Annotated in this window: 73 protein-coding genes (2 of these 73 cut by a window edge); 7 read left to right on the top strand and 66 right to left on the bottom strand. The window is 58.9% G+C overall.

Going from position 1 to position 51,154, the window contains the following annotated elements:
- The 4 genes in view from DW806_RS05525 to DW806_RS05510 are tightly spaced (at most 16 nt apart) and all read left to right on the top strand, a layout consistent with a single transcriptional unit that may run on beyond the window.
- On the top strand, positions 1 to 43 hold the end of the coding sequence (locus DW806_RS05525) for a hypothetical protein (RefSeq protein ID WP_118729387.1). 221 nt of this gene lie to the left of the window's left edge; only the last 43 of its 264 coding nucleotides appear in the window; the start codon falls outside the window, past its left edge; the stop codon is at positions 41 to 43.
- Positions 44 to 59: 16 nt separating this feature from the next.
- Complete coding sequence (locus tag DW806_RS05520; RefSeq protein WP_118729386.1) at positions 60 to 530, top strand: hypothetical protein; 471 nt, start codon at positions 60 to 62, stop codon at positions 528 to 530.
- Positions 527 to 835, top strand: a complete 309-nt coding sequence (locus DW806_RS05515; protein ID WP_118729385.1) for a hypothetical protein — start codon at positions 527 to 529, stop codon at positions 833 to 835. The genes DW806_RS05520 and DW806_RS05515 overlap by 4 nt, the downstream gene beginning before the upstream one ends.
- A 12-nt stretch (positions 836 to 847) precedes the next feature.
- The gene (locus tag DW806_RS05510) at positions 848 to 1,108 is read left to right on the top strand and encodes a hypothetical protein (RefSeq protein ID WP_118729384.1); all 261 of its coding nucleotides are present in this window, start codon (positions 848 to 850) and stop codon (positions 1,106 to 1,108) included.
- Between the two features lie 185 nt (positions 1,109 to 1,293).
- On the opposite strand, the gene DW806_RS05505 is transcribed toward DW806_RS05510, so the two are convergent.
- The 66 genes from DW806_RS05505 to DW806_RS05170 all read right to left on the bottom strand — a co-directional run bounded on the left by DW806_RS05505 (position 1,294) and on the right by DW806_RS05170 (position 49,597).
- Positions 1,294 to 1,626 (bottom strand): hypothetical protein, encoded by a 333-nt coding sequence (locus DW806_RS05505; protein ID WP_118358546.1) that lies wholly within the window; start codon positions 1,624 to 1,626, stop codon positions 1,294 to 1,296.
- Positions 1,626 to 2,447, bottom strand: coding sequence for a CHAP domain-containing protein (locus DW806_RS05500; protein ID WP_118729383.1), 822 nt, complete (start codon positions 2,445 to 2,447; stop codon positions 1,626 to 1,628). Before DW806_RS05500 ends, DW806_RS05505 begins: the two co-directional genes overlap by 1 nt.
- A gap of 3 nt (positions 2,448 to 2,450) precedes the next feature.
- Positions 2,451 to 2,867: a hypothetical protein gene (locus DW806_RS05495; protein WP_118358550.1), complete on the bottom strand. Its 417-nt coding sequence runs from the start codon at positions 2,865 to 2,867 to the stop codon at positions 2,451 to 2,453.
- Positions 2,868 to 2,879: 12 nt separating this feature from the next.
- The gene (locus DW806_RS05490; protein WP_118729382.1) at positions 2,880 to 3,305 is read right to left on the bottom strand and encodes a hypothetical protein; all 426 of its coding nucleotides are present in this window, start codon (positions 3,303 to 3,305) and stop codon (positions 2,880 to 2,882) included.
- Positions 3,306 to 3,379: 74 nt separating this feature from the next.
- Positions 3,380 to 3,553, bottom strand: a complete 174-nt coding sequence (locus DW806_RS15145; protein ID WP_158578303.1) for a CD1375 family protein — start codon at positions 3,551 to 3,553, stop codon at positions 3,380 to 3,382.
- Positions 3,550 to 3,690, bottom strand: a complete 141-nt coding sequence (locus DW806_RS05485) for a CD1375 family protein (protein ID WP_118729381.1) — start codon at positions 3,688 to 3,690, stop codon at positions 3,550 to 3,552. The genes DW806_RS15145 and DW806_RS05485 overlap by 4 nt, the downstream gene beginning before the upstream one ends.
- 3 nt (positions 3,691 to 3,693) lie before the next feature.
- Positions 3,694 to 4,116, bottom strand: a complete 423-nt coding sequence (locus DW806_RS05480; protein ID WP_118729380.1) for a hypothetical protein — start codon at positions 4,114 to 4,116, stop codon at positions 3,694 to 3,696.
- Positions 4,058 to 5,155 carry an RNA-directed DNA polymerase gene (locus tag DW806_RS05475; protein ID WP_118729379.1) on the bottom strand — a complete coding sequence of 366 codons (1,098 nt, stop codon included), beginning with the start codon at positions 5,153 to 5,155 and terminating at the stop codon, positions 4,058 to 4,060. Before DW806_RS05475 ends, DW806_RS05480 begins: the two co-directional genes overlap by 59 nt.
- Positions 5,156 to 5,219: 64 nt before the next feature.
- The gene (locus DW806_RS05470; RefSeq protein ID WP_118729378.1) at positions 5,220 to 5,438 is read right to left on the bottom strand and encodes a hypothetical protein; all 219 of its coding nucleotides are present in this window, start codon (positions 5,436 to 5,438) and stop codon (positions 5,220 to 5,222) included.
- 201 nt (positions 5,439 to 5,639) lie between these two features.
- A complete protein-coding gene (locus DW806_RS05465) occupies positions 5,640 to 8,348 on the bottom strand; it encodes a hypothetical protein (RefSeq protein WP_118729377.1) in 2,709 nt (902 codons plus the stop codon).
- Between the two features lie 17 nt (positions 8,349 to 8,365).
- A complete protein-coding gene (locus tag DW806_RS05460) occupies positions 8,366 to 8,953 on the bottom strand; it encodes a phage tail protein I (protein ID WP_158578302.1) in 588 nt (195 codons plus the stop codon).
- Positions 8,946 to 10,085: a baseplate J/gp47 family protein gene (locus DW806_RS05455; RefSeq protein ID WP_118729376.1), complete on the bottom strand. Its 1,140-nt coding sequence runs from the start codon at positions 10,083 to 10,085 to the stop codon at positions 8,946 to 8,948. The genes DW806_RS05460 and DW806_RS05455 overlap by 8 nt, the downstream gene beginning before the upstream one ends.
- Entirely contained in the window at positions 10,078 to 10,398 is a 321-nt protein-coding gene (locus DW806_RS05450) for a GPW/gp25 family protein (RefSeq protein WP_118358568.1), read from the bottom strand. Before DW806_RS05450 ends, DW806_RS05455 begins: the two co-directional genes overlap by 8 nt.
- 7 nt (positions 10,399 to 10,405) lie before the next feature.
- Positions 10,406 to 10,807: a phage tail protein gene (locus DW806_RS05445; protein WP_118358570.1), complete on the bottom strand. Its 402-nt coding sequence runs from the start codon at positions 10,805 to 10,807 to the stop codon at positions 10,406 to 10,408.
- A gap of 2 nt (positions 10,808 to 10,809) precedes the next feature.
- A complete protein-coding gene (locus DW806_RS15380; protein WP_199677268.1) occupies positions 10,810 to 11,160 on the bottom strand; it encodes a hypothetical protein in 351 nt (116 codons plus the stop codon).
- On the bottom strand, positions 11,160 to 12,509 hold the full coding sequence (locus tag DW806_RS05435) for an SH3 domain-containing protein (RefSeq protein WP_118729375.1): 1,350 nt from the start codon (positions 12,507 to 12,509) through the stop codon (positions 11,160 to 11,162). The genes DW806_RS15380 and DW806_RS05435 overlap by 1 nt, the downstream gene beginning before the upstream one ends.
- Complete coding sequence (locus DW806_RS05430) at positions 12,506 to 12,718, bottom strand: tail protein X (protein ID WP_118729374.1); 213 nt, start codon at positions 12,716 to 12,718, stop codon at positions 12,506 to 12,508. The genes DW806_RS05435 and DW806_RS05430 overlap by 4 nt, the downstream gene beginning before the upstream one ends.
- A complete protein-coding gene (locus DW806_RS05425) occupies positions 12,715 to 16,314 on the bottom strand; it encodes a phage tail tape measure protein (RefSeq protein ID WP_118729373.1) in 3,600 nt (1,199 codons plus the stop codon). The genes DW806_RS05430 and DW806_RS05425 overlap by 4 nt, the downstream gene beginning before the upstream one ends.
- A gap of 187 nt (positions 16,315 to 16,501) precedes the next feature.
- The gene (locus DW806_RS05420; RefSeq protein WP_118358578.1) at positions 16,502 to 16,927 is read right to left on the bottom strand and encodes a hypothetical protein; all 426 of its coding nucleotides are present in this window, start codon (positions 16,925 to 16,927) and stop codon (positions 16,502 to 16,504) included.
- A 72-nt stretch (positions 16,928 to 16,999) separates the two neighbouring features.
- Positions 17,000 to 17,509, bottom strand: a complete 510-nt coding sequence (locus DW806_RS05415) for a phage major tail tube protein (RefSeq protein WP_118729372.1) — start codon at positions 17,507 to 17,509, stop codon at positions 17,000 to 17,002.
- A gap of 15 nt (positions 17,510 to 17,524) precedes the next feature.
- Positions 17,525 to 18,946 (bottom strand): phage tail sheath family protein, encoded by a 1,422-nt coding sequence (locus DW806_RS05410; RefSeq protein WP_118729371.1) that lies wholly within the window; start codon positions 18,944 to 18,946, stop codon positions 17,525 to 17,527.
- A gap of 13 nt (positions 18,947 to 18,959) precedes the next feature.
- On the bottom strand, positions 18,960 to 19,289 hold the full coding sequence (locus DW806_RS05405; protein WP_118729370.1) for a hypothetical protein: 330 nt from the start codon (positions 19,287 to 19,289) through the stop codon (positions 18,960 to 18,962).
- A complete protein-coding gene (locus DW806_RS05400) occupies positions 19,286 to 19,771 on the bottom strand; it encodes a hypothetical protein (protein WP_118729369.1) in 486 nt (161 codons plus the stop codon). The genes DW806_RS05405 and DW806_RS05400 overlap by 4 nt, the downstream gene beginning before the upstream one ends.
- 3 nt (positions 19,772 to 19,774) lie before the next feature.
- A complete protein-coding gene (locus tag DW806_RS05395; protein WP_118358588.1) occupies positions 19,775 to 20,347 on the bottom strand; it encodes a hypothetical protein in 573 nt (190 codons plus the stop codon).
- Positions 20,344 to 20,712, bottom strand: coding sequence for a hypothetical protein (locus DW806_RS05390; RefSeq protein ID WP_118729368.1), 369 nt, complete (start codon positions 20,710 to 20,712; stop codon positions 20,344 to 20,346). The genes DW806_RS05395 and DW806_RS05390 overlap by 4 nt, the downstream gene beginning before the upstream one ends.
- On the bottom strand, positions 20,709 to 21,182 hold the full coding sequence (locus DW806_RS05385; RefSeq protein WP_118729367.1) for a Rho termination factor N-terminal domain-containing protein: 474 nt from the start codon (positions 21,180 to 21,182) through the stop codon (positions 20,709 to 20,711). The genes DW806_RS05390 and DW806_RS05385 overlap by 4 nt, the downstream gene beginning before the upstream one ends.
- A 23-nt stretch (positions 21,183 to 21,205) precedes the next feature.
- Entirely contained in the window at positions 21,206 to 22,243 is a 1,038-nt protein-coding gene (locus tag DW806_RS05380) for a major capsid protein (protein WP_243022651.1), read from the bottom strand.
- 53 nt (positions 22,244 to 22,296) lie between these two features.
- On the bottom strand, positions 22,297 to 22,701 hold the full coding sequence (locus tag DW806_RS05375; protein ID WP_118729365.1) for a head decoration protein: 405 nt from the start codon (positions 22,699 to 22,701) through the stop codon (positions 22,297 to 22,299).
- Between the two features lie 4 nt (positions 22,702 to 22,705).
- Positions 22,706 to 23,965, bottom strand: coding sequence for a head maturation protease, ClpP-related (locus DW806_RS05370; RefSeq protein ID WP_243022645.1), 1,260 nt, complete (start codon positions 23,963 to 23,965; stop codon positions 22,706 to 22,708).
- A gap of 5 nt (positions 23,966 to 23,970) precedes the next feature.
- Positions 23,971 to 24,171 (bottom strand): hypothetical protein, encoded by a 201-nt coding sequence (locus DW806_RS05365; RefSeq protein WP_118729363.1) that lies wholly within the window; start codon positions 24,169 to 24,171, stop codon positions 23,971 to 23,973.
- The gene (locus DW806_RS05360; RefSeq protein WP_118729362.1) at positions 24,161 to 25,786 is read right to left on the bottom strand and encodes a phage portal protein; all 1,626 of its coding nucleotides are present in this window, start codon (positions 25,784 to 25,786) and stop codon (positions 24,161 to 24,163) included. The genes DW806_RS05365 and DW806_RS05360 overlap by 11 nt, the downstream gene beginning before the upstream one ends.
- A gap of 135 nt (positions 25,787 to 25,921) precedes the next feature.
- On the bottom strand, positions 25,922 to 26,176 hold the full coding sequence (locus tag DW806_RS05355) for a hypothetical protein (protein WP_118729361.1): 255 nt from the start codon (positions 26,174 to 26,176) through the stop codon (positions 25,922 to 25,924).
- A gap of 10 nt (positions 26,177 to 26,186) precedes the next feature.
- The gene (locus tag DW806_RS05350) at positions 26,187 to 28,145 is read right to left on the bottom strand and encodes a phage terminase large subunit family protein (protein ID WP_199677266.1); all 1,959 of its coding nucleotides are present in this window, start codon (positions 28,143 to 28,145) and stop codon (positions 26,187 to 26,189) included.
- Positions 28,135 to 28,734 carry a hypothetical protein gene (locus DW806_RS05345; protein WP_243022643.1) on the bottom strand — a complete coding sequence of 200 codons (600 nt, stop codon included), beginning with the start codon at positions 28,732 to 28,734 and terminating at the stop codon, positions 28,135 to 28,137. Before DW806_RS05345 ends, DW806_RS05350 begins: the two co-directional genes overlap by 11 nt.
- A gap of 584 nt (positions 28,735 to 29,318) precedes the next feature.
- Positions 29,319 to 29,843 carry an IbrB-like domain-containing protein gene (locus DW806_RS05335; protein ID WP_055270154.1) on the bottom strand — a complete coding sequence of 175 codons (525 nt, stop codon included), beginning with the start codon at positions 29,841 to 29,843 and terminating at the stop codon, positions 29,319 to 29,321.
- On the bottom strand, positions 29,836 to 30,990 hold the full coding sequence (locus tag DW806_RS05330; protein ID WP_055270156.1) for a phosphoadenosine phosphosulfate reductase domain-containing protein: 1,155 nt from the start codon (positions 30,988 to 30,990) through the stop codon (positions 29,836 to 29,838). The genes DW806_RS05335 and DW806_RS05330 overlap by 8 nt, the downstream gene beginning before the upstream one ends.
- Positions 30,981 to 31,586 (bottom strand): ParB/Srx family N-terminal domain-containing protein, encoded by a 606-nt coding sequence (locus DW806_RS05325; protein WP_118729358.1) that lies wholly within the window; start codon positions 31,584 to 31,586, stop codon positions 30,981 to 30,983. Before DW806_RS05325 ends, DW806_RS05330 begins: the two co-directional genes overlap by 10 nt.
- Complete coding sequence (locus DW806_RS05320; RefSeq protein ID WP_118729357.1) at positions 31,583 to 32,365, bottom strand: phosphoadenosine phosphosulfate reductase domain-containing protein; 783 nt, start codon at positions 32,363 to 32,365, stop codon at positions 31,583 to 31,585. The genes DW806_RS05325 and DW806_RS05320 overlap by 4 nt, the downstream gene beginning before the upstream one ends.
- Positions 32,362 to 33,744 (bottom strand): sodium:solute symporter family protein, encoded by a 1,383-nt coding sequence (locus tag DW806_RS05315; RefSeq protein WP_118729356.1) that lies wholly within the window; start codon positions 33,742 to 33,744, stop codon positions 32,362 to 32,364. Before DW806_RS05315 ends, DW806_RS05320 begins: the two co-directional genes overlap by 4 nt.
- 240 nt (positions 33,745 to 33,984) lie before the next feature.
- Positions 33,985 to 34,320 (bottom strand): hypothetical protein, encoded by a 336-nt coding sequence (locus DW806_RS05310; RefSeq protein ID WP_147358081.1) that lies wholly within the window; start codon positions 34,318 to 34,320, stop codon positions 33,985 to 33,987.
- A gap of 86 nt (positions 34,321 to 34,406) precedes the next feature.
- Complete coding sequence (locus DW806_RS05305) at positions 34,407 to 34,592, bottom strand: hypothetical protein (RefSeq protein WP_147358080.1); 186 nt, start codon at positions 34,590 to 34,592, stop codon at positions 34,407 to 34,409.
- Positions 34,589 to 35,290, bottom strand: a complete 702-nt coding sequence (locus tag DW806_RS05300) for a hypothetical protein (protein WP_118729353.1) — start codon at positions 35,288 to 35,290, stop codon at positions 34,589 to 34,591. The genes DW806_RS05305 and DW806_RS05300 overlap by 4 nt, the downstream gene beginning before the upstream one ends.
- 112 nt (positions 35,291 to 35,402) lie before the next feature.
- Positions 35,403 to 35,906, bottom strand: coding sequence for an ASCH domain-containing protein (locus DW806_RS05295; RefSeq protein ID WP_118729352.1), 504 nt, complete (start codon positions 35,904 to 35,906; stop codon positions 35,403 to 35,405).
- Complete coding sequence (locus DW806_RS05290) at positions 35,899 to 36,819, bottom strand: DNA-methyltransferase (RefSeq protein WP_118729351.1); 921 nt, start codon at positions 36,817 to 36,819, stop codon at positions 35,899 to 35,901. The genes DW806_RS05295 and DW806_RS05290 overlap by 8 nt, the downstream gene beginning before the upstream one ends.
- Positions 36,819 to 38,435: a ParB/RepB/Spo0J family partition protein gene (locus DW806_RS05285; protein WP_118729350.1), complete on the bottom strand. Its 1,617-nt coding sequence runs from the start codon at positions 38,433 to 38,435 to the stop codon at positions 36,819 to 36,821. The genes DW806_RS05290 and DW806_RS05285 overlap by 1 nt, the downstream gene beginning before the upstream one ends.
- 50 nt (positions 38,436 to 38,485) lie before the next feature.
- Entirely contained in the window at positions 38,486 to 39,670 is a 1,185-nt protein-coding gene (locus tag DW806_RS05280; protein WP_118729349.1) for a hypothetical protein, read from the bottom strand.
- Positions 39,671 to 39,684: 14 nt separating this feature from the next.
- A complete protein-coding gene (locus DW806_RS05275; protein WP_118729348.1) occupies positions 39,685 to 40,542 on the bottom strand; it encodes an N-6 DNA methylase in 858 nt (285 codons plus the stop codon).
- A gap of 3 nt (positions 40,543 to 40,545) precedes the next feature.
- Complete coding sequence (locus tag DW806_RS05270) at positions 40,546 to 40,776, bottom strand: hypothetical protein (protein ID WP_118729347.1); 231 nt, start codon at positions 40,774 to 40,776, stop codon at positions 40,546 to 40,548.
- Positions 40,776 to 41,459, bottom strand: a complete 684-nt coding sequence (locus tag DW806_RS15880) for a DNA translocase FtsK (RefSeq protein ID WP_279036567.1) — start codon at positions 41,457 to 41,459, stop codon at positions 40,776 to 40,778. The genes DW806_RS05270 and DW806_RS15880 overlap by 1 nt, the downstream gene beginning before the upstream one ends.
- 19 nt (positions 41,460 to 41,478) lie before the next feature.
- Positions 41,479 to 41,991 carry a Holliday junction resolvase RecU gene (locus DW806_RS05260; RefSeq protein ID WP_118729345.1) on the bottom strand — a complete coding sequence of 171 codons (513 nt, stop codon included), beginning with the start codon at positions 41,989 to 41,991 and terminating at the stop codon, positions 41,479 to 41,481.
- Positions 41,992 to 42,175: 184 nt separating this feature from the next.
- Positions 42,176 to 42,793 carry a cell wall hydrolase gene (locus tag DW806_RS05250; protein ID WP_118729343.1) on the bottom strand — a complete coding sequence of 206 codons (618 nt, stop codon included), beginning with the start codon at positions 42,791 to 42,793 and terminating at the stop codon, positions 42,176 to 42,178.
- The gene (locus DW806_RS05245; protein ID WP_118729342.1) at positions 42,790 to 43,344 is read right to left on the bottom strand and encodes a replicative helicase loader/inhibitor; all 555 of its coding nucleotides are present in this window, start codon (positions 43,342 to 43,344) and stop codon (positions 42,790 to 42,792) included. Before DW806_RS05245 ends, DW806_RS05250 begins: the two co-directional genes overlap by 4 nt.
- Positions 43,341 to 44,072, bottom strand: coding sequence for a hypothetical protein (locus tag DW806_RS05240; RefSeq protein WP_118729341.1), 732 nt, complete (start codon positions 44,070 to 44,072; stop codon positions 43,341 to 43,343). Before DW806_RS05240 ends, DW806_RS05245 begins: the two co-directional genes overlap by 4 nt.
- Positions 44,073 to 44,122: 50 nt before the next feature.
- Positions 44,123 to 44,626 carry a single-stranded DNA-binding protein gene (locus DW806_RS05235; RefSeq protein WP_118729340.1) on the bottom strand — a complete coding sequence of 168 codons (504 nt, stop codon included), beginning with the start codon at positions 44,624 to 44,626 and terminating at the stop codon, positions 44,123 to 44,125.
- Positions 44,616 to 44,885: a hypothetical protein gene (locus DW806_RS05230; protein WP_118729339.1), complete on the bottom strand. Its 270-nt coding sequence runs from the start codon at positions 44,883 to 44,885 to the stop codon at positions 44,616 to 44,618. Before DW806_RS05230 ends, DW806_RS05235 begins: the two co-directional genes overlap by 11 nt.
- On the bottom strand, positions 44,857 to 45,258 hold the full coding sequence (locus DW806_RS05225) for a DUF3268 family zinc-finger domain-containing protein (protein ID WP_118729338.1): 402 nt from the start codon (positions 45,256 to 45,258) through the stop codon (positions 44,857 to 44,859). Before DW806_RS05225 ends, DW806_RS05230 begins: the two co-directional genes overlap by 29 nt.
- Positions 45,239 to 45,589 carry a hypothetical protein gene (locus DW806_RS05220; RefSeq protein WP_118729337.1) on the bottom strand — a complete coding sequence of 117 codons (351 nt, stop codon included), beginning with the start codon at positions 45,587 to 45,589 and terminating at the stop codon, positions 45,239 to 45,241. Before DW806_RS05220 ends, DW806_RS05225 begins: the two co-directional genes overlap by 20 nt.
- Entirely contained in the window at positions 45,586 to 46,137 is a 552-nt protein-coding gene (locus tag DW806_RS05215; RefSeq protein ID WP_147358079.1) for a hypothetical protein, read from the bottom strand. Before DW806_RS05215 ends, DW806_RS05220 begins: the two co-directional genes overlap by 4 nt.
- On the bottom strand, positions 46,122 to 46,733 hold the full coding sequence (locus DW806_RS05210; RefSeq protein ID WP_118358650.1) for a hypothetical protein: 612 nt from the start codon (positions 46,731 to 46,733) through the stop codon (positions 46,122 to 46,124). Before DW806_RS05210 ends, DW806_RS05215 begins: the two co-directional genes overlap by 16 nt.
- Entirely contained in the window at positions 46,734 to 47,699 is a 966-nt protein-coding gene (locus tag DW806_RS05205; protein ID WP_118729335.1) for an ATP-binding protein, read from the bottom strand.
- 14 nt (positions 47,700 to 47,713) lie between these two features.
- Positions 47,714 to 47,971 (bottom strand): hypothetical protein, encoded by a 258-nt coding sequence (locus DW806_RS05200; RefSeq protein ID WP_118358654.1) that lies wholly within the window; start codon positions 47,969 to 47,971, stop codon positions 47,714 to 47,716.
- Positions 47,971 to 48,351, bottom strand: a complete 381-nt coding sequence (locus DW806_RS05195; protein ID WP_158578301.1) for a DUF3846 domain-containing protein — start codon at positions 48,349 to 48,351, stop codon at positions 47,971 to 47,973. The genes DW806_RS05200 and DW806_RS05195 overlap by 1 nt, the downstream gene beginning before the upstream one ends.
- Entirely contained in the window at positions 48,351 to 48,569 is a 219-nt protein-coding gene (locus tag DW806_RS05190; protein ID WP_118729333.1) for a hypothetical protein, read from the bottom strand. Before DW806_RS05190 ends, DW806_RS05195 begins: the two co-directional genes overlap by 1 nt.
- A complete protein-coding gene (locus tag DW806_RS05185; RefSeq protein WP_147358078.1) occupies positions 48,566 to 48,943 on the bottom strand; it encodes a hypothetical protein in 378 nt (125 codons plus the stop codon). The genes DW806_RS05190 and DW806_RS05185 overlap by 4 nt, the downstream gene beginning before the upstream one ends.
- 190 nt (positions 48,944 to 49,133) lie before the next feature.
- On the bottom strand, positions 49,134 to 49,364 hold the full coding sequence (locus DW806_RS05175; RefSeq protein WP_118358664.1) for a hypothetical protein: 231 nt from the start codon (positions 49,362 to 49,364) through the stop codon (positions 49,134 to 49,136).
- A 32-nt stretch (positions 49,365 to 49,396) separates the two neighbouring features.
- The gene (locus tag DW806_RS05170) at positions 49,397 to 49,597 is read right to left on the bottom strand and encodes a helix-turn-helix transcriptional regulator (protein ID WP_118358666.1); all 201 of its coding nucleotides are present in this window, start codon (positions 49,595 to 49,597) and stop codon (positions 49,397 to 49,399) included.
- A 179-nt stretch (positions 49,598 to 49,776) separates the two neighbouring features.
- Here DW806_RS05170 and DW806_RS05165 point away from each other — a divergent pair, with 179 nt between their 5' ends.
- The 3 genes from DW806_RS05165 to DW806_RS05155 all read left to right on the top strand — a co-directional run.
- Positions 49,777 to 50,187 carry a helix-turn-helix domain-containing protein gene (locus DW806_RS05165; RefSeq protein WP_118358667.1) on the top strand — a complete coding sequence of 137 codons (411 nt, stop codon included), beginning with the start codon at positions 49,777 to 49,779 and terminating at the stop codon, positions 50,185 to 50,187.
- Positions 50,188 to 50,411: 224 nt separating this feature from the next.
- The gene (locus DW806_RS05160; protein ID WP_118729330.1) at positions 50,412 to 50,669 is read left to right on the top strand and encodes a heavy metal-binding domain-containing protein; all 258 of its coding nucleotides are present in this window, start codon (positions 50,412 to 50,414) and stop codon (positions 50,667 to 50,669) included.
- A 202-nt stretch (positions 50,670 to 50,871) separates the two neighbouring features.
- Positions 50,872 to 51,154 carry the 5' end (the start) of a recombinase family protein gene (locus DW806_RS05155; RefSeq protein ID WP_118729329.1) on the top strand. It continues 1,499 nt past the right edge of the window, so only the first 283 of its 1,782 coding nucleotides appear in the window; it begins with the start codon at positions 50,872 to 50,874; the stop codon falls past the right edge of the window.

The raw sequence follows: 51,154 nt of genomic DNA, 5'->3' as shown, positions 1-51,154 counted from the left end.
TTACTACGGCGAAAACGCGCAGGACATCATCAAACAGTTCTGAGAAAGGAGAGATTTCTATGAACGAGAACGAAGCCAAGACACTGATCGAGCGTTTTGCAGAGAAGCAGCAGGGCGGGCATTTTGCCTGCCCCCGCTGCGGGAAGATGGCGATGGATGCGGAGAGCGTCACCCGCAACGCACTGAGCCGCAGGGCAACGGTCCATATCTGCGATGCCTGCGGCACGGTGGAGGCGCTGGAAGACATGACGGGGGATCGGCGGCCGCTGACCGCATGGGCTATCGTCTCCGCGCCGGAGAACTGGCGCATGAGGCGGCACTACTCCGCCGCAGCGTGGGCGCGTGAGCAGTACACCGACCGCTGGAATGATTGCCCGTACTTTCGGGATATGGTCGAGCGCGGTGAAATTCCAGCGGATTACATCGGTCGCCGTACCGTCATGATCCACGCGCCAATCAAAGGGACTGTGCTTTTGACCGAGGGCTATCATTTCACCGTGGACGATGAAGAAGGGAGACAATACCTGTGAGTAAATCTTGGACGCCCGAGGAGCTGGCCGCTGCCAGTGCCGCGATGAAAGCGGAGGGCCACATGAGCTACGAGGATTTCTGCGCCGCGCCAGTGTTGCGGCTGGAACACAGAGGCCGCGACAGCTGGGGTCGCCCTGTCTACGAGTGCGACGGTCGGCTCTATGTCGATGTCGACCCGCGCCGGAGCAGACCGGCCGACATCTGCACGAAGCAGGGCAACGCCTTTGACGGTGAGCCCTGCGACCCTGTGCCGGAGGGAACGATCATTGAGTTCGTTCCGGAGCGGGACACATGGCCGTTTTGAGGAGGTGCGACAATGGCCAAATATATTGACTGCGACGCATTTAAGGCAAAATATCTATGCTGCGGCTATTTGCCTGAAATGTCGGAGGAAGATTTCGACCGATTCCCTACCGCTGATGTCGATGTCGCGCCTGTGGTACGATGCGAAAGTTGCTGCTATGCAACATGGGCGGCATGGGCGAACAAATACTCTTGCGGTCAAGTTCACGGATTGTTGGTCTTTGGAGATCATTTCTGTGCATTCGGCAAACGAGAGAGGACGGAGGGCGAATAAAAAGCCCCTCTCGCCGCCGTAGGCGAGTTGCAACACGACCTTTGCATCGTGGGAGGGTAGACGCACGCCCAAGCCGTGAAAAGCGCCACAGCGCCCAGTAAACGCGAAAGTGCCGGAAGACAGAAAAAGCCCCCTCGACAGGACGGTAAAATCCTGCGAGGGGGCTTTCGTTGTGTGGGCGGTATTCAGATGGCGGGGCTGTCGATGCTGCCGTCGTCCTCCGTGTCGGTCCGGAAGTTGTTTGCCTTGGCCGCCTCAAAGGTGATCCCGCCACGCTTGTGGTCGGACTTCGCAAGCGAGAGGTAGCCGTTTGCTCCGGCGATGATGATCGCCTCACCAACGCCGGTGGCGGCGGTAAGCCATGCAGCGGCGGCGGTGTAGCCGCTTTTGATGCACAGATACATGAGGAACAGGCATTCTTGAACGATCAGCAGACCGGCCAGCATCGCCAGCAGGCACACCACCTTGCTCCATTCGACCTTGCGCTTCTTCGCGGCTCTGCGCTTGCGCCTTGCCATCAGCTCAGCCCAAACTTCTGGGCGAAGCGGTAGAGGACGGTTGCGAACTGCTCGCGGGTCAGGAAGTCCTGCCACATGAAATTCGCCTCGCCGTTGGGGAGCTTGCTGCCGCCGACCAGCAGGCCGGTTTCCTCAACGAACTTTCGGCCGTCCGCGCTGAAATTGCCGCAGTCATTGTCCTGCAATTCCGCACGGTAGGCGTTCATGGCGACCTTGAACATTTCGTTGAATTTATCCTGAGTGATCTCTGCCATTTCTTCTTCCTCCTTTACGAGCGACCAGTCCGGCGTACCGTAGCCGCCGATCTGCGCGCAGTTGATCGAATAGCTTTTGTCGCGCACCATGCCGCCGTTCGGGACGACGCCGGGGGCGCTGGAGGTATTCCCTTCGATGGTATATACCCTGCCGCCGGACACCTTCTCGACGAGGCCGGTGTGGTACATGGATTTCCCTCCGTCATTGGTGAAGAAAATCTGATCCCCCGGCTGGGGGTTGCTCTTGTGGAAACGGCCGACCGCACGATAATAGCCTGCCGACTGAGTGCAGCCGGCGCCGTACCCGCCCATCGGCTGATTCGTCATCTTCATGGCGACGCTGAGGCCGAAGGTCGAGATATAGCACCAATCAACGAACATATCGCACCAGGCGTAGCCGTTTTTCGGGAAGTTGTAGACGCCGAGGCCGTCGAGAAATGCGGCATACTTCGTCCAGTTCCCACTGCCAGCGTTGGCAGTCTTGTCTTCCAGCTGGGAGTTGGTGGCCTTTTCGATGTAGCCAATCTCGGCTCTGGCCGTGGCGATCACTCGCTCAATAGTGGTCATGGGTCATTCCTCCTTCGGGGCGTCGGGGGCTTCATCTTCATCAGTCTTTTCCTCCGGCAGCGCGGCCGGCGTCTGATCTGTGCCGGGCGTTGCGGTCAGCAGCATATCTTTCAGCTTGCCGATCACGTCAACGGCATAGGCTGTGAACGCCGCCAGCATGACCAGCGACACCGCTGTCATCAGATTCACGGTCTGGCCGCTCACCTCCACCACCATCAGATCAGGGTTGAGGTACCCGGCGAAGTAAACCGCAATCAGCGCCAGAGCGATCACGCCGCCCTTGATGCAGCCGTTGCGGAACTTTACCAGATCCCATTCACAGGCGATAATGGCGTTGATGGAGCCGAGGGCGATATTGGCGGCGATCAGAAGTACCAGTCCGACGGCCAGCCGGATACTTGCCATATCCAGAAAATTCACGGTGACTCCTCCTTACTGCAAAAAGTCGTTGCTGTCCAAGCACCGGCGATATATCGTCTTGATTCGGTCACTGGTCAGCTCTGTTACATTGTTTTCAAACTCCGGGTGATCATCGCAGTATCGTTCATAGGCAGCGATGTCCCGGAGCGTTTGGTCGAAATGATCTTTGGTGTGGCGCTCGCCGTGGAGACATTCATCGCCAAAGCGTAGAATGCGCGCCCGGCAGTTGACAGCCTTTTCCTCGGCCATGCCAGACCGAACGCACTGCAGCTCGCTTTCGAGCCTTCCGACCTTCTCCAAGACCTCGCTGTTGATAGCGCGCCCGAAAGCCTTTGCTATTGCAGACCACGGATTGATTTTGATGGGGGCGAGCTGGAGCAGCGTCAGCAGCACAAACAGCGCACTTCCCCCACCAAACAAAATCTCCTTGAGCGTCATCTCTCAATCCTCCTCTGCGCGTGATAAGAAGGGCAGCCCCCGCAAAGGAGCTGCCCTCCGTATCAATGCCGTGGTCAGACGGTGACTTCGAGATCTGCCAGGATCTCCTCGACCTGCTTCCGAATCAGGCTCGGAACCTGGTCGATGGTCTTCTTGCCCTTGACGATCAGGGTCGCGTAGACAACTGCCATAACTGCTACCTCCTTTCCCATCAGAATGTATAAAAGAAGGAGCCGAAGGCTTTTCATAAGCCCTCAGCTCCATTCTTGCTATTTTCGAGGATTTCCCGGACGGCTGCTCGCAGCTGGTCGGGAACTTCCTCAATCGTCTTTTTTCCTTTGCGGATCAGGTCTGCGTAGACCTTCACCATGTAATTGCTCGCCATCAGTTACGCGCCTCCTGTTGTAGATGTCACGGCGACGATCTGTTCGTAGACATCGCATAGCGCCATCTGCGTATCGGTGACCTGCCCCTCAAGGCTCGTCACCTTTTCCGTCAATGCCGCCTTGTCGGTCTCCAGGTCGGCTACCTGCTGCTGCAGGGAGGGGATCGTCTTGCCCTCCGCCTCGTGCAGCTTGGCTTGCGCCAGATAACCGGCATAGTTGCCGAGGATGTCTTCACTCAGGCCGTCGTACATATTCAGCTCCAGGTGATATTCATCATACACCCACCCGCTGATGGTCAGCTCGTCACGCTTTTCCTCAAACGGCTCGGCGTTCTCATAGAAGCGTACCAGGGCTACCCCCGGCTTATTAGGCTGCTCCTCCAGCGAGAATGCGTTGCTGGGCGCGTTGTCGCCTCTTACTCTCATTTCGCACGACCTCCTTCAGATGTTTTACTCCAATCGGGTCAATGTACTTCACCCGAATTGTATGACTATTGCAGTGTTTCAGTTGCCCGGCGCGGCTCAGCAGCCCGGAGGCCTGGGCGAACATGATAGGCTTTCCGGCGTCAAGCCGTTTCTTGACGCGGCGGCATTGCCGAGTGAAGCGCAGGAAATTCCGCTTGCGCAGAATGACATGAGTGCGGGAAAAACGGTAGCCGACCGCGCTCACCATGCGCTTTGCCGTGGGGTAGATCTGCCAGTTGGCTTTCATCGCCAGCCCGAGCCGCTGCTGCATGAAGGCTGCAATCAGCTTCCGTGCCTTATGCAGCTGTTTCTTGTTCGGCCCGAGCAGGGTGATGTTGTCCATGTAGCGGGTCATATACTTTACGCCCGGCAGCGTCATGATGTACTGGTCCAGAGACTCCAGGTAGAAGTTTGCCAGCCATTGGCAGATGTAGTACCCGATGGCCAGCCCGCCGCCGCAGGATTCGATGATGGAATAGACCGTCCGCAGAAAGCGCTTGTCCTTGATTTTCCGCGCCAGCGCCCAGATCAGCCGCTTGCCGGAGATGCTGGGGTAATACTGCGCGACATCCAGCTCGGCGGCGTACTTCGTTCCTTTCGGATCATTGCGGAGCACGCTGCGGATTTTCCTGTGGATGCGCTTCCCGCCGCGCCCGGGGATGGACGCGCAGGACCACGGGTGCATCCCGCGCATAAGCACCGGTTTCATGGCCGTCACCAGCATCCATTGGATCACGCCGTCCGGCCAGAACGGGACCATCTTGATCTTTCGGAACTTCTCGCTGCTCTCGTCATAGATCTCACGCACTTTCGGCGCGGATGGCACAAAGCTCTCCGTTGCAACAAGCTCGTAGGTCTTTTCGACGTATCCGTCAAGGTCCGCCAGTACGTGGGCGATGTCTCGCCTGTTCCGACGTCCCTTAGCCGCCTCCTGTATGACGCTGCGGATAAAGTCCCGGTCAACCATCTTGTCGTAGAGATAGCCGACTCTCTTAGGCATAGGATTTCCCTCCGTCCTTGTTTGCCTGCGAGGTTATTCGAGCCGAAGCCTACTAAACCCCGTCCTATGCGGCAATATTTTCACCAAGCGGTGAGGGAAAGCCTGCGCCAGTCAAAAGAAAAACAAGTAGTCGCGCGCCGACGTTCGAGTTCGTGTTCGACGAGGTGTTGTTCGCGTTGAAGTAGAAAAGGCCGGCATTGCCGCCGTTGTTCCAGTTGCCACCGACGTGGAGGACACGCCAGCCAGAGTTGTAGTTGGCGTAGAAATCAAGCCCTCGGCGCATGGCGCAGACAGTCCCGGAGTTAATTATACCTCCGGCCTGCCACGCATACGGAAAAACGGGAGAAAATAACAGAATACGTTATTTTCAAAAATCGTGTCGACGGGGCTTCGCCCCGTACCCCATTCAACTTTTGGGCTTGCGCTCATGCCGCCAGATAGTGCAGGCGGGAAAGCTCCGGGGGCTGCGGCCCCCGGTCCCCCATTAGGGGTGGAAAAGGAGTCGCGCGCCGACGTTCGAGTACGTGCTCGACGAGGTGTTGTTCGCGTTGAAGCAGAAAAGGCCGGCATAGCCGCCGTAGTTCCAGTGGCCACCGACGTGGAGGACACGCCAGCCAGAGCCGAAGTAGGCGTAGTCCGGAATATAGGTCGTCTCGCTGCCTCCGACCGCCGTGGGATAGAACGCCCAGGGCATGGCAGCCGCTACGCCGATGGCCGTGATGTACCCATCGCTCTGTATCTTGGAGCCGATGTTCGTATAGTTGGTCGCGGTGTCATCTGCATAGCTCGCAGGGTTCAGGCAGACATATACCGTTCCGTCGGAGAAGTTAATCCCGTCGATAAACTCGAAGACATTGCCGTAGGGATTCTCGATGTGCCGGTACTGGACGGCGGTCTTTCCGTTCGTCCCAGCTGCGCGTCCGGTGTGGTAGATCATGCTGTCTGTGCCGCCGGAAGAAATGGCAGAGTTGTTGCTGTCCACATAGCCGCGCCCGATTTTGCTCTGGCTGTCCCAGTCCGAGAACTCCACCAAGTATAGCAGCCAAACGGCGCACCAGGACGCGAAGTCATACTCGCTCCACTTGCTACCCTTTCCTCTGGCACCGGAACGAGCCGATGCGCGGGTCAGGTTGACCAGCGGCGCAGCGCCGGTCTTGGAATAATGGCCGGAGATCGTGTTGTAGCGGCCTACATACTTGCCGGAGCCGGGGTGCTTGGTGAATCCGCTCTTGGCCTTATCCGCGATGTAGAAGTACCGTTTCTTGTTGGCGGCATCGTCGATAATACGGAAGTAATACTCGGGGATGAAGACAACGGTATCGTAGCTGCTTCGAGAGAAGCCGCTCTGCCCCTTCTTGTAGCTGACGGCATTGTTGATGATGTTGTACTCGTCCATGCCGCTCCACGGGAGATAGTTGTCGAAGGGGGAGCTGCCGGCGCCAGTGCCGACTGCGGGGGAGGGATTGGTCGTGATGTTGACGTTGACAAGGCCGTTGGGGTCATTGGATTTCGTCAGGCGGGTAAGCACCGTCGACTGCGCATTGTAATTCCAGCAAACGCCGAAGACCTTGACATAGGACAGCTCCAGCGTATAGCCGGTGTAGGAGCTGCAAGCTACGCTGCCGGTGGCCGTCTCGCCGTTCTTGGTGGCGGTGACGCTCCACGTGCCGGTGTTCGGCAGGTAGAACTTTGCCGTTCCGTTGCTGGTGGCCGTGAGCGTGGTGGAACCGTTGACCGCCTTGACCGTAGAGCCGCTGTCGATGGTGACGGTGAGGGTGCAGAACTTCACCGTTGCGGTGTAACTGCCGCCGGAGGTCGACACCGCCGCAGACGCCGTGGACGAGGATACCCCGCTCTTGGTGGCCGTCACGGAATAGGTGCCGGCATAGTTGACGGTCAGCGCACACTTGCCGTTGCTGCCGCAGGTGCCGGTATACTGCTTCGTGCCAAGCGTGGCGGTCACGACCGCGCCGGATTCCGCCGTTACGGTCAGCGTAGCCGCGAAGTAACTCAGCGTCACCGCGTACTGCTTGACCTGATCCACGACCACAGTCTCGGTGGCGGTGGTCTGCCCGTTCAGCGTGGCATACAGCGACCATGTACCGTAGCCAGGGAGATCAAAAACGCATTTACCGCCGACGCTGGTGCCAGTCAGCGTAGTCTCGCCGTTCGTACAGGTGATAGCCGATCCGGTGGCAACAGAGACCTCCAGCTGTGGAGCCACGCCGCCGCCCTTGGGCTTTTCCCATGTGTATACGCCGGTCTGATCGTTGGCTGCCGTGCAGTAGAAGGTCTGCATGGTGTCTGTGTTCAGATACGACTGGCCGACCGAGCCCTTCGTGCTGGAGGTCGGATCGGTCTTGCCGGTGAGTGGCTTACTTCCGTCCAGCCCCTTGGAGAGCGTGTCGAGGTCGCCGGAAACGCCATCAAGGAAGGTGTCGAGCGATTCACCGTTATAGGTCAGATCGGCCGCGTCGCTGGCGCCGGACAGCTTCCACTGATACTTGCCGCTGCTGTCCTTGCCGCTGCAGACGTATTCCTTGCCCGTAGCGCTGTCATAGTAGTGCTGCCCTGCGGTACCCTCGGTCGTGGCTGTCGGCGCTCCTGAGCCTGTTGCAAGTGGATAACCGTAGTCCTTTCCGGCGACTGCCGCAGAGATATTCCCGTTCCCGTCGCCCAGCAGCAGACCCTTGACCATGATCTTGTCCTGCTTGGTCTTTACCGCCTCAGTGATGGCAGCGGACATATCGCTCTGTGTGACGCAGGCGCTGGTGTCGACCGTCACCGTCCATGTGCCGGTATTCGAGCAGGAGATCAGCGCGTAAAAGGTGTAGACGAAATCCGGCGATTCTGTCTTGCTGGGAATGGGAACGCCCTGCTCCAGCTGGAACAAGGCGATCATGGCGGACGCTCCTCCGTCCACGCTGGCAGATACGCGGAACTGATTCAGCGTATAGGCCGTATTCGGCGCAGCGATGCGGAGCTTCAGGCGAATGCCGGAAGATACCCTCTCGCCGCCCAGCAGGCTCGCGGTCTGCTTTTCATTGACGAGGGCGGTCTGTGCCATCATTGCCGCCGCCGCGACGGTGCCCTGCCCCGCAGCCGCGCTGTCGAAGTTCAGGGTCTTTTCATTCACCCACTCATTGAGCAGGCTGTTGCCGGCGTTGGTGATGACGCCGTTCCATGTTGCCATAGTAAAACACCTCCGTGTCAGTATCGAATGGCGGCCGCGCTGTCGACCAGCTCGCAGCCGATGCAGGCCGCGCCGAAATACCCTGTTGCCAGTCCTCCGGCGTCGTAGTATTCTACCTCGTCCAGCACCGAGCGCAGATTCTTGTAAAAGGCAACGCGGTCGATCACGCGCTGATGTCTGACGGGGTCGACATCCTCATAGGTGGCGTCGATCAGCAGCTTGAAGTGGTACGGTTTGCCGCCGTATTCCCACCATTCGCTGACCTGCGTATCGGGGTAGATGGCGGAGATCGCCAGCACGACCGCCGCCTTGGTGCCGAGCCTGCGGTGAACATTCCATGAGTCTTTCAGCGTCCGGCGCTTTTCCTCCAGGGTGTAGTTGGCGTCCCACCAGTCAACCTTGAAGTCGTTCGCCAGAATGTCCAGCAGCTCGTTCGGGAGCCGGTCGATCTGTGAGTAGATCGACACGCGCTCGATCTCGCCTACGCGGGCAGCCAGCACCTCGGCAACGGCAGAGGCAAGCGCCGCCATATTGTCGTCATTGGCAAGGACTGCCGGCAAGGAGGCCAGCAGGTTTTCCTTCGTGATGCCGTGCGCCTTATTCATCCTCGTAGCCCCCATTCGTGGCCGTGATGGTCCCGACCGACGCAACCTGCGGCGTCGTGTCGTCGGATCCATCCCGCAGCGTGGTAAAGACCGGGCTGGTCAGCGCCACGCGCTTGATGCCGGTCTGCATGAGCTTTCCGATCAGCACGGAGGGGTTGATGTCGCGCCCCAGCTTCCCGCACTGCCACGCGACGAACTCGGCCACGGCCTTGTCGACCGCAGCCTTGATCTCTGTGGAGCTGAGGGAGCTGTCCTTCGGCACATAGTAGGTGAAGGTGATATTGTAGCTCACCTTCTGCGGGTCCTTGACAGAAACCTTGTCCGTCAGCGGCCGCACCGTATCGTCGTTGCAGGCGGCGAGGACAGCATTCTTGATCTCCGTGGTAGCGATGGTACCGTCGTCCATGAGGACATAGAGATCCACCGTTCCGTCGCTGGGGCTGTTCGCCACCACGTCGGCGATCTTGGTGCTGACCTGCTTGGCAAAGTAGATATACCCGCCCTTGGCTCCGGCGCAGCTGTAAGCGTCCTGACTGGCGCGCATCAGCTCATAGAACTCGTCGTCGGTGGCCTTGTCTGCGCCGTCATCGCTGGCGGTGAGGTTTTCGCATCTTTCGCAGTAGTCGAACAGGTCAACGAAGGTGTTGATCTGTCCCGCTGCGTAGCCGTTGCCGACCGCACCAACAGTCTGGCAGCGGATCTGCACATCGGCATAGGTCTCGCCGATGGATACATAGGCATCCGCGACCGTCTCCCATGTCAGCGTACCGCTGGCGTCAGTGACGCGCGTACCGGCAGGAATGAGGATCGCTGTGGTCTGTGCCTCGGAGATATGGAAGCGCTCGGTGCAGACCGCAGCCTGCGCCGCCGGGCGCTGCGTGACATAGAACAGCTCGGCCAGCGCGTCCAGGTTTTCCCCTTCCGCGCGGCTTGGGATATTCTGATTGCCTGTGTAATTGTTCAGCCCGCGCTCTTGGATCACCACGGCGGCCACGAATTGGATAAACAGTTTTTCGGGGCTGGCGGGCTTCACGCTGACGCCGGTGATTTTTTCGTAAATGGAGATCAGCAGCGATTCCACCGCTTCGGTGTCGGTAGAAACAAACTGATATCCCGTATTTCTCTCACTCATTGATGATGTTCACCTCCACGGTAGGGATCAGCCTGCCCGGGGCGTTTCTGTCGGCCGCAAAGGTCACATTCACCACCTCGGCGCGGGGCTCATATTCTTCCACTGCCTCTTTGACCTCGGAATACATCATAGGCATAGCTACCGGCAGAGGCTTATCCACGAACTTCTGAGGAAGCCCGAAGCCGCGATACAACGGACAGGTCCCCTGCCGCGTGGAAAGGATAATGGCGATATTCTGCAAGACAGAGCGGACGGTGTCAGTCTCGTTGAGCTGCACCGCGCCGATATCAGATGCGGTCACCTTGTAGCTCATGGCAGCTTTACCCCCTCAGATACTCTTGCAGGCTGACGGACACGGTGGCGCTGGTGACGTTGCCGCGTCCGTCATAGGTTTTCATCTTCATCTTGTGATCAAGCACGGACCAGCGATATTTCCCGTAGCCCTTGTTGCCGATCACCAGCGGGACGGCGATGCCGCCGCGCTCATAGTTCCACAGCTTCACGACCTCGGCGATAGGATCAACACCAAGGTAAGCGGAGAGAACGATGTCGAAGGTCATCTTGTCGGGGTCAAGGCCGGTGAACTCCGTAAGGGCGTGTGTGCCGTGCCGCTGATGGGTCGCGTACCGGGCAGACCCAGACCAGGTGACATTATTGATCGTTTCGATCGTGCGGTCAGACACCGTAAAAACGATGTCGCCCAGACAGCCGACCATTCCCATGCTCAAAAACCTCCTAACACAAAACCGTCCCCGTTGAATACCGGAAGGTATAGGCAGAGGACGCGGTCATTCACCTTCGGCATCCAGTAGGTCAGATGCGAGCCGGGCAGGTGGTCGTGGTCGGGGAATTCGCTGGCTGTGCCGCCGCCGGTGAAGGTGTCCGTGATCTCATGCGTGTGCTTTGCGTCCGGCTTTATGTAGAAATTCGCTTCGTAGTGCTGGAGCACATAAAGCCAGTCCGAAATGATGCCTGTGTCCTTAAACTTGACACGAGCCCTGCGCTTTGCGCTGTCGACGGCCGTTACCGTGCCGGTCTGAACGAGCCTCGAAAGGATATTCTGCAGTTCGTCCATCAATATCCCTCCAATGTCTTGCGCAGCTTGACCTGCGTGGTATAGCCGGACGAGCCGACCGAGTGCGCGGCCTGCTCCACAATGTATTTCCCGTCCCACGCACCCCAGCCGGTGAGCTTGGCTGTGACGCCGGCCACGATATCTGGATTGCCGGGCAGCGTAAAGGTCGCGGTCTTTGCGTACTTGTTGTGCAGCCGGAGATATTTTTCAGCCTTGGTCTTGGCCTCGGCCACGCTTGCCACCTTCGCGGTGATCTCCAGCTGCTGGTTGTTCTTGGCCTTGTCGTTGTAGTCCTCTACCTTGACGGTGGCCTCGATGCACTTTCCTGTGCCGGGGTCCGTGTAGCTGACGCGGCAGGAAGCGTACTGCGTTCCGGCCGTTCCCGCGTTCAGCTTGTGCTTGGTGTAGCTGCCGCTGCCGCGGACGATGGTCAGCACGGGGGATTTCTTCTCGTAATCCTCCTGGTCGAAAAGTACGATCAGGTTATTGGTGGCTTTCAAAGAGATGCCCGCCTCGTGGCACAGCTTGGAGAGAAAGGCAATGTCGCTCTGCTTGTACTGCTCCACGCGGCCATAGGACGGGTCGCTGTTGGCGAGGAACATACAGGTCATTCCGTTGGCAGCGGCCATCTCGTTTGCGATGCCGGAAAGCGTGTAGGCCTCCCATGCCTTGGATTTCTCCGTCTGACGGATCTGTGCGCTGTACGGAAGAGCCGTCGCCTTGATGGTGATGGTGTTCGGCGGGCCGGAGGCGTCAACGCTGTCCAGCTCAAACTGTCCGCAGTCCAGCACCTTATCCCTGCCGCCGCCCGTCCAGTTCTCCCGGACGAACACGGCGCTGATCTTGAAGCCGGCGCCGGAAGCAGAGGCAGGAGCGGCGGCAGAAGCATCGCCGCCCCCGCCGCCGGATTCCTTGATGTACGATGCGCTGACGTAGGCGGTTTTGCCGTTATAGCTGACCTTCGCCCAGCCGTTTTCGATGCCCTCGACCTGCAGCTCCGCGCCGCAGACCAGAGCACCGTATTTACCGTAGCTGGTGCTGGGGCCAGAGCGGACATTCAAGCCGCTTTTGGCGGTGACCTTGTAGGACTTTGCCGCACCATCGGTCTTGGCCTTGGAGGACGCGGACAGGCTCCCTGCGGAGGCTGCTGCGTCGATGGCATCGGCCAGCCACTTTTTGAGCCATATATCATCGCGGTCCTGAAGCTTCAGCTGCAGATCGTCAGTGCCGTCCGCCTCCTTGTCGGTGTAGGTGGCCGACAGGAAATAGGGGCGCATACTGCCGGTGATGTCCGCGCCCTGGAAAAATATCTGCGCCGTGACGCGGCGCGCCTGATTCGGGCTGCTCATCCGACCACCTGCTTCCACGGGGGCAGGGCATCGCCGACATCCTCAGCAGGGTCGGGCAGCTTCAGCACGATCCCGGCCGGAAAGGTGTAGTACCCGAGATACTGCGGATTGAGATTCATCAGCCGGTCGGTGTACGCTTCGCTCCCCAGCTGGGAGAAGGCGATGCTGTCCCACATATCGCCCTGAATGGTGGTGTAGGTCTTACTCATTTGTAGGCCCTCCTTGCGGTGTCGATGCCGGCCTCCTCCATGACTTCAAGGACGCGCTCGGCGAACTCGTCTCCGTACTCACGCAGAGCTTCCACCGTCTCGGGCGATGCGCTGCCGTTGATCTGAAACACGATCTGCAGCTCCACCGATCCGGCGCCGGAGCCTGCGCCCGGCTCTGCCGAAAGCGCGCCGTCGCCATGGATGGCGTGCAGTGCCTCCAGCAGCTGCGGGGCGAAGGTGATGGCCTGGATCTCCATGCTCTCGCGCATGGCGGCGGTCTCCTCGGCGGTCATGACCTGCTCGCCGCCGTTGAAGTAGACCAGCTCCGGGCCGTTTTCGCCGACGAGGGCAAAGCCGGGTGCGGCGGACTGCGTACCAACTGCGTAGCCGGGAATGCTGCCGGCCGTTCCGGTACCGGACGCGGACAGTGCGGCTCTGGCTGCGGCGGCGACGCGGTTGTAGGCAGCGGTCACCTGGGGCAGCATACCGACAGCTCCGTCGATAAAGCCCTGAATGGTGGCCTGCGCGCTTGCCTTGGCCTCGTCGCCAAGGTCCATCGCTTCAATGTCCTCAGCAAGCGCCGTCTGCAGCTCGTCCATGGTGGCCGTGAAGTCGGTCTTGAGGTCGGCTACGCTCCCCGCTGCGTTCTGCTGCTCCTGCTGCAGAGTCTTCCAGTTGGCTACCATCGTGGCCAGCTGCTCGTCGGTGGCGCCTGCCATGCCGGCGATCGCGTTCACGCTGTCGGAGCTGCCGTCAGCAAAGGAGGCGATCATGTCGCTCAGTCCCTCGATGTCGGCGCTGCGGTCAGTCAGGGATTGCAGGTTGGCGTTGTAGTCCTGCCAGTAGGTGATCTGGCTCTCCAGTGCAGAATTGATGCTGCCTGCGCTGGTTGCAACGACCTTTGCGGCCTCGTCCCAAAGCTGATACTGTCCGGATATGCTTTCGTATGCCGCGCTGTACGCCTCGTTGTAGGACTCCACAAGGGCGTTGATCTTTTCCTGCACGCCGGAGATGGCAGCCTGGAACTCGCTGACCTGTGCAGCAGCCTCCTCGGACGCGCCAGTGCCTTCGTTCATGGAGGCGGTCAGATTCTTGACCGCCTCTTCCGCGAGGGCGATCTCCGCCTCAGCATCGGAAACGGCGTCTGCGTCCTCCTCCATCGCCTTGTTGTAATTCTTGATGGACTTCTCAGCCGCCCATATCTCGTTGTTGGTATCGTAGATGGAGTTTTGCAGGTCGTAGTATTCCTGCGAGAGAAAAGCGGTCGCATCGGTGTAATAGCCGTACTGGTCGTAATAGGCATCCGCCTGCTTCTGCGCGTCTGCCCATAGCGCATCCATCTGCGCGTAGGTATCAGACAGCTTCTGCTGGGCGGCCTCCAGACTGTACTGCGCCTTGGTGAGTCCGATGCTGTTTTCTTCTGCCTCGATCAGCACGGCGGAATACTGGGAGTACAGCTCGGTGAGCTGATCCTGATAGGCCTGCTGCATGGCATTCTGCTTCCACGCCTCGGTGTTGGCGCGGAGCGCTTCGGTGCCGCCATTGATGGTGTCGGTTTCGAGGTCGATATAATCGGCCAGCTCCGGTACCACCTGGCAGAGCAGAGCCAGGGTGTTGTGGTACTGCCTGTGCTGCTCGTCGGTATTGAGCCCCGCCGCCTCCATCTCCTCCAGCTTGCCGATGTAGGTGTCTGCGACGCCTGCAGCGGCCATGGTGGAGGTAACAGTATCGTCATAGGTGGCCTTGGCCTCGTCCATCGCCTCCCGCATTCCTCGGGCGGCTTCGGTCAGCTCCTTCACACTGGGTACGGCGTCATTCGCCGCAGCGGTGGCCAGAGCAACGATGCCCGCCGTGATTGCGGCCACGGCAGCGGTAACGCCCATGATGACATTGACGCCGGGGATCGCCGCAGTGAGAATTGCACTGGCGGCTGCGGCTATCTTTGCAGCGACCGCATAGGCAGCCAGCGCGGCGACGACCGCGCCGATCACGCCTGCAAAGGCGGTGATGGCATTGACCAACGCCGGGTTCTTCTGAATGAACGCCGTAATGCTGTTGAGGACCTTCGTGCCGACGCCGTAAGCCTCGCTGAGCGCGGGAGTATAGGCGTCGCCGATGGCTACCTTGAGGTTGTTGTAGGCGTTCTGCATCATGGTCAACCGGCTCTGCGCGGTGGCGTAGCGCTTGTTGGCCTCGTTGGTGAGGGCGGTATTCTGCTGCCAGGCGGTATTTGCAGTGTTCACCGCGCCGGTCATCTGGTCTGCGGCAAGCCCCAGGGCTTTGAGCATATTGCTCTGCCGGATGCCGGTCAGACCCAGGTCTTCCAGTACGAGGACGGTGCTCTCGCCCTGCTCGTCCAGCTTGCCGAGCCCGCCGATGAAGGAAGTCAGGGCGCTCATGGCGTCGTTCTTCCATGCAGAAGAGAATTCTTCGGAAGACATACCCGCGATACGGGCGAACTCCGCGAGGTCGTCTCCACCCTTTGCAACGGCCTTTTCAATGGCGTTGAGCGTCTGGGTCATGGCGGTACCGCCTGCCTCTGCTTCGATGCCGACAGAGGACATTGCCGCCGCCAGAGCCATGATCTCCGGCTCGGTCAGCCCGGCCAGCTTGCCCGCCGACGCAAGGCGCGTACCCATCGCCACGATCTCGGATTCCGTCGTGGCGAAGTTGTTGCCAAGGTCAACGATGACAGAGCCGAGCCGTCCGTAATTGTCCGTTGCCATGCCGGTAATGTTGGCGAAGCGCGCAAGGGAGGTTGCTGCCTCGTCAGCTGTCATGTTGGTGGCAGTGCCGAGCATGGTCATGATCTCGGTGAAGTCCAGCAGGGCGTCCTTTTGGATGCCGAGCTGTCCCGCGGCTTCGGTTACCGCCGCGATCTCCTCTGTGGTGGCGGGGATCTCCGTGGACAGCGCCTTGATGGAATCCGACATTGCCGCCAGTTCCTCGTCTGTGAGGTCTGTGGTCTTGGCGACGCCGGTAATGGCGCTCTCAAAGTCCATCGACGCCTGCGCGCAGCTGGCGAAGTATTCGTAGATCTCTTTCAGGGCGACGGCGATGCCTGCGGCCACGATGGCCTCGTGTACCTGATTAAAGGCCTGCCCCGCCTTGTCGCCGAAGGTCATAGCTTTATCGGCGGCCTCGCCCTGCTTCTTTTTCAGCGTGTCGATCTTGCCGGCAAGCTGCTCGGAGCTGCGGGAGAGGTCGTCGGTATTGACGCCCGCCTCTTCCAAAGCCCCGCTCAGCTCGTTCAGCTTTGCCGTCTGCTTCTCCAGCGAGGCGGAGGTCTTGTCGATCTGAAGCTGCTTTGCCAGCAGCTTGTTCTTCATGTCGGCGGACTCGTTGCCGGTCTCCTCCATCTCCCGCTGAATATTGTCATATTGCTGCCGCAGCATTTCCAGCCGCTTCCGCGTCGCTTCCACGGCTGCCTGCTGCTTTTGGAATGCGGAAATATCCGCCTGCGTCTTGGAGAGGGCCTGAATTTCCTTCTGCATGGACACAATTTCCTGCTGAGCGGCCTTGAAGGTCTTGCTGTAATTGCCTCCAAGCTGCGCGTTCAGCTGGAATAGCATCTCATACTCTTTGCGGCCTGCCATAGATGGCCCTCCTTTCAGATTTATTTATTCTTGCGTCGCTCCCGAGCCTCCTTCACAAGCTGGTTGCTGACTTTGATCCACTTGCACAGAGACGGCAGGGGCAGCGATAGCCAGTAGGAAACAGGGGTCTGATTGGTTTTCGCCATCGTAAGACATTGCCTGCGGAGCCAGACGCCGCCGTCGCCGGTTACAGCTCCGATGCCAGCAAAAAAGAGCGGGCCTTGCCTCTGACGCGGTTGAACTCGAAGATGGGCAGGGCGCGCAGGGCGTCGTCGCCGATACGGCGGGGATGGCCGCTGGCGTCAATGATGGTGTTGGTGCAGGCTCGCGCCGCCATGCGCACCAGGAACTGGCCGGAGAAGGTAGGCGAGATGGTGGGCTTGCCGATGGCCTGAAGCTCGTCCTCGATGGCAAGAGCGTCATCGCCGGTCAGCCCCTCAAAGTCGAAGTTCAGCTCGTCAAAGGTCTGCCCCTCGTAGGTGAAGGGCCTTTTCAGCTTGAGGGTGTAGTTGCCTACGCTCTCCTTGGCCTGCGCCTCGGCGGCGGCGTACTCGTCGTGATCGACGGTGGAGAAAGCGTCAGCGGGAACAACGGTCTTGTTGATATCAGCCATGGTGATAACTCCTTTCAAATCTCAAAAAGATGCCCGGAGCGGATGTCCCGCCCCGGGCTTTTGTCAGGTCTCTTACATGCCGAGCGCCTTGCGGACGTCGGCCAGGTAGTCGGTGCCGTTGACATAGCAGATGAAGTTGAGCTGGTCGACCTCACGCACCTTCTTGCCGTCAATGTAGGTCGCCCAGTAGCGGACGGCGTACTCGCCGGAGCCGTTGGAGGGCGCGGCGGGAGCAACGGAGCCGCCCTTGTCGCTCTTGGGAATGACCACAAGAATGTGCTTGACGGCGCGGACGACCACCTTGCCTGCCACGACATCTTCGTCCTGCTGCGCAACGCGCAGGTCGATGGTGTGACGGCGAGGCTCGGAGAGCTTCACGCTCTGATCGGTGACGGTGCGGAAGTTGAGGCCCAGCGTCATCGCGTCGAAGTGGCCGAGAATGACCGACTCCACATTGCCTGCGATGCCGGCGCCAGAGATGGACTGCGTCAGCGCGGTCAGGTCAGGCAGGGTCGCCTGTGCCATACCGACATATTCAACAGAGTCCTCGTAGACCTTGAAGTTGATAATGCTCTGATCCATGATTCAAACCTCCTTTTAGCCCTGCAGGGCGCTGGTGACATAGCTGGCGTCATACTCCAGCACGAAGTCGATCTCCTGAGCGGGAGAGGGCGGCGTCATGTAGACATGGAGCTTGATGATGCCGGCCATGAGGTTGGTCAGCGGGTTTTCGTTCTCCAGCATCTCCACGCGAGCGCCCAGAAGGTAGCCCATACCCACCAGACCGTTGAGCCAGATGTTGGCGGAATCGAGAACGGTGTCGATCAGGCGGCGGGTCATAGGCTTGTCCAGCTTGCTCCAGAAGGTCTTGACGAGGGAGTTGCCGACCCAGCCGAACATACGGCTGACCGGGATAAAGTAGTCCTTGACATCGGTGTTGGAGGGATAGCAGGCGGTGTAGTTGCCCCACGCCACCCAGCCGCTCATGAAGTTCAGCGCGGTATCCACGCCGACGCCGTTGAGGTAGTTGGCCTGCGCAAGCGTCAGGTTGACCTCGGTGCCGTCCTCAAGGCAGAGGCCGTCGCACTGCAGCCCCTTATTGGAGGGAGACTCGTAGGGGCAGCCGCCGTTGCCGGTGTCGATCTGCGCCATCAGCCCCGCCATCTGGGTAGACAGGTGGAACTTGTAATCGCCCAGCTTCGCCATCGGCCAGAAGGCGATCTCGTCCTCGTCGGCGATGTTGGCGGCGTTCTTCTTGGTGAGAACATCGGAATAGGCACGCGCGCCGGAAGCACCGCAGTCGATGTCGATCAGCGCCTTGGCGCGGAACAGGCCGTTGATGTTGCCTGCCTTGGCGGTCATTGCAGCGGCCACGGTAGACTGCTGAGAATAGCCGGGGGCGCACAGCAGATCGGGGACGATGCCCAGCAGGGTCAGGCACAGCTCCACATTCTCCATCGCGGAGGCGATGTCAGATGCGGTGACGGTGGATGCCTTGACCTTGTTGTAGGCGATGTTTACCTGCTCGGCATCATAGGCGCTGCCGGTAGACAGCAGCTCCACCACCAGATGCTCGCCGCTGTAATAGGCGTTATAGTCGGTGCCGGACACATAGACAGAGCCGGTACCGCCGGCAGGCTTGATAACCAGATTGGAATCGTTGATGGCCGCGATGGGAAGCTTTACCTTGTGCTCCGTCACCGCAACATCAGCCGCGGCAGACGCCTCCTTTGCGGTGGCGATATCCAGAACATTGCAGAAAATGACAGGCTGGCAGGCGAACAGCTTGAAGTGCGAATACATGAATTCGCAGAGCGTGTAGGTTGCCCAGTCGTCGGAGTAGCCCAGCTTCTCCACCGCCTCAGACCAGCTGGTGCAGAGAACGGGGGTGCCGGGGGCAGCAGGCTTATCCGCCGCCTGGACAGGAGCCAGACCGACCACGAAGGGGACGCCGGACTCCGCCACGACAGGGGTGCTGACGCTGGTAGCCTGCTGAGAGACATATACGCCGTGGTTCATTGAAATTTCCTCCTTACTTCATGCCCTTGGCCAGCTTGTGATAATTCACATACAGCAGGTTCCCAGGCGTTTTGACTTTGATGCGGTCGGCGGGGAGCGTTTCGTCACTCACCACCAGCGACGCAATCAGCGGGTGCTGCTCAATCACCGGGGCAAGGGAGTCAAGGACTTCCTTCCGGCCGCCGCGATAGATGGTGCCGCGCTGGATCACGCCCATCATGGTCGGACCGAGATAGACGCAGAAGCCGCCGGTGTCGGCGACCTTCTTCGGCGCGGCAGGCTTTTTCTTTGCCGTCTTTGGTGCGGCGGTCTGAGCCGCCGTGTCGATGATTTTTTCGCTCATAGGTTAACCTCTCTTTCCACAGGGGGAAGCATCCATGTGGAGATCATTTCCCCCACGAAATAGGGGGCGGTGTCATCGGGATAGACCAGCGTTTCAAGCCCCGCCTCCAGGTCAAGGGTAAACTGCCCCCCGATCACGACCTGCCTGAGCATCGCAATGCGCAGCCGTTCCATGAGATTCAGAAGCATCAGCCCGCCCTCCTGCTCGTCATCGTTATAGACACAGCAGATAGACCGGACCTTGGCGCTGGAGGTCACACGCTGTCCTTGCGGCTGTTGATCCATGCCGGTAATGACCTGGTGCAGCACATAGGGAGCCTTCTTGGTGGCAGAAGTGCCGTCCGGCAGGCGCGTCAGGTAGACCTTTGCAGGGCGGAAGCTCTGCTCCGTGTCGCCCTTCTGCAAACGGGTCGGCATGATCAGGTCGGCGGTGACCTCCTCGGTAAAGGCCCGCAGGCGTTCCAGCAGAATGATCCTTGTCATAAATCAGCCTCCCCATCCGTTCAGCACGCGCAGGATTTCATGTTCAACGCGCTTTTCGTAGGTGTCGCGGATCGTTTCGTCCATCTTCTCGATGACTTCTTCGTTCCGCATCATGTGTCCGGTAGACGGACCAAACTTCTGCTCCACAGGAAAGCGCGGAGAGCCGACGCGCTCGAAAACGGCAGTCGGGCCGAAAATGCGGGCCACGAATGCGTGTTGAAGCGTCGCAGCTCCGCCGTTGCGCTTTACCTGTGTCTGCACGGTGCCGTCCCGGCTGTATGTGGTGTTGAAGGTCAGCAGCGGGAGCACGGTGCCGGAGAAACTGATGCTCATACCCATCACGCCTCCCGCACCGCCTGTGATGTGGGTCTTGGAGTGAACTCTCCGCATGAATTCGCCCTTGTTGATGGTGTACTCGGCGGCGGCGAACTGTCCGGCGCGGGTCTTGGCTGTGTCTCCGGCGCGCCTCAACGCGGAGAACGCCGCTTTGTAAACGCCGCCGGGGATATTGTGCAGCAGCTTGTTCACGCGCTCCAGGCTGTCGCCGCCGACCTCGTTGACGCGGATAAAGCTCATTCGTCCACCGCCTCCAATTCCACGCGCAGCATGCCCATCTCACAGACCGAGGACGCGATATAGAACTCCCGGAAGAAGCCTCCGCCGCCCTCCTGGTCGTTGATCCTGATACGCTGCCCCCGCTCCGGCTGCACCCCGCCGAGATCGGACAGGGCGCAGTGGAGAACGGAGGAAACGATGTAAAGCCCCTGGGCATGGTCGCTCATCAGCTGGCGGCGGTCCTTCTCCTTCAGGCCGGAGAGGACGATGGGAATATCCTCGTAGGTCGCCCCGTCATACTTGACGGTGCGCTTTTCCGCGAACTCGTCGCAGTTGAGAAACACGCCAAAGTTGTCGCAGGCGACCATATCCTTGAAGCCGCTCATACCACAGGCGCCTCCGGCGTCAGCACAGGGGGCGCTTCGCCGTCGTCCACGCCGTCGTCGTCCTCGGCGATCGCGTCCTCCAGCGGAACATCCGTAATGGCGGCGATCAGCTGCGCCTTGGTCTTGAGCTTAGCGGTGTCGATGCCCATCTCCTTGGCCAGCTCCGTGAGCTTGGCGTTGGTCAGCGTTTTGAGCTGCTCGGGGTCAAGATGGGCGCTTTCCGTGCCCTCTGCGCCCTCGCCGCTGGTAGATGGGTCAGCGCCAGCCCCGCTGCCGTCCTCACCCGCAGGGGGCGTTGCAACAGCGGGAGAGGGCGTTTCCTCGGCGGGGCGGGCGACACACAGGGCAAAAAGGCGCTGCGCCTCCTCTTCGGAGACCTCGCAGATACCGCCGCGGTCGATGGGAATGGGGTGCTTCGAGCCATCCGGCCTGTAGCCGTATGTGCCGCAGATGATCTCAATTTTCGTCATAGCAGTCTCCTTTCCGCGCCGGGTCAGGACACAACTTCGGCCGCGTAGATGTACGGGCAGTAGTTGTGAGGAGCAGCCAGCGGACGCGCGCCCAGACGCAGCTTGCGGATGTCCGCCTCCTGGTTCAGAGAGAACTTCGGAACGCGGGTCGCCGCATGGGACGCGAACTCGGTGGAGCCGTAGTCGATCTGGGTGATCTGGCCATACATCAGATGGCCGCAGCCGGGGGCGGTGACCATGGCGGAGGTGGCGGGGAAATACTTCTGCTCCGCGCCGCTGTCGTCGATGTAGGTTTCGTCTACGGAGATCAGGTTCAGCTTGAAGCCGCCGAAGTTCAGCGTACCCATATAGACCACGCCATCGTAGCGGCTGAGTTCCTGGTCGATGGTACCGATGATGATGCCGCTGTTGCGGTCGAGCAGCTTCTGCACCTTCTCCATGTCGAGGATCGCGTCGGCTGCGTCAGAGCCGAGCACCAGGTCAACCGCGCGCAGGCCGCGCTTGGAGAGCTTGCGGCACATGGCCTTCACATCGCCGAAGAAGTCGCCGCCGGTGGCGTTCCACTTGGCGGCCACGGTATAGGTGTGGTCGCTGGCGTCATCGAAGAACTTGACATACAGCTTCTCGCCCTCGGTCTTGTCGTCGATGTAGGTCTGCATGGTGCAGGCGTTGTTGATCATGGTCTGCGCGCACATCCACTCCTCGCGGCGCACGATGCGGCGGTCCATGTCGGTCAGGTCACCCAGCTGCAGACGGGCCGCGCGCTGGGCGGGGGTGCTGTTGGCGTAGATGGCCTCGCCGAAGCCGCGCTTGCGCAGCTCGTCCAGCGTCAGCAGGCGGGACGGAGCGATGAAAGCGGGCTGATACTCGTGGATCTCGTAGCCGCGGCGATCCATGGGGATATCGCCGGCGCGGGCGGAGACGAACGCGGCCATCTTGCGGTCGCCCTTGCGGTACTCAGTCAGCACCTTGTCGCAGGCGAAGATGTCGCCCTCCCCGGTGGGGAAGTAGCGGTCCTTGAAAAAGGTCTGCTGAGGAACGATCTCCTCGGTGATCGCCATCAGCACATAGGTGTCAAAGAAATTCAGTTCAGAAGCCATTGTTGATTCCCTCCTTAGTTGGCAGCGGCAGCAGCCTTGAAGACGATGCCGCGCATACGCAGGTTATCCTTATCACCCTCGGTGATGGTGTAGCTGGCCGAGACCGTCACCTTGCCGATGTCGAAGCAGCCGGCGGTGTAGACTGCCACCTTCTCGTCGGCGGCGGTGCCGACGTCGATGTCGTCGCACAAGATGCAGTCGGGGGTCAGGGTCTCGTTTTCCTTGGCCGTGCTGCCGAGAACGACCAGCTTGCCGTCGCCGGCCGTGCCGGAGGACTTGGCAAGAATGGTGCCGCGCTTGAGCGTGGCCGCAGCGGACAGCTTGCGGATAACGCCGCCGCGCACTTCGGGCGCGGGCTTGATGTCGGTGATCAGACCGTCAAAGGTCATCTCGCCGAGCTTTTCACTCAGATTGATCATGTTCTTAGCCCTCCTTCTTCTTGCCCAGCAGGTCAGCGACCATGCTCCGGGCGTTGGTCATGCGCGCCTCGGGGGTGTCGTTCTTCTCGCCGTCTTCGCCCTCGGGCGTTTCGACTGCGGGGGCAGGAGCGGCAGGAACGCCCTCGGCACCGGATTCCTCGCTGTCGTCCTTCAGATCGGTCAGAAACTTCTTGCCCTGCTTGGCGGCGTTCTTGGCCGCTGCCATCAGCAGGTCGGCAGCAGAGCAGGGCTTGTCGCCGTACTTGGCCTGCTGCACGTCCGTCGCGTCGAGCAGACCGGAGATCTCGTCGATCTCCTGCATACGCGCACGCTCGGCCTGGATCGCGGTGTTGACCGCCTCAGCGTGATCGACGGAAGCACGGGCATCGGCCTCCACCTGGGCGATCTCGTCCGGGTACTTCGCCCGGAGCTCTTCCTTAGTCATGGAAATTCCTCCTTCATCGCCGGTGACTTCCGGCTTGTTTTTATCTGTCTCAACCGGGGCGGAGGCCTCGGGTGTGACCGTGGGAATGTTGTCCGGCGCAAACATGCCGGGGGCAAGGTGCATCTGCCTCCCGTTCACGAACAGGCTGCGCCCGTCCGCGCTGGCGGCGATGCTGGTCGGCTCCGCGTCCTCGATCAGTTCGTCCGCAAAGCCCTTGTCGATGGCCTCGCGGCCTGTCATATAGGTCGTGTCCGCCATCATGTGAGAGATCACCGTGGCCGACAGCCCGGTCTTGCGCGTGTAGACCTCCATCTGCATCTTGTCCCACGCCTCCTGCTGGGAGGCCTGTTCCCGCAGCTCGTCGGCGTTGTAGCCGCCCCACAGGAAGGTCCAGCATTTGTGGATCATGACGAGGCTGGAGGGATTGACCTTGACCGTATCGCAGGCGCACATGATAAGACTGCCGCCGCTCATGGCAACGCCGTCCACGATGCAGGTAAGCTTCGTGCCGTTCCGCGCCAGCTCCCGCAGGCGGTTGTGGATCATATTGGACGCGCCGGCGTCGCCGCCGTAGCTGTTCATGCGGATAGTGATGGACGTGCAGCCGGAAATCTGCTTGAGATCCTCCAAAAACTCGGAGAGCAGGATGTACTGCCCCTCGACGGGCTCGCCCCACCAGTTCGTGGGCTGCTCCTCGTAGATGTCTCCATACATGGTGATCTCAGCATAACTGCCGTCCACCGTGGCCATCGTATAGACCTTTTTCGAGATGCTGACGGCGGGAGACTTTCGCCCAGCTCTCTTTGCCGGAATACTCATGCGCATTACCTCTTTTCTTTCCAGATATCGCTTGACGGAATGTAGGGACTGTTCAGCCACTCGCGGATTCCCGCGCGGCAGTTCTCGTTGCAGCGGCGCTCCATGTTCTTCGGGCAATAGGCGCAGTAGTCGCTTGCATAGTTCCAGATGGCGAGCGCCATGCTCCGCACATTCAGGCTCTGCAGATGCTCGAAGTTAGTCTTCATCGCCGTCACCTTCTTTCGGCGATGCCGATACAACGGTGACCTTGTTGCCTCCTGCCTGTGTCAGCAGCTCGTTTTCACGCTGCAGCTGCTCCACGTTCTCCTCCCAGTCGCCGCCGCTCATTTCGCGGCTGACCTGCTCGTGGGTCTTGATGGCGTTGTCGATCAGCATGAGGGCTGCTTCCGCCTCCTTCTTGGGGTCAAGGCTGCCCTGCACAGGGCCGATCCAGCGCGCGCCGCACCATGCCTCCCGCACAAGGGGGTCCGTGAAGAAGCCGGGGGCGTTGATGCGCCCCAGAGCGACCGCTTCGGCCAGGAACATCTCATAGACCGGCTGGCAGAAGTCGTCCACAAACCATTTCCGGCGCATTTTGAATGCTTCCCACGCCTCCAGCAGCGCGCCGCGGCTTGCGGAATAGGAGCTGTTGAATTCCTTGATCAGCACATCGTAAGGCAGCTCCAAGGCAGCGCCGACCAGCTTGCACAGCGTTTTGACAAAGGTCTCAAAGCCAGCGGTAGGGATGTTCGGATTGCCGAAGTTGACCTTTTCCCCGGGGGCGAGGTGCGTCACCGTACCCGGCCCCATCTCGTACTCGTTGTCATCATCGGAGATGTTGTTCGCTATCGGTCCACCGTCCGCGTTGACCTCGGCGGGGACACCGGCAATATCTCCGGCGCCTACCTCGTTGAAGGGCGTATCGGAGGGGTCGGTCTCCGTTTCGATCCATGCAGTGAAGAAGCTCTGCACCAGCGCCGCCATCAGCTCGGACTCCGTATAGCGCCGAAGCTGGAGCAGCGGCTCGATGACCTGCGCCAGATAGGGAACGCCGCGGTACTGGTCCGGACGCTCACTGTCCATGATGTGGAGAATATTCGGCAGGCCGGTCTTGGCACCGTAAGCCTCAACACGCTGCCACTTCTGCGGCTCGCTGGTGATCTGGTGCGGGTAGGTGTTGCTGATGTGATAGGCGACCACGCGGCCGTTGCTGTCCACCTCCACGCCGTCGTAGACCTTGTGGCCTGCGCCGGGCTTTCCCTCGGGGATCTTGCCCTCCACGAAGCCGCCGATGGTGACACCGCCGCCATATTCGCTTGGCGTGCAGGCGCGGTCCGCCTCCACGATGTGCAGCCGCAGGGTATAGGGGTTTAGCGGTGTTGCCGGGTATCGCTTGACCAGCGCGAACACGTCGCCGCTGAGCAGCCACGACTTCAAGGCGAGCTGCTGCAAACTCTCAAAATTGTTCAGGCCCAGCGCGTCGCAGTTCTGCTTTTTCCCTGCCCACAGCCGGAATTCCATCTCCGCCGCGTGCTGCCACTTCTTCGCCGCCTCCGGGGAGATGCCCAGCACCTCGCGGTCCACGGACGCTTTGAGCGTCAGCCCCGTCCCGATGACCTTGGTGCGGTTGGTATTGATCGCCGCCGTAGCCACCGGCGCGGCCATGTAGAGCATTCGCGCCCTCTGCCGCAGGGTGGCGTTGTTGCGGTTGATGTCCTCATTGGGAGCGCCGCTGTCCGGAACAAATCCCTTGAGCGCCCGCCGCGTCAAGCTGGCCCCGGCTTCGCTGTACCCCTTCGCCTGCGGCGCGGCTGCGCGGCGGCGGTCTTTCTTGTTGCTCAATGCTTATCGCCTCCCGTTTTCGGAATAAAAAACAGGCCGCCCGGCGGCGAAAGGAGCAAACTCCGCCAGGCTGCCTGTGCAAAAAGCCCTTTCGGGCGCTTTGCCGGTATCATTTTCGTGACCTCACGAAAAAGGTCACCAGTCGCGGGGGACGATACCGAAAGCCTTTCTCGGCTTGCGGCCGTTCAGCTCCGCCGTCAGCTCATCGACCTTCTTCTCCGCGTCCTCGATCTCGTCCTTCAGATCAGGCAGGTCGAAGCGCGTCAGCTCGCGGTCGTCGATGACATAGCTTTTTACGCCGCCGTCCACAAGGGCCAGATATGCGGCGCGCAGCTTGGAAAGGGCGCTCTGCCAGAAGTCCAGCCGCGCCCGCAGTTCAACTTTATCCATATCGGACACCTCACCAATCGTCGTAGTATTTCTTCCTTCTTCTGCGCTTCGGCCTCTGCTTGGCGGCGGGAGGCGGCATGACAGGCGTTGCAACAGGGGCAGGAGCGCGTTCGCCGCCCGCCTCCTTTAGCCGCCTGTCTATCTCGTCCAGGTTCTTAGGAAGCGCCTTGAACGCCGCCAGCGCGTAGTTGCGGCAGTCCAGCGCCTCGTTGCGCTCGTGGCCGGGGATCTTCTTCCACTGCCACGGCTGCTTTTTGTTGGGGTCGTAGACCTTGACCTCGGAGAGCAGCCCTGTGAAGTAGCCGGAGCCGTAGTCATCCCGCTTGGGGAAGTGACAATATTTCGCGCCCGGCGTCTGTACGCGCAGGTTGTCCATGATGACCTCCTTGCCGGAGTCAACGCCGATCTGGTACTGCCAGCAGGTGCCGACCGCCGTCTGCTTGATGATGATCTTCTTCTTTTTCGGCGGCGCGGTGTAGGGCTTATCGCTGCCGGGCATACCCTTGATGCAGAACACCTTTTTGCCCAGCCGCGCCCGGCACTGCATACGGACCTCCTGCGTGAAGTGTCCGCCCTCGTCCACAAAGGACATTGACATTTTCAGCCCCACGCCGTTCTCAAAGCGCAGAACACGGTCAAATACCAGCTCGTCCAGCTGCGCCCATACGGCATCGTCGTCGGGCCGTCCCATGATGATGCCCTTCTCGATGCCCCACGTCTCACCAAAGTGGCCATGGCCGACGATCTCGTATTCCATGCGGTCGTCCTGGGTATCGACACCGGCCGTCAGAACAAGCACGCCCTCCGGCAGCTCAGCCGGGTATTCCTCCCGGCGCGCCATCAGACTGTCCTCGTCCTCCAGGTCTCCGCGATCCTCCCACAGCTCGCCGAAGCAGGTGTTGTAGACGACCTGCATCTTGCGGGTGCTGCCGATGGCGTTCAGGTATTTCAGAATGATGGATTCCCAGCTCGCCCACTGGCTGACAAAGGCGTTCAGCCAGAACGAGCGCGTGCCCTGCTCATAGGCGGCGGGGTTGTCCGCCTCCCATCTTGCCGGAGCGCGCTTCATTTCCGCCTCGGTGGAGATGCAGCCGCAGCCGGGGCAGGCATAGCAGACGCTGCGGACCTTGTAGGTCTTTTTCCCCGCGATGATGATCTCGTCGTGCTCAAAGCGGATGTCCGCCCATTGGATCTCGTGATACTCGCCGCAATGAGGGCAGCGGGATTTCCACCGCTCCATCGTGCCTGTCGCGTAGGCTGCCTCGATGGCGCTGGCGTTTTTGACGGTGGGCGTGGACACCTCGCCACTTTTCGCGTTGTAGAATGTCGTCTGCCGCGCCATCGCCAGATCCCACGGGTCGCCCTCGTTACCGGCAGACAGCGCCCAGCGGTCGCGCTCGTCGCCCAGCACATAGCGGATAGGCTTTGACGCCAGAGCGTGGGCCTCGGTGGAGCCGCACATCGTGAGGATGCCTCCGGGGTAGGTCTTTTGCAGAATGGTATTGCCGCTGTCACGGCTCTTGGGGTCGCTGACCTTCTTTCGCAGCGTGGGGCAGTCGCGGATCATCGGCGCGATGCGGAGCTTGGAATACTCCTTTGCGTCAATGGTGGTAGGGTGGACAAACAGGATTGAGCCGGGGTCCTGGTCGATCACATAGCCGATGCAGTTATTGAGAAATTCAGACTTGCCGACCTGGGACGCGGCCACCATGACGATGTGCCGTATCTTTGGGTCGGTCCATGCATTCATCGGCTCGCGGAGATAGGGGGTGCGTTCGGTGCGCCACGGTCCGGGCTCTGCGGAGCTCTCGGCCGACAGGCGGCGATTCTTCTCCGCCCATTCGGTCACGGTCAGGTCGCCCGGCGGCTTCATGCCGGCCAAGACTTTCCCGATGACGGCATTCAGCCTCTTTACCCGCTCGCGGGCCTCTTTCTCCTCTATGAGCCGGCGCGTTTCCTTATCCGTCATCGACATCACGCCCGCTGTCAGCTTCCCAGGCCCTCCGCTCCCGGACGCGCTCCTCGTATTTCTTTGGGTCATAGCGGTAATTGGAGAGCTCCCGCATGGCCTTGTTGACCTCGCGTCGGATAATCTCGGCGGCCTCCGCTGGGGAGTTCGCCGAGGCCACGTCCACGGCCAGGCGGCCGGGCAGGGCCATCATCGCCCCGCGAATGGCATAGATCAAGTCGGTAGTCATCGCGGCCACGTCCTCGCTCCGGTGCATTTTGCCTTTCAGCTCCTCAGCCTCCAGCTTGGCAATGGTGGCCTTGGACGCCTTCATCGTCGTCTCCGCCACGCGGCGGGTCTTCTCCAGCTTCTTATCCTCTTCGTCCATCGGGCCGTCAGACAGGAACTTAACATACCGCTGGACGGAATCGGCCAGCCGGAAGCAGCCCTTGCGGCAGGTTGGTATCGTGCCGTCCTGCGCCATCTGCTGCACCCGCCGGGCAGACACGCCCAGCACCGTCGCCAGCTCCGTCGTGCTGACCTCGCTCTCGTCTGTGATTTTTTGCATACGGTCAGACATTGCGCGTCTCCCCTTTCTGCATGCTTGCAATTGCTCACAAGATATGCTAAAGTAAAACGAGACGCATCAAGACACATCAAAACAAGTTAAAATGCGTTGCCCTTCCTATGGAGGATGCAAAACCCTGACCGCTGCAACGGTCGGGGTTTTCTTTTTTGCAGAGCGTATCAGCAATACAGGGCTCACCGGAATTGCACCGGAGCGCCCGCAGCTGGGACCAGCAGCTACAGGCGAGACCCTTACCCTGTTGTGGTCTTATATTTACAGGAGGCGTGAAATCTTTATCGAACTCCCGGGCGTTTCCGCACGGAAGTGATAAAGCAAAACAGAGATATTGCGGCAGATACCGCCGCAGGTGCCAAACTTTGCACCAAAACCAAGCGAGGAAGCGTAACGAAATGCCCGATTTTCCCATTGGTAACTATGCGTTTTTCGGGGTCGGCGAGCCCGCGGCGTGTGGGGCGGGGGTCGTCACAGTACCTTTTGCCGTCGTCGCCTGTTGCAACGCATTTCCCCGCCCTCAGCGCGACGATGCCGAGAGGGGGAGGGAGCAACACAGCCAGACGCAGATACGCCGCTCTCGTGCGATGTATGCGCCTGGCTGTGGTATTGTGTTATAACTTCGTCAGCAATTCCGCATGGCTATACCCCTTAACGCCCTTGGTCATCATGCCGAGGAAGTCGTCACGCGAGAAATCAGAGAGCCGGAATACTTCTTCGGGTTTCATTCCGAGCTGTTTGCCGATCTCCTGAACGGACTTGCCCTCGTCCAGCAGCCGCTTTACGATGGCTTTCATCGGCTCAAGCAGATGTGTACCACGAGCACGGTTGTGTGTGACGGTGCCGTAAATATCCTCGGTCGCGTCATCATGCCGCACGATTACCACCGGCACCTTGCCTTTGAGCATGGTGTGCAGCGGCTCCTCTCCGGCCACGGTCCAGCGGTGAAAGCCGTCGATGATGGTGTAGTCGGGACGCACGACGATGGGAAGCGTCCAGCCATTGGTCATGATCGATTGCACCAGCAGTTTCAGATTCTCACGGTTGACCTTGTTGGGGTTGTAGTCATTGGGCTTGAGCTGCTCCCGGTCTACCCATTGCAGGGAGGATAACGGGGCGAACAGATCCGCGTCAGCCATTTGCCTCACCTCCCTTCCGGAAGCGCTTGGCGTAATCGGCATAGGCGCAGGATATGTCCTGATAGATGGCGCGCAGGGTGCGGAGCTTGGGATCACCAGCAGTCAGACCGCCGTACATTTTCTTGTAGTCGCGCGGCCGCGCCATTCCGTCCATCTGAATGAACATCTTGCGGTACTGCTTGGCGATCTTGCGCTTATGCTCCGTGTTGAAGAAGTCTCCCGGGCGGACGAACAGCATCTCCTTCAGGAGCGCACGGTAGTCCTTGGTGTCCTCGCCCTCCAGCTCCCGGCGCTTCCTTGTGGTGCGGTGGAACATTTCGCTGTCCCAGTACAGCATGGCAAGGTAGGCATTCGGCTCGCGCCGAAGGACGCGCTCCATGAGAGATGGGTCATATTCGCCCAGGTGTACCAGCACGGGTACGGTATCAACGGAGAAGAACTGCGACACGCGCAGCTGATTCCGATTGACGCCGACCTGATACATCTGCAGGTAGACCTCGGGGACTTCGATGCGCTGGTCTCGCAGGTATAGCCAGACGTCCGCCGTCTTCCAGTCGTAGATGGGATAGATGGTGTTCGTGCCGGTGATGCCCTTTGCGCCCATATTTAGTGCCGCCATGTATTGGAGCCGCTGAATGGACTCTGCCGCGCGGACGCCGGTGATCATGATGCCGTCCATCGTCACGCGGGGCAGGAAGGATTGATAGTTGTCGATCCTTGGCCGGAGCTGCGGGTGATTGCGGATGGCAAAGGGCGGCGGCTGCCGCACCCAGACATCGCGCTTGCGTCGATCCCAGCAGACGAAGGTTTCATCGCTGGACAGCTCATTGAGACAGCTGAAATGCTTGACCTCGATGCACCACCATTGAAACTTGGCGCCGGCAAGCAGGAACTTCTTCCGCCACGCCTTGGTCGTTGCTTCAATGGAATCGAAGATTGCCTCCTCGTCCACGAAAAGGACGGTCAACTGCGAGGGATTGATCTCTCCAGCCTGGATCAGCTTATAGGTCAGGTCGGCGAGAACGATGCTGTCCTTGCCGCCGGAAAACGAGAGGTATACGGGGACGCCGTTGGAAAATACATTCTTGATCCGCTGGCGCGCCGCAGTCACAACGTCGATGTCTGAACTGATGCGCTTTACAGCCATATCCGCTCACCACATTTCGGGCAGAGGATAAACCTCTTAGCGGGCTCGGCGGAAGACGCCGTGCCGCTCTGTGCGGGTGCGACTTCCTCGGCCTGCGCCGCAGCAGCTTCTTCCCGGGCGGCGTATTTCTCGCGCGTCTCGGTGATGGCCGCAGCCTGCTCCGGCTCAATGGTGCCGTACTCAAGCAGGGCGTCGCTGGCTTCGTCAGCCTCCATCACCATCGCACGGAGAAGATCCTCTTCGTAGCCGGGAATGTCCAGGTCGTCTTTCAGCTCAAGGATAAAAGCGTCCAGCGCGGCCAGATCGTCAACGCCCAAGTCAAAGACGCGGTTATCGGCCAGCATGAGCTTTTTCTTCTCCGCCTCAGTCAGTCCGGACACGACATAGCAGTCCGCCTCTGTGCGGCCGAGGGAGAGCAGCGTTTCATACAAGCCGTTGCCGGCGAGAATAACGCCGTCCTCGTCGACCACGATGGGGCGGATCTGACCGAACATTTCGACAGAGCGGCGGAACTCCTTCAGCTGCTTGTCGGTGTGCATTCGGACATTCCGATCCGGTCGCCGCAGCTCGGTCAGAGGCTTCTTTATGACCTTCATGCCTGCACCCCCTTCAAGAAGGCGCGAGCGCTGTCGATCTTTTCAGCCGCCGCAAGGACGATGCCGGGGTCGATATCGTAGACCTCGTGCCAGCCGTTCTCGATGCTGCCCGTCCATTGGCGGGCGGGCCACGGGTGAGTGCCGCACAGATATCCGTTCTTCCAGCCGTAGATCGGCGGAAGCGGGAGCTGATGGTAGTGAATATAGGCAAGGATGTGCTCATGCTTCCACGCAGCGAGCGGGCTGAATCGCGTAACACCTTTGCCATCGGTATAGATATTGCTGTTGCGACCGACATAATTGCCGTCCGCACGGCGGCGGCCGAGAATGATGACGTCCAGCTCGTGCGCCTTGAAGTATTCACGCTGCGCTCGGTGCTGCACGATAGAAAACCATCGTCCGGCCGCGGCGGAGTCCTTGGGGAAAAGCATCTCTTGATGCTTCGCCAGCCAGTCGATATCTTGATGCGTGTTGATGACTTCGCAGCCTGCCGGCTTATGCTCCTCGATCCACGCGGCAAAGGCGGGGTATTCCAGGTCGCACACGCCGATCATGCAGTCAGTGACGCCAGCCGCTTCGCACAGTTTGCCAAGGACAATACTGTCCTTACCTGCGCTCCACGCATAGGCCGCAGCCTTACCCTCTGTATGGGCTTTGATGTCAGCAACAGCCGCGGCGGTCAAAGCGTCCAGCTCCTCACGGGAAACGGCGTCCTCGATTGTTGCAACGGCTTCCAGCCATGCGCTGTTGTCGATGCTCTGCTTCCTCCCGAGGCTCATGCCTTCACCGCCTTTCTCGAGGCGATAACGGCGACAAGGCCGCTGGACAGGACGGTCGTCAGACTGCCTGCCGCTTTCACAGCCGGAATGCCGGCGAGATTGCCGTAGGCGAAGATCGGAAGCCCGACGCACAGCGCGGTCAGCACACCGGCAAAAACGCCCTTGCCCGTCAGCTTCTTACCGAGCAGCGTCATGACCGTCGGCAGCAGCGTCGAAGCGCGGAGCGTTCCGTAGAACAGGAACAGGTATGTCACCGTCAGGCCGGGAATGTTGGCGATGGCGATAGCCACGATCAGCAGGCAAAGCATAGTGCGGCGCGACGTCTGCACCGTGTCCTTCCCGATGCCGAGCCAGTCTGTCGTGAGCGACGCTGCCGCACAAAGGTTGCTATCCACTGTGGAGAGCAGGCCGGAGATAATCATAAACAGAAACGGGACCAGCACCCATGTCGGAAGCAGCGAGGAAACGAATTCAAAGTTGACCATGCCGGTGTCGCGGGCCACAAAGCCGGAGCCTGCGGCAAGGAAGCCCACCGTTCCCATGCAGATCGGAACGAGCGCAAACAAAAACGCACCGGCAAAAAACGATCTGCCGATGCGGTCGCGCCTGATTGCGAAAGCTCGCTGCCAGAAGCACTGGTCCCCGAATGGGCCGGAGATCAGACCGACAGCCATCGGCAGACCGTAGCCCAGCAGGACCTCAATACCCGTGGAGGAGATGAGCGAAGTATATTCTCCGGAGACAGCACCGAGCCCTGCCCGTACCGTGTCAAAGCCGCCGGTCATGCGAAGGCTCAGAACGACCAGCAGAGCGCCACCCATGAGAATAATGCCCAGCTGGACGACATCGGTGATGATGGAGGCTTTCAGTCCGGAGAAGCGGGAGTAGGAATATGCGATAGCTGCCAGGGCGAGCGTCATGCTCCAGAATGGCAGCCCCGTAATGAGAGCCAGCGTCTTTCCCCCGGCGAGCAGCTGCACCGCCGTTGAAAGAACGGCCAGCGCGCCGAGCTGGAAGGAGTAGACGCCCTTGACCTTGCCGGAGTGATAGCGCTCCGCCATGTAGCCGGTCAAGGTGATGCCCTCCGGGTACTGCGCCCGGATCCTTTTTGCAAAGGGGATAAACAGGATCAGGCACAGCACATTCGGTACCGTAAACCAGAACATCCCCGGGATGCCGCGCGTATAGGCCATCTCCGAGGAAGTGAACAGTGAGGGAGCCCAAATCCAAGTGGCGGCGATGCTCATGGCGGCAATCACCGAGCCGATGCGCCGGTCCGCCACATGGAAGCCCTCTGCGTCGGTCGTCTTTCGGGTGAACATCAGCGTGACGCCGATCATCAGCACCGCATAGACGGCCAGAATGACAATTCCGAACATTTTGGAAATCTCCTTTTGTGATGTCACCGCTGCCCTCTGCTGGCGAACATCGGACCCGGCGCATGACCAGCGCGCAAGGAGTAACGCGCAGGCCTCAACCTCCTTCCCATACGAATGACGGCCACCCCCCGGAGGGATGGCCGCCTGGCTTATGTAGGATTTTACGAGTCTAACATTACTACCGTTTTTGAGGGAGTTCAAGGGTAACGAAGGGAATTAGCGTGTCCTTCCGGGACAACTTTACGAATCCAAAGAAGATAAGTACCTATAGCAGATCCGCTTTGCACTTTCCTCCGTATTGCCTCCTACAACCGTTGCAACTTCCTTCCACGCCAGTCCTCTCAAAAATCTCAATCTGAAAATGATTCGCGTCTGGTCATCGTCGATGCCTTGAATGAACGGCATGATCTGCCCCTCGCTGGCCTTGACCTCTTCCTCCAGAAAACCGACACGCGCATCCATGTCCACGATTTCGGCTGCGAGGTCGCCGACCTTATCCTTTATGCCGGGAGTATGCGGCATACCTGTGAGAACAGCCGCGCCGGGGCAAGCCGCGTCACGCAAGGACTGTAGCATCTCCCTTGCCCTTGCCAATTTCTCTATCAGCTCGAAGTGCTGATTCAACTCTGAAAGCGTCGTAATGGCTCACCCCTTACCTGTTCTTACTTTTTGCCGCGCTGCCGGTCGCTGACCTCTCCGATCTGCATCTGCCGGTATGTCGGCTGTATTACTTCCACCGATACCACGCGGGTATCGCCGTATCGCTCCAAATCCTGCGCGATCTGCTCCTTTATGCCAATGGCCTGCCCCGCCGGGGCGTTCACATGAACGGTGATAATGAGCATCATCGCACCGTCTGATAGGCGCGAGCTTTCTTGTTATAGACCAGATCGACCGGCGCGCCGCAGGAAAGGCAGTTGTAGGTGATACTGTCCTCTTCGATGTTCGTTCGATACTTGAAGCTCTTCCCGCACTTACAGCGGATGTGCGCCGACGTGAGATCGTGCAGCGGCGTTTCTCCACCGCAGGCCGCACACCGATAAGACGAGATAGGCTGTTTGACACAAAAGCCTCGCAAATCCCCGCACTGTGCGCACCGAATAAGCAGAAATCCCTTGTATGTCTTCGGCGTGGTCTCCTCGACTTCTGCTCTATCAGGGATAGCCCATGTCTCTTTCGGCCCGAACATAGTCTCCGCGCGGCTGGGCTTTGCACGAAGCGAAGTCGGCTCTGCTTTGTGCATCTCCGGCAGAGATGCCTTTGTTGCAGCCCCGCGCCACACAGGGCGGCAGTCTATGCCATTCCCGAGGCGGCAATGCCATCTGTTCGCGCCGCTGAATTCCTCTTTCTCTCCATGCTCGCAGTATTCGCAGTTGCCGTTCAGCCAAAGCAGAGCGGCAATATCGGTCGCGGCGGCGTTGATCGCCTCCTCCGCTCCCGCAAACTCCTGCACCAAGTCAAAAAGACGGCTGTAATCGTCGTACTGAATACGCCCGGTTTCGTTCAGCTCATTGACAAAATCGAGCAGGTTTTCAAATCGTTCCATAGAAACTCCTTTTCATTTCGGCACCACGCAACCGCAGGCCGTGCATTGGCCGTGAAAGTGTCCGTTGCTGCACGCCCAGGCGCTGGCCTTTTTTAATGCCATGGGGCATATTTCAAGCATGATAATCCTCCAGCACATAGCACCAGCTCTGAGGCGGGCGCTTGATGTCATATGGCGCTGCGCCGAATCTCGTATTGCGTAATCCGGTAAACTCGCTCAGTTCGCGCGCCTCGTCGTAGATGCGCAGGTCGGAGATATGCCAGCCGTAGCCCTGGCAATGGCCAAGATAGCCGTGCAACTCATCGTCTGTCATAGCCACACACAGGCCACACTTTTTTTCGGCAGCTTGCTTGTAAACGGATAGGCCCCCGGCCTTAAAAAGAAAATCCGTACTATCCTTGTCAATCTTGTAAATCCGGTCACAGGTAAACTCCCCAATGACCTTGCCCCATGAGCCGCGCAGTCTGCGTGCGTCGTTGCCCTGTGAGCAATAGATATAGGCCTTAAACGGCGTCGGCAAATTTGGTCTGGTCTTTCTGACTTCGATGGTCTTTTCACCGCTGGCGATCTTCTCCACCCACTTGGGGCGAATGCTGATAAGCACGGCTTTACTCATTCCGCTCCACCTCCGCTATTCTTCTGGCGGCCATTTCTACATACGAGGGAACGATCTCACATCCCACAAAACCGCGCCCCATGCGTTTGGCCACCACGCCTGCTGTGCCGCTGCCCGCAAATGGGTCAAGTACAACGCCGCCCTCTGGGCAACCCGCTAAAATACACGGCTCAATCAGCTTTTCCGGGAACACGGCGAAGTGTGCGCTGCGAAATCCGTTTGTGCTTACGCTCCAGACGCTCCGCTTGCTCCTGCGCCCCGTCTTGTTTTCAGCGTTCCCGTGGCTCTCACGCTCCACCTGTGCGCTGTTGTCGTGAGATCGACCGCCGGTATAGGCTCCGCCGCCGCGAAACGTCCTTGCGTTTCCTTTGGCCGATGTGACTGGTTCACTGATTGCCGCCGCGTTGAAATAATAGTGCGCTGACTTTGACAGCAGGAAGATGTACTCATGTGACTTCGTGCATCGGTCATTTACGCTCTCCGGCATACAGTTCGGTTTCTGCCAAATGATGTCTTGCCGCAAATACCAACCGTCTGCGCGGAGGGCAAATGCCAACTGCCAAGGTATGCCGATCAGGTCTTTTTTCTTGTACCCCTGCGGTACGCGCTTTGCGGTGTGTCCGCAGGAATTGCGGGTGTTCGTCGGCGGCTGGTTTCCCGAATTGGTAGCATAGCTATCGCCCACGTTCACCCACAGTGTTCCATTCGGATGCAGCACCCGCCGGACTTCACGGAATACAGCGACAAGCGCCTGCAGGTATTCCTCCACGCTGCCCTCGTTTCCGATCTGCCCCTCCACTCCGTAATCTCGCAAATTATAGTAGGGTGGGGAGGTCACGCAGGTATGTACGCTTTCTGGCGGCAGCGTCCGCAGCAGCTCCAGCGCGTCGCCTTGCAGAATAGTGCAGTTCATCACTCTGCCTCCTCGTTGAACAGCTCATGTGTTCCGTCCTGGAGCGCCTTTTCATCGTCGGACATCTCGTAGCCCAGCTTGACGAGCAGAGCATAGATGCGATCCAGCTTCTCATTCTCCTCGTGCTTCATGGTGTAGCTGTTCCAGTAGCTGCGGAAATAGCCCTCGGACTTTCCGTCGCCCAGGCGCGCATAGATCATTCGCAAGAGCGCCTTTTCAGGCGTCTTGCCGATCGCGTCGGTCACGGCCTGGAGCGTAAATGCGGCATCGTCCTCGCCGTCCTCGTCATCTTCGGCAAATGGTCCAACGCCAGTAGCCTGCATAATTTCCTCTTCGGTTAGCCAGTTGGTATCATCTCGGTATTCAGCGTAAGCCCACAGCGCCACGACATCCGCAAGGCGCTTTTTGATGGCGGCTGCGGAAACGGTAGCCACGAAGTCGGCGCGAAGCTCATAGGCGCGGGCGGTTGCTTCGGACAGCGCCTTTGCTGCGGCGTCCTTTCGCTCCTGTTTCATCTGCTCCTCGCGCCTCTTCGCCTCCTCTTCTGGCGTGGCAGCAGTAGGCTCGTCCTTGACCATCAGCGCGATATAGCCCCACTTTTCAATGCAGAAGAAGTATTCAACGGTATCAGCGTCATCGGGGCGTTCCATCTCAATCTTGCTGCTGACATAGTCACTTTTGACCGTCCTATATCCCGTGCGGCTCTCCACCTGCGTAGCAAAAGCACTCAACAGCTCCACCCATTTCGCCTTGCGCTCGGCTGTGGCCTCGGCATCGATAGCCTGTTTCAGCTTGTACTTGAAGTTCTCGGTGCCGATGTAATCAAGCATTTCATTCTTGCGCTCCGGGCTCTTCAACTTGTCCAGCTCCATGTACTCGAAAAGGGTGACGCCGCGCTCCTCGGACTTCTTGAATTTGTCCTTATCCAACTCCAGGAGCTTCACACGGCGCCGGACGGTGGTAGCGGAAAAGCCGGACTTTTCCGCGATGTCCTCGACGGTATCGCCCATGTCAAGCATCATCTGGAAGCCCTGCGCCTGCTCGTAAACGGTCAGATCCGACCGCTGCATATTTTCGGTGAGCATGGTACTCAGCTGCTCGCGCTCGGACATATTCACCACAACACAAGGAAGGGTTTCAAGCCCGGCCAACTTTGCCGCAGCAAGTCGGCGGTGTCCGATGATGACCTTATACCCACGCTGCCAGGTATCGCCGCTGATCTCACCGGTGACCATGTTCGGGACAACGGTCAGATTTTGGAGGACGCCGTTGACCTTGATGCTTTCGGCCAGCTCGGTCACATCGCCAACATCCTTTCGAGGATTGTCGGGATGCGGATGCAGCTCCTTGACGGAGATGTAAGTAATTACGCCTTTTGCGGGTTGAGCCGTAGGTTCGTCATCGTCCTCGACGCCAGCGAGGTCGGCTTCGTACTGCTCCTCATAGGCTTTCCGCTCGGCTTCGTCGCGCCTTTCCTCCTGGTCTGGGATGGTACGATCCTCGCCGACGCCGTTGTTGGCGTAATAGTCACACTCCAACTCGCGGAATTTGTATTCGCATTTGCGCTCGCATTCGTCCTGCAGCGGGCAGCGGTCATTCAAATTTTTCTTTGCCATGAATTGCTCCTTTCATGCGCCGAGCTTTTCCCCTCGGCTGGGACAGTTTATTATTTTCGGCTCATGCCGTTCACGCGGCACCAGTGCCGCTGGGCCTGCTTCTTCCTCGCGGTGCGGCAGGCCGCGCAGAAGCGGTTTTCCTTGCGCTCGTAGAAGGTGCCGCCGCACCGTGCGCAATACTGAGGCTGAATACGCCGGAATGCTGTGCAGCTGTCGCAATCCGTACACCCTGCGGAGCATCCGCCAATGTCGTCCCAATTCATGCACATAAACCGCTGCCAGTAAGGATCATAGCCGAGATCGTTCATGCGCTTACGAAGGACCGTTGCCAGCGCGGATAGGTCGCGCCTGACCTGATGGCGGGTGCGGGAGATATAGAAGCCATGACGGACGTCCATTTCCGGCGCACCGTGCCCCCACGAGCCATCACCGAGCATTTCCCGCACCTTGTCGGCGTTTTCGGTCAGATAATCGTTGTAGACCTTGGATCGGACGCACTTTTCGGAACGGCCGACCGCCTTGCCTATGGCAGCGTAGCTGTCGCCGTGGCGGATGCCGTCTGCCAGTATTTCAAAATCCTCGCTGGTCCATGTGCCACGCTTGCCGGTCAGCTCCATCGAAACGGGGCGGTCCTTGATGCCGAGGTCACGGCAACGGCGCGCGATCGCACCGTGAGAACGATGCATCATCTCGGAAATTTCTGCCCATGAGTACCTGTGCTTACTGAGCAGCATCTTCAGCCGAGAGTCCTCGTCCTCTCCCCACGGGTCTTTCCTCTGAATGGCGTATGCCTCAAAGTCTTTCTTGCGCTGTTCGGCTACCCAGTCCGGCTCCTCGCCGAGCGCCAACGGCTCCATCTTGGAAAAGTCGATGAAGCTGCGGTATCGCTCGGCCCACTCCCAGAACTCCTCAATGTAGACCACCCGAAAGCTGCAGCGGTTGACCTTTTTCGTGTGGACGGGCAATCCGCGATTTTCGACCCAGCTTTTCATCTTGTAGCCGTAGGAGCTGCTTCCTCCGTTCACCGCCAGCAGGAGTTGATTTAGAGTGACATACTCGCCAGCCATCAATACCGCGCCTAAACCCAGACGCTGAGCTCTGACCTTGACGGCGTTTGTGGTGCGATTGAGTTTCTTTGCGATGGCCGGAACAGAAATCTGCCCCCACTTTTCCATCAAATAATCTTCTTCCTCGGGCTTCCATGTCCGGCTCCCGAGAGGCGGCGGCTGCCGCATTCCATTCCCTCCCATCAAAATAGAGTGAGCTGGCCGGTTTTCGTTTCCGCCAGCGGTTGAGATTGTTCCGGCGGCGCGGCAGGCGCCGGCGGCTCTGCCGGTACCTGCTCTGCCGCGTTCCGAAACAGGATATCCATTTGCGCCCCGATGCGGCGGTAGTGCCAGACATCGCGGAAATACATCGGTGTGTACCAGACCTGCGGGCCGTCCTTTGGCAGCAGACCGCGGGCGTCGTAGCTGACGGACGGGCGCAGGAGCGAGTCGTCAATGACAACATAGCCGGGGCAGCCGAGCAAGCTCAGTTGGATGTAGCACATACACCCGGCGAGGAAATCTATGTCCTGCGCCACGAACAGCACCGAGGTCTGATAGTTGATATGCTGTCTCCGGCACTCATTGGCGAATGCGAGCAGCAGCGCACCGGCTCCGCAGGCGGGGTCGTTCACGGACACCCAGCCCTGCTTTTCTATCCGCGCCGTCATATCAGGCGCATAGGTCATCGCGGACATCGCCCTGCAGACACTGTACGGAGTGAAGAACTGTCCTTTCCATTCGTTTCCGAGGCCGAGTGCCATAAAAAGCTCGCCGAGGAAGTCCTGCTCGGGATCGCGCTCCAATTCGGCTACGACCTCAAGCAACATATCTGCAAAGACTTCCAGCTCCTTAGCGGAATACTTCTCTGCGCGGCTGCGGTACATTTCTTCCCTGGCCTTGGCCTGCGGGCCTCCCATCGTGTTGGCGATTGCGATGGCCGACATGATGATGAAGTCCTGCCAGATGTCCCAGCGGGAATGCTTCCCGCTCAGCCCTTCTATGAAGCGAACGATATTCTTCTGACTTTCCCCTCTGACGTGCCGCAGGGCGTTTCCCATGACTTAGCCCTCCTTGTCCGCTGCTTTCAGTTCTGCGGCTTCGCGCAGCTGCGGAGCGACTGACTTAACGGCGGCTTGATACCCGGCGTCATACCCGCGTTTCCACACGCGGCTGAGGTAGGCCGCAAGCGTCGCCTTGTCCATGTGCTTGATTGTCTTGTAATCCTCGCGGCGCATCTGACCGGCGAGCTGCAGATCGTGCGCGGTATGCTTATTGGCATTTACGGTCGGCATCAATCTTCACCGCCTTCCGTGTCGTCAGGCTCGTCGGTAGGGAGGACCTCGCGGCCATCGGAGCCGTTATACGGACCGACGACACCCAGTTCCTCCAGTGCGTCAATCAGACGCGCAGCCTTTGCGTAGCCAACGCTCATACGGCGTTGCAACAGCCCCACAGTCGCTTTATTCTCTGCCCGAACAATGGTAATGGCCTGCTGAATGTCGGGGTCGTCCAGGTCAACCTCGGGGCCATCCTCGCCCTGCATATCCCCCTCGTCCTCCGGCTCCTCGTCGGTATCGCCAGCCTCGTCCTCGTCAATGACCGGCATGAGGCCGCTGCGCAATGCGTTCTTTTCCAGCACATCGCGGAAGAAATACTGCTGCCAGTAGGTAATCATCTTCACCAGAATGGACTCGATCTTGGTGCGGAGCGTCTTGCTGATGGTAAAGGTGCCGCCCGTTACCTTCGTGTCCAGACCGCCGTCCTCGAAGATCCAGGACATGGAGGCGTCGGGGCTGCGGTAGCCGACCTCCTCGACGTTCTCCAGCATGGAAATCTGTGCGTCCATGCCCTGTACGGGCTTGATGGTAAAGATGATGGGGTATCTGTCTTTTTCAAAGCGATAGACGAGATCGTGCTCATCGCACAGGCCCTGCATCTTCTTCTTTTGGGCTTCATACATGGAAATTTCGCTCATGGTGGTAACTCCTTTCAATTCAGTTGAGCAGGAGCAGCGTGCCATTCCACGCCGTCTGCACTTGATATTTCTCCAAGTCGGCCTCCGTCACATACTTGCGGCCGAAGTGGTCTTTCATGGTCTTCCAGATGTCCCAGGGGACGCAATAGACCATGCCGGAGCTGAAACCGGCGATGACAAAGCAGCGAGCGCCAAGCGCCTGATGCCTGTCCATATAGTCCTGCTGGCTCTGGAGGACGCGGCTCTGCTCCATTCGGTCGGCGGCGGTGAATTTCGCCTCGAACATGACCGTCCTGCCGCCCTTGATGGTGCCTTTATAGTCCGGCTGGGCCTGCTTTTCGTAGTAGGCGATGAACTTGCCGTTGCCGAGATTTTTCGTGGGGTGCATCGGCTCCGGCGTCTTTTCGATGATCGCAAAGCCTTTCTGTGCGTAGTAGGCAAAGGAATCGTCGATGCGGCTCTCAAACTGCTTACCGCGGGCTTTTGCGATCTTGCCGAGCAGCTGGCGCTTCGGGTCTTTCTTCACAGTCATGAGAGATACCCTCCCAGCCATAGCCCGCTGGCGAACATTCCCAGTCCGATGCAGCCTTGCCGGAGTATCTGGCTCATAGGGATAAGGTCGCAATCGCTGGCACCAGCAGTTCCGAGGACCAGGAGGAAGCCGAGCGCGGCGATGATGCCACAGGCTTGCCGAAATCTCTTTCGCGTCATGCTCGTTACCTCCAGATGTATTCGCGGCAGAAGATGTGATCTCCGATCTGCCCCCATACGCGGTCGTTCTCTCCGTTGCGGGAGAAGAAAACCACGTCGGCGTCAAGGATCGTATCTCCATACAGAGCGCCGTTGATGGCGTCATACTGCGCTTGCGTCGGCGTCGCGGTGCTGACCGCGTAGATGGTGGAGAACTGTGGAACATCGCCTCCCTCTCCTTGGTGCAGCACATCGTGTACTGTGCCCGGGAAAGCGGAGTGCAGCACGCGGTTGAAAACGACTTCGACAACGGCCTGCTGCCCCTCGGCGCTCTGATTGCCGGCTTCGAGGAATACGACCGCAGCCAGTTCTGCCAGCTCCTCGTCAGTCATTTCGATGTTGACATACCGAGCTGCACGGGCGGGGCGATCTTCGGCCCAGGTAACTTGCTCAGCCTCGGTCTTTTCTACCTCTAAAAGCCTGACAGGCGCTGTCGTTGCTGGGTTTTCTAACTTGCCGGTCATTTGTGCCGACGCTGCGGTTTCCTCGCTGACACTGATGCGGAGAGCCACGATGCAGGCTAAAACTGCGAGCAGGCAGATAAGCGGCGCCGGCGAAGCCCTCCTTTTTCTTCTTCGTTTCATGTTTTCCCTCCTATCTGCTTCATGCCCGGCCCGACCGCTTTGCGCGGTCCGCTGTTGAGCGCGCTTGTCTGCCGGATGATCGTTTCATATGCGGACTTGAAACCGTCGTAGTTGTAATACTCGTATGTCTTTACGGTGCCGTCGCCAAAGGTGCGCTCTCCTGTTGCAATCAACCGAGAGGGGCCACCCATAGCCTCAATGACGCGCCTGATATCCGTTCCCTCCGACAATCTTGCCACAGCCTCCTCTGGTGTTTTCCCAAAGTCCATATCGAGCTTGAGGTAATTCCACGCCTGGTCAATCCGCGCCCTCACTTCGGCCTGCACCTTTTCGGCTTTTTCCTTGAATTCTGCGATAGTCGGCGGGAATTTACACTCGCGCACCAACTTTACAACAGCCTGCTGCCCCGTCCAGAAGTCGATCTCCGGCAAGCAGGTCACCCACAGATTGATGGTGGGGCCGAGCTTTGCGATGCCGCCCTTGAAAACCTCTGCATTCGGATAGGCAAGGAGCATCACGGCGAATATCTCGCTCATTTCCTTGTGCGTCATAGGCTTTCCTCGCTGGCGTACATCTGGTGGAGCTGCTGCAGGTCGTCCATAGCACTCCCGCTGGCGCTCGGTCGGCTGCCGTTGCCGGCACGGATGCCCCAGCGTTCACGGCTGCACTTCCGAATGACAAGATTCCAGTCGCGCCACTTGTTCTTGTTGCCGTGCATTTGAGCGGACTCGTCTATGTAGTCGATGCAGCGCGTCAACTCTTCTTCGCCGAGGTCGTCGATCAGCCGGGCGTACTCCTCTTCGGTGAGCCGCACCCATCCATGCGCGCCGTGCTTATGGCGGGGGACCTCGGGGTGGCCATCTTCTGCAGCGTTATACTGCGCCGTTACGGTAGAGCGCTCGTTGTAGCGCGCTGCCAGGTACTCACGGAAACGATCGTTCTTGACCTTGCGAATCTCGCCCAGCAGCGGCTTGTTGAGCTTTTCGGACGTCGACCAGTTGTATCGACACCAGTTAAGGATCAGCAGCTCCTTGGTCTGCGCGCTGTACCGAATGACATTGTGCGCGCTATCCAGGCGTTTCAGCAGGCGTTCCACGGAATCGTTGTTGTACCCTGTCTCGTTGGCAATTTGCTTGATGCTGACCTCGTAACAGCCGCAGAGATTGGTGTGCGGATTGGTCATGCAGTAGAGATAGATGTACCGATCCTCGGGCGTAAAGTCATCGACGACCTTGCTGTCCGTCCAAAAGTCCATGCTGATATTCCGATAGCTCGCCATAGTGTTCACCTCCTTCGGTGGGCTGTCGCCCGGTTGCCCGGGCGACCGTTTCAGAATGGCAGCTCTCCATCATCCTCGCCGACTTCACTAAAGTCACCGTAGTCAGAGGCAGGATATCCACCAGGAGCAGTGCCGCCATAAGAGCCGCCCGGCGCACCGTAGCCCTGGCTCTGCTGAGGATATCCGCCCTGCGGCGCGTAACCGCCCTGCTGATAGCCGCCTCCGTCACCGTCGCGTTTGGAATCCCCAAAGTAAACATTGTCGGCTACAATCTCGGCGGATCGGCGCTTGTTGCCGTTGTTGTCCTGCCAGTCGCGGATCTGCAGCCGCCCCTCGACGACCGCCATGCGTCCCTTGCTGAAATATTTGCAGACGAATTCAGCGGTAGTTCGCCAGGCAACGATGTCGATGAAATCCGTTTCCTTTTCCCCGGACTGGCTTTTGAAATCGCGGTCGCAGGCAACGGAGAAGCTGGTAACAGAAAGGCCGGACTGCGTACGCCGCAATTCTGGGTCGCGGGTCAATCGACCCATGACGATGATCTTATTCAGCATCGGCCGTAGCCTCCGGCTCGTCAGCGTTTCGCAGCACCAACATCTTCATGCGGTACAGCGCACTGCGCGCCTGCTGAATGGCATCGAGAACTCTTTCGACATTGTAGCTGTTCTCACCCTTGATGGTCGCTTCCAGCACATCGCGCTCAGTTTCAGCGCGGATCAGCTCCTCGTAGCGATCCTGCGGAACGAGGACAAAGCCGGGGTCAAGCATCAGATCAGCGACCAGCTCAGCGGGGGTCTTTTTGGTATCTTCCATAACGATCTCCTTTCGTTTCTTTCTCAATGATTTCGATGGCCTTGCGGCACTGGCCGACATCAAACATTCCGATGTGGGTCTTCTCCACGGGCAAGCCCATCTTCTGGGCAAGCCACGCATAGGCCGCGTTGCGATGGCCGCGAAAGCGGCCATACTTCCACAGAGGGTCAAATACGGCGTGTGTAGCCTTTTTCCAGTTCCGCAGTTCCGCATTGGCAAGGCGGCCGAGGGGCTTGTCCGTCCCCTTATGCACACCGACGTATGCCATGCAGTTCCGGCAGAGATAGATTTTGCCGTAGCTCTTGCCGTAGATGACCTTGCTGTCGACATACTCAGTCTCTCGACCGCAGTAGTCACAATAAACTTTGCGCAATGAATTCGTCCTCCTCTTCATCAAAGAAGCCCTCGGAGGCATCTTTGGGTGGGTATCTTGTCTGAATTTCCGCTTCAAACAGTTCGATATACTTTAAGGCGATCCTATCGAAAGGCTCATCATAAAGCGGCATATTCCCCTTGAGCATTGAGATGCAATTTCGGATATGACGGCTATCCATCTTGCGAATGCTGATGCTGCTCCCGTCCGAGGTAATCCACACCTTGGCGCCGATAGCTCCATAGAAGCGGCACACCTGGTCCTTCCGGTCTTGCTCCTCGAGTGCTTCGGCAATCAGCATTTCAGTCATAAGTTCTTCGCCATAGCTCATCGACCCCATTCCTCCTTGTATCTGGCAATCTGCTCGGGGGTGTCGGTTTCGATGCCGACCTCCTGGCACTCGGAAATGATGCCGTCCAGAAAGACACTCATTTCTTTCGTGGAATATTCGCTGGTGCCTTTGATCGCCCGGTAATGAATGAACTTCTTCCCCTCGACATAACCGACGCCGGTTTCGGCGTAGTGCCGCGCCACCAGCGCGGGAGGGACGCCCTCCCGCAGGGAGAACAACACCTTGCACTCGTTTCCGGCCTCGTCGGTGTATGTCTCGCCAGTGCCGTAGCGCCGGAGCATTTCCTCGTAAACGGAGTCCTTGTCCGACTTCACTGCGACGGCCAGTTTCTCAATCAGCGACCATGCGTAGTTGTTCGCGTTGAGGCTTCGGGGGATGACGCGCCTTTTGATGGAGAATGTGATCTCCTGATCGCCGAGCGCATCCCACAGCTTCTTGCAGCTCTCGCGGGTTGTGATAGTCAGGACGCTTTCGCCGGTGCGAGAGAACGACCAGTCTTTCAGCCTGCCGTTCATAATGCAGCCCACTTCTCCTGATAGACCTGCATCAGATCCACCGCCCGGAGCCAGTCGAAGAAGTCGGAAATGACAGGGAAGATGCTGGGAGCGTCCTCACGGAAGTATGTTTCCGGCCATACATCGCGCCCGTTGCTGGCGATGTAGGTAAACTGCCGCGCTTCAGGGATCAACTCAAAGTAGGTGGGGTGCTGGGTACTGCCGAAATATTTTCCAGCGTCATAGCTCTTGGTGAACTTGACGTCGATGATTTCCCCGGCTTTCAAGCAGTCCAGACGGCCGTACAGCAGCAGGCTCACGCCGCCGACTTCGACAACTTTCTTGGCCTTGTACTGGAGGATGCCCCCGGCGCACCGTCGAGCGACCTTTTCGGCAGCGGCATACCACTGATTGTTTGGATCGCCGCGGCCGTTGATAATGCTCGTCACCAAATCTTCAAAGTCGATGCCGTTCTGCATGGCCTCGGTGGTAGGCGTCGGCTCCCGGCGCAGCGTCAGCATAAACTCCGCCATCGGGTCGCGCTCCGTTGTCATATCCTCATAGGGGTTGCCCTTCATGGTGTAGAGCCAGGACGACAGCAGCGAATGGGTCATCAGGTAGCGTCCCATTTACTCAGCTCCCTTCTCCTCTCCGGGCGCTGCCGGCGCGGGCGTGTACTTTTTCAGCACCTTATCGTAGAACAGGCCGCACTCCTTAACCTTCTTGTTCCAGAGGACGCCCAGCTCCTTGTTGGAGGTCAGCGCGTGCTTAATGGCCTGATATTTCGGCATGGCGGCGTTGGCGGTGTCGGCATCGACAATGCCTGCGATAATAGCCGAGCCCTCGACCATCGCGGCCTCGTATGCCGCCTGATCAACAGCGTTCTGCTCGACCTCGGCAGTGGCCTTGGCGTTGTACTCGGCGAACAGCTTCGTCAGGAAGTCGTTGGGGCTGGTCGGGCCGAGTGCGGGAATCTTGCGAATGCCGGAGATGCCGCGCGTTCCCTTGGCGAAGTATCTCTCGCAGTTGGAGAAGCCGATGGTGCGGTCGTTGCCGTAAATCTCCACGAAGCCGCCCAAGTCCATAGGCTCCCAGACATTGTTCTTGGTCTGGCCCTCGACCTTGATGCGGAGGCGGGTGTTGTCGCCGTCCTTTTCCTCGGTGGCGTGGAACACGATGACGATGTTCTTCTGCAGCTCATAGAAGCAATAGTCCATCAGTCGGACGAATTCCTTACCGACGAAGCCATAGCCCTTGAGAGAGAGGCTGCCGTCGCGCTGGCCATACTTCGGGTCTTTCTTGATAGCCCACAGGGACATGAGGGAAATGAGCTTGCCGCCGGTGTCAAAGACAAGGGTATCAAAGTCCTGGAGATTGATCGGGGTGAGGTCGCCCAGGATCTCGTCGTAGCTCTGGGGCTGGATGTACGGCTTGCGGTAGCGCGGCTCGATGCGGTCGATGCCGAAATCGACGTCAATGTGCAGGGGATTGGGGGCGGACAGCGCCAGAGTGGATTTTCCGATGCCGGGATAACCGGCGATCAGCATGCGGATTTTCTTTGCGCCCTCCTGGATGTCGTTCGGGTTTCTAATCATGGTGATAGCTCCTTTCAGTTGGTAGCGGCTTCGCGCCGCAGAGTGATGATTTCGTGGCACCGGAAACCGAAATTGCTTTCCCGGTACATTCCGGTCAGCTTGAACTTCTCCTCGTCATAGATGCTGGAGCAATTCACTAAGCCCTCGGTCTTATCGGGGTGATAGGCGCGGAATGCGGCACAGGCCGCGTGAGCGTCCGGGGCTTCGACCTCAGTCCAGCCGCCGAAAAACGGCTGACCGTCCGTGCCGTAGGTAAAATAGAACTTTGCCATTATCGCGCCTCGCTTTCCCACTTGATGCCGCCGCCGCTCAGACTGACGGCCATTGCGCCGAGGAATTTGACGTCGTCCTCGTCCAGCCCGATAAAGTCTCTCTCGCCAGGCGTGGTGAAGCCTTCTTTGAGAATCACGATGTCTCCGACAATGGGATTTCCGTGGCGCACGGTATCGTAGAGAATGCAGCCGAACAAATTGAGCGGCAGACCGTGCAGCAGTCCTTCCTCGTTGACGACCATGCAGAACGGATCGGGCAGGCCCTTCGGGTGTACGACCTCGATCCATCCGCCGACAGCCTTTCCGATGGTCTCATAGGCAGGCTCGCCGAACTCCCTGACCTGCATCTTGTTTTCGGTAGTGATAACCAGTCCTTTCATCAATGCTCCTTTCCGGGGAAGCACTCCGGCTCCTCCCATGCGTCGGACTGCTTGATGCAGATATCGCAGCCGACGATATTCAAATCTTTGTCTCTGAAAATTTCCTCGCACTCTTCACCACAGACGGGGCAAATCGGGAAGGTCGGCTCCTTGCCGTCCGGGTAGCCGGTGCGCTCCATGTTTTGGATAACGGGGTGGTCTGGCAGATCGTAGTTCATTCGGTTTCACCTGCCTCTGCGATGTAGCGGCGGACGGTGGCGGTCAGCCAGTCCTGTGTGGTGGCGTAGCCCTCAGCCTCTATCAGCCGTTGCAACGCCTCGTAGTCGGCGGTTTCGAGCCTTGCCGAAATACGACAGGTCAGCCGGTGCGCGTCCTTTTTGACCGCTTTGCGGCCCTCTGCCAGCTCCGGTGCGAAGTGCGCGTAGAGCGCCGCCATCGCGTCTGGCCGCAGGCTCACGCCGTAGGCGTCTCCGTTCTCGCACTTGCTTTGAACGGTCTTGTCGTACTTGGGGTAGATGGCTTGTACCACCGCGACCATATCCTTGGCCGGTATCTGCTTGGAAAGCCGGAGCTCTCTCAGCTCTTCAGCCACGGTCGCACCTCCTTTGTTCTTGACGCGGCACGACCCGGCTGGTAAACTGTGTACGGGTATCCATTTGCCTGAGTCCGTTCCCGTTGCGCCGGGGCGGGCTCTTTTTTTGTTTCTGCGCGGCAATCACAGGCCTCGCCGGGGTCGTTATTACTGCCGCAGTAAGGGCAAGTCCGGTAATATGCCATCTTCATCACTCCTTTCGAATTGCTGCGGCCTCGGCCGCTTTCATTGTGGCAACCTGTTCGTCCAGCCATTCCGCATTGCCGGGAACAGCTAAAAATGCTTTGAAACACTCCAGCGTCTTTGCTGCAAGGTGCATACGGACGTGCTCGGGGATCAGCGATGTGTCGATTTTGATTTCATCGGTCAGCTCGCCTTCGAGGGATATTCGGCGGTCATCCTGGCTGGCGCTTCCGGGCAAAGTGCTCACCTCCTTACGTACTGTTTAGCCGATTAAACACCCTTGGTAAAAAAAATACGGTCTACGGTGGTATCGAGCGCCTGCGCAAGTTTGACCAGCGTCTTCGAGGTTGTCGTTCGGTCGATGCCATTTTCGAGGGCAGAAATAGTCCCACGGCTTACTCCGCTCTTCTCTGCCAGCTCTTCCTGCGTCATTTTCATGGCTTCGCGCAGTTCCTTAATCTTGTAGCCCATGCCGTTTCCTCCTTTCTTGGTTGACGGAAGTGTTCAACCGATTACACAGACATACTACACTATGCACAAGAGCGTGTCAAGTGGGTTGCACAAAAAATGTTCAATAAATTTCACAGCCGCATTGACACCGGCCGCACCTCAATGTATAATGTATTAAACAAATTTAGGGGGACATTCTCATGACGCTCAGTGATTTCGTGAAGGAATATCGCAAAGAACACGACTTGTCGCAGCGCCAGTTTGCGGCTATCTGCGGTCTGTCAAACGGCTATATTTCCATGCTGGAGAGAAACTTGAACCCTAAGACCGGACTTCCGCTAACGCCATCTCTGCCGGCTCTCAAAAAGATTTCCACAGCTATGGGGATGTCTCTGGGAGATCTTCTCACGGCCGTGGACGATATGCCCATCGATCTGCTGTCGGATATTTCCGAGGACTGCGCAAATGAATTGTCCGCCCTCACGAAAGAGGGCGGACCTATGGACGATATGGATATTGCGCTTACGACGCTTATTCTCCAACTTTCTCCCGAGAAGAAAGCGGAGGCTCTTCACTATCTTCAGTACCTCGCCAACCGGCAAGAAGGCTGATTGCCTCTCTCTTTCTGTCCTGGGCCAGTTTTTCCACAATCCGAAGTATTGCGGCTGCTTCTTTGCTCGAAGGCATCTAATCAACTCCAATCGTATATTCTTGCCGGTGGTGTATGTAAGGATTGTAACAGAAATGCACACGCTTTTGCTCAAAAAGAAATAAAATCACTTTTGACAAACAACGACATTTTGTTGCTGTATGATGGGAAATTGGAGGTAATTTTATGATCATCACGACCACACTATCTGTCGAAGGACGCACGATCTCCGAATATCTCGGCATCGTATCGGCGGCGCAAGTCATGGTCATGCCCGGCGGGAACAAGGGTGTGCAGCGCGGCTGGCAGGCTGGTGTCGATGGAGCGACGGAAATCCTGTTGCAACAAGCGGCATCTCTTGGCGCGGATGCCGTTGTCGGGGTAAGCTACACACCTTTCGGTATGAATATCTGCGCGACCGGGACAGCTGTCCGCTTAATTTAAGCCCATATTCCGATACCCTATGGATAGGGTATCTATACCGTATCCATACCGTACCGATACCTCGCGTGCGCGCGTGCGTGTGCGCGCGATCGTGCGCGCACTGTCTCTGTACCTGTATCTGTATCTGAGACTGTATCTGTAATCTGTTTCTGATTCTGAATATCTACTACTGCAAATCTATCGTTAGAAGGGGGTGGCGCTGTTGCCGAGAAAACCTGCAAAGCACCCGGCGAAGCCGAAGCGGGGCAAGAAGCTGGAAATCGAAGAGCCGGGCGTTCTCTATGGCCGGTACAGCAGCCACAACCAGAAGGACATTTCCGTAGAGCAGCAGTTCGAAAAGGGCTACGAACTGGCGGCGGAGTATGGCATCAGGATCATTGACACCTATGCCGACCGCGCCGTTTCCGGCCGCACCGACAAGCGCCGTGACTTCCAGCGCATGATGACTGACGCTGCAAAAGGGAAGTTCCGCTATGTAATCGCGT

The sequence above is a fragment of the Butyricicoccus sp. AM32-19 genome, assembly GCF_003480365.1.
GTDB classification, from domain to species: Bacteria; Bacillota; Clostridia; order Oscillospirales; family Butyricicoccaceae; genus Agathobaculum; species Agathobaculum butyriciproducens.
Note: the sequence above shows the minus strand (reverse complement) of the source record. Positions and strands in the feature narration are given on the sequence as shown.

What these genes read in the sequence shown, in the direction of transcription:
- DW806_RS05520 (WP_118729386.1), top strand. Translation starts at nt 60, where the DNA reads ATGAACGAGAACGAAGCCAAGACACTGATCGAGCGTTTTGCAGAGAAG.
- DW806_RS05510 (WP_118729384.1), top strand. Translation starts at nt 848, where the DNA reads ATGGCCAAATATATTGACTGCGACGCATTTAAGGCAAAATATCTATGC.
- DW806_RS05505 (WP_118358546.1), bottom strand. Translation starts at nt 1,626, where the DNA reads ATGGCAAGGCGCAAGCGCAGAGCCGCGAAGAAGCGCAAGGTCGAATGG.
- DW806_RS05500 (WP_118729383.1), bottom strand. Translation starts at nt 2,447, where the DNA reads ATGACCACTATTGAGCGAGTGATCGCCACGGCCAGAGCCGAGATTGGC.
- DW806_RS05490 (WP_118729382.1), bottom strand. Translation starts at nt 3,305, where the DNA reads ATGACGCTCAAGGAGATTTTGTTTGGTGGGGGAAGTGCGCTGTTTGTG.
- DW806_RS15145 (WP_158578303.1), bottom strand. Translation starts at nt 3,553, where the DNA reads ATGAAAAGCCTTCGGCTCCTTCTTTTATACATTCTGATGGGAAAGGAG.
- DW806_RS05485 (WP_118729381.1), bottom strand. Translation starts at nt 3,690, where the DNA reads ATGGCGAGCAATTACATGGTGAAGGTCTACGCAGACCTGATCCGCAAA.
- DW806_RS05480 (WP_118729380.1), bottom strand. Translation starts at nt 4,116, where the DNA reads ATGAGAGTAAGAGGCGACAACGCGCCCAGCAACGCATTCTCGCTGGAG.
- DW806_RS05475 (WP_118729379.1), bottom strand. Translation starts at nt 5,155, where the DNA reads ATGCCTAAGAGAGTCGGCTATCTCTACGACAAGATGGTTGACCGGGAC.
- DW806_RS05470 (WP_118729378.1), bottom strand. Translation starts at nt 5,438, where the DNA reads ATGCGCCGAGGGCTTGATTTCTACGCCAACTACAACTCTGGCTGGCGT.
- DW806_RS05465 (WP_118729377.1), bottom strand. Translation starts at nt 8,348, where the DNA reads ATGGCAACATGGAACGGCGTCATCACCAACGCCGGCAACAGCCTGCTC.
- DW806_RS05460 (WP_158578302.1), bottom strand. Translation starts at nt 8,953, where the DNA reads ATGAATAAGGCGCACGGCATCACGAAGGAAAACCTGCTGGCCTCCTTG.
- DW806_RS05455 (WP_118729376.1), bottom strand. Translation starts at nt 10,085, where the DNA reads ATGAGTGAGAGAAATACGGGATATCAGTTTGTTTCTACCGACACCGAA.
- DW806_RS05450 (WP_118358568.1), bottom strand. Translation starts at nt 10,398, where the DNA reads ATGAGCTACAAGGTGACCGCATCTGATATCGGCGCGGTGCAGCTCAAC.
- DW806_RS05445 (WP_118358570.1), bottom strand. Translation starts at nt 10,807, where the DNA reads ATGGGAATGGTCGGCTGTCTGGGCGACATCGTTTTTACGGTGTCTGAC.
- DW806_RS15380 (WP_199677268.1), bottom strand. Translation starts at nt 11,160, where the DNA reads ATGGACGAACTGCAGAATATCCTTTCGAGGCTCGTTCAGACCGGCACG.
- DW806_RS05435 (WP_118729375.1), bottom strand. Translation starts at nt 12,509, where the DNA reads ATGAGCAGCCCGAATCAGGCGCGCCGCGTCACGGCGCAGATATTTTTC.
- DW806_RS05430 (WP_118729374.1), bottom strand. Translation starts at nt 12,718, where the DNA reads ATGAGTAAGACCTACACCACCATTCAGGGCGATATGTGGGACAGCATC.
- DW806_RS05425 (WP_118729373.1), bottom strand. Translation starts at nt 16,314, where the DNA reads ATGGCAGGCCGCAAAGAGTATGAGATGCTATTCCAGCTGAACGCGCAG.
- DW806_RS05420 (WP_118358578.1), bottom strand. Translation starts at nt 16,927, where the DNA reads ATGGCTGATATCAACAAGACCGTTGTTCCCGCTGACGCTTTCTCCACC.
- DW806_RS05415 (WP_118729372.1), bottom strand. Translation starts at nt 17,509, where the DNA reads ATGGATCAGAGCATTATCAACTTCAAGGTCTACGAGGACTCTGTTGAA.
- DW806_RS05410 (WP_118729371.1), bottom strand. Translation starts at nt 18,946, where the DNA reads ATGAACCACGGCGTATATGTCTCTCAGCAGGCTACCAGCGTCAGCACC.
- DW806_RS05405 (WP_118729370.1), bottom strand. Translation starts at nt 19,289, where the DNA reads ATGAGCGAAAAAATCATCGACACGGCGGCTCAGACCGCCGCACCAAAG.
- DW806_RS05400 (WP_118729369.1), bottom strand. Translation starts at nt 19,771, where the DNA reads ATGACAAGGATCATTCTGCTGGAACGCCTGCGGGCCTTTACCGAGGAG.
- DW806_RS05395 (WP_118358588.1), bottom strand. Translation starts at nt 20,347, where the DNA reads ATGAGCTTTATCCGCGTCAACGAGGTCGGCGGCGACAGCCTGGAGCGC.
- DW806_RS05390 (WP_118729368.1), bottom strand. Translation starts at nt 20,712, where the DNA reads ATGAGCGGCTTCAAGGATATGGTCGCCTGCGACAACTTTGGCGTGTTT.
- DW806_RS05385 (WP_118729367.1), bottom strand. Translation starts at nt 21,182, where the DNA reads ATGACGAAAATTGAGATCATCTGCGGCACATACGGCTACAGGCCGGAT.
- DW806_RS05380 (WP_243022651.1), bottom strand. Translation starts at nt 22,243, where the DNA reads ATGGCGATCACCGAGGAGATCGTTCCTCAGCAGACCTTTTTCAAGGAC.
- DW806_RS05375 (WP_118729365.1), bottom strand. Translation starts at nt 22,701, where the DNA reads ATGATCAATCTGAGTGAAAAGCTCGGCGAGATGACCTTTGACGGTCTG.
- DW806_RS05370 (WP_243022645.1), bottom strand. Translation starts at nt 23,965, where the DNA reads ATGAGTATTCCGGCAAAGAGAGCTGGGCGAAAGTCTCCCGCCGTCAGC.
- DW806_RS05365 (WP_118729363.1), bottom strand. Translation starts at nt 24,171, where the DNA reads ATGAAGACTAACTTCGAGCATCTGCAGAGCCTGAATGTGCGGAGCATG.
- DW806_RS05355 (WP_118729361.1), bottom strand. Translation starts at nt 26,176, where the DNA reads ATGGATAAAGTTGAACTGCGGGCGCGGCTGGACTTCTGGCAGAGCGCC.
- DW806_RS05350 (WP_199677266.1), bottom strand. Translation starts at nt 28,145, where the DNA reads ATGACGGATAAGGAAACGCGCCGGCTCATAGAGGAGAAAGAGGCCCGC.
- DW806_RS05335 (WP_055270154.1), bottom strand. Translation starts at nt 29,843, where the DNA reads ATGGCTGACGCGGATCTGTTCGCCCCGTTATCCTCCCTGCAATGGGTA.
- DW806_RS05330 (WP_055270156.1), bottom strand. Translation starts at nt 30,990, where the DNA reads ATGGCTGTAAAGCGCATCAGTTCAGACATCGACGTTGTGACTGCGGCG.
- DW806_RS05325 (WP_118729358.1), bottom strand. Translation starts at nt 31,586, where the DNA reads ATGAAGGTCATAAAGAAGCCTCTGACCGAGCTGCGGCGACCGGATCGG.
- DW806_RS05320 (WP_118729357.1), bottom strand. Translation starts at nt 32,365, where the DNA reads ATGAGCCTCGGGAGGAAGCAGAGCATCGACAACAGCGCATGGCTGGAA.
- DW806_RS05315 (WP_118729356.1), bottom strand. Translation starts at nt 33,744, where the DNA reads ATGTTCGGAATTGTCATTCTGGCCGTCTATGCGGTGCTGATGATCGGC.
- DW806_RS05310 (WP_147358081.1), bottom strand. Translation starts at nt 34,320, where the DNA reads ATGCTACAGTCCTTGCGTGACGCGGCTTGCCCCGGCGCGGCTGTTCTC.
- DW806_RS05305 (WP_147358080.1), bottom strand. Translation starts at nt 34,592, where the DNA reads ATGATGCTCATTATCACCGTTCATGTGAACGCCCCGGCGGGGCAGGCC.
- DW806_RS05300 (WP_118729353.1), bottom strand. Translation starts at nt 35,290, where the DNA reads ATGGAACGATTTGAAAACCTGCTCGATTTTGTCAATGAGCTGAACGAA.
- DW806_RS05295 (WP_118729352.1), bottom strand. Translation starts at nt 35,906, where the DNA reads ATGAGTAAAGCCGTGCTTATCAGCATTCGCCCCAAGTGGGTGGAGAAG.
- DW806_RS05290 (WP_118729351.1), bottom strand. Translation starts at nt 36,819, where the DNA reads ATGAACTGCACTATTCTGCAAGGCGACGCGCTGGAGCTGCTGCGGACG.
- DW806_RS05285 (WP_118729350.1), bottom strand. Translation starts at nt 38,435, where the DNA reads ATGGCAAAGAAAAATTTGAATGACCGCTGCCCGCTGCAGGACGAATGC.
- DW806_RS05280 (WP_118729349.1), bottom strand. Translation starts at nt 39,670, where the DNA reads ATGCGGCAGCCGCCGCCTCTCGGGAGCCGGACATGGAAGCCCGAGGAA.
- DW806_RS05275 (WP_118729348.1), bottom strand. Translation starts at nt 40,542, where the DNA reads ATGGGAAACGCCCTGCGGCACGTCAGAGGGGAAAGTCAGAAGAATATC.
- DW806_RS05270 (WP_118729347.1), bottom strand. Translation starts at nt 40,776, where the DNA reads ATGCCGACCGTAAATGCCAATAAGCATACCGCGCACGATCTGCAGCTC.
- DW806_RS15880 (WP_279036567.1), bottom strand. Translation starts at nt 41,459, where the DNA reads ATGAGCGAAATTTCCATGTATGAAGCCCAAAAGAAGAAGATGCAGGGC.
- DW806_RS05260 (WP_118729345.1), bottom strand. Translation starts at nt 41,991, where the DNA reads ATGACTGTGAAGAAAGACCCGAAGCGCCAGCTGCTCGGCAAGATCGCA.
- DW806_RS05250 (WP_118729343.1), bottom strand. Translation starts at nt 42,793, where the DNA reads ATGAAACGAAGAAGAAAAAGGAGGGCTTCGCCGGCGCCGCTTATCTGC.
- DW806_RS05245 (WP_118729342.1), bottom strand. Translation starts at nt 43,344, where the DNA reads ATGACGCACAAGGAAATGAGCGAGATATTCGCCGTGATGCTCCTTGCC.
- DW806_RS05240 (WP_118729341.1), bottom strand. Translation starts at nt 44,072, where the DNA reads ATGGCGAGCTATCGGAATATCAGCATGGACTTTTGGACGGACAGCAAG.
- DW806_RS05235 (WP_118729340.1), bottom strand. Translation starts at nt 44,626, where the DNA reads ATGCTGAATAAGATCATCGTCATGGGTCGATTGACCCGCGACCCAGAA.
- DW806_RS05230 (WP_118729339.1), bottom strand. Translation starts at nt 44,885, where the DNA reads ATGGAAGATACCAAAAAGACCCCCGCTGAGCTGGTCGCTGATCTGATG.
- DW806_RS05220 (WP_118729337.1), bottom strand. Translation starts at nt 45,589, where the DNA reads ATGAGCTATGGCGAAGAACTTATGACTGAAATGCTGATTGCCGAAGCA.
- DW806_RS05210 (WP_118358650.1), bottom strand. Translation starts at nt 46,733, where the DNA reads ATGGGACGCTACCTGATGACCCATTCGCTGCTGTCGTCCTGGCTCTAC.
- DW806_RS05205 (WP_118729335.1), bottom strand. Translation starts at nt 47,699, where the DNA reads ATGATTAGAAACCCGAACGACATCCAGGAGGGCGCAAAGAAAATCCGC.
- DW806_RS05200 (WP_118358654.1), bottom strand. Translation starts at nt 47,971, where the DNA reads ATGGCAAAGTTCTATTTTACCTACGGCACGGACGGTCAGCCGTTTTTC.
- DW806_RS05195 (WP_158578301.1), bottom strand. Translation starts at nt 48,351, where the DNA reads ATGAAAGGACTGGTTATCACTACCGAAAACAAGATGCAGGTCAGGGAG.
- DW806_RS05190 (WP_118729333.1), bottom strand. Translation starts at nt 48,569, where the DNA reads ATGAACTACGATCTGCCAGACCACCCCGTTATCCAAAACATGGAGCGC.
- DW806_RS05170 (WP_118358666.1), bottom strand. Translation starts at nt 49,597, where the DNA reads ATGGGCTACAAGATTAAGGAACTGCGCGAAGCCATGAAAATGACGCAG.
- DW806_RS05165 (WP_118358667.1), top strand. Translation starts at nt 49,777, where the DNA reads ATGACGCTCAGTGATTTCGTGAAGGAATATCGCAAAGAACACGACTTG.
- DW806_RS05160 (WP_118729330.1), top strand. Translation starts at nt 50,412, where the DNA reads ATGATCATCACGACCACACTATCTGTCGAAGGACGCACGATCTCCGAA.